The organism is Curvivirga aplysinae, from assembly GCF_009711445.1.
Lineage (GTDB): Bacteria > Pseudomonadota > Alphaproteobacteria > UBA8366 > Aestuariispiraceae > Curvivirga > Curvivirga aplysinae.
Window position 1 is genome coordinate 1 of the sequence record NZ_SMMC01000202.1, and the last position, 46,744, is coordinate 46,744.

The following is a 46,744-nucleotide window of genomic DNA, read 5'->3' on the forward strand; positions in this document are numbered from 1 at the left end:
GCATCATCTCCTAAAGGCGGTGGGAATCCGAAGCTCGGTGCGAAAATCCGAAGGCTTCGCCGAGATCATGGGAGGACACAGGCACAGCTGGCAGAACAGCTTGGCGTGTCAGCTAGCTATTTGAACCTGATTGAACATAACCATCGTAAGGTGACGGTGGATATGTTGTTGCGTCTTTCTGAAATCTTTGATTTGGAGATGAAGGATCTAGCTGAGGGAGATGAAAGCCAGCTGCTGGCAGATGTTATGGCTGTGCTAGGGGATGACTTGTTTGAAGAGCTAGATCTAACAAATACCGATGTAAGAGACTTTGTGTCTACTTCCCCACAAGTGGCTAGGGCAATGTTGCTTATACATGACGCCCTACGATCCACTGTAGATGATGCACGAGACTTGGCGTTTCGATTGGCAGAAGATGACGACGAAGATGGTGTGATTGGTATTTCTAGCGGGCAGGCTGCTCCTGCAGATTTGGTTTCTGACTTTATGCAGGAAAGTAACAACTTCTATCCAGATTTGGAGGATGAGGCTGACCGCTTACGACGTGAAATAGGAATTTTGGGGGCTATTACTTTTGATACTTTAATTAACTATATGAAAACTGCTTTGGATGTCAGTGTTGTACTTTCGGATCAGCATGTGGAATTTCAGCGTAGATATGATCCTGCCACGAAACAATTGATTTTATCCCCACGTGTTGACGTGCATAGCCGCAAGTTTCAAATTGCTCATCAAATAGCGCTGCTGTCTGCGGGGCCCGTTATTGATATGTTGTTGATGGAGGGTCGCGTTAAAGAAGGTGAAGCGCGAAATCTAGGTCGGGTGGCCTTGGCGAATTATTTAGCGGCCGCCCTGTTAATGCCATATGATGAGTTTTTGAATGCGGCGCGGCAATTTCGATATGATATAGAATTGCTACAACATCGATATAACGTAAGTTTTGAACAAGTTTGGCAACGTTTAACCAGTCTTAATAATCCCGATAACAAAGGAATTCCTTTGCATTTTTTACGGGTAGATATTGCAGGGAATATTTCGAAACGCTTCACTTTATCTGGTTTGCCAATCCCAAGGCATGGAGGTGCGTGCTCTCGTTGGAACGTTTATTCTGCTTTCATGAGTCCTGATATGGTTCAGGCACAAGTGAGCTATTTACCGGACGGTGCAGGTTTCTTTTGCATAGCACGCAGTATTCGCAAAGGTGCGATTGGATATGGTGCTCAGCAAAGTGTGTTTTCTATCGGTTTGGGCTGCAGTTTGATCCATGCTCATGAAATGATTTATGCGGATGGCCTCGATCTTGTGAATAGGGACGCCGGTGGGCAGATAGGTGTGCAATGTAAAATTTGTGATCGTATGGATTGCGGTCAGCGTGCATTTCCACCAATTCATCAACGCTTCCGTGTGGATGAAAATGCGAGAGGAATGTCACCTTATGCATATGCTGGGTGGCCTCATACGCATAACGATCCTGGTGGCACGCGTTAAGCTTTCTATTAGTTTTTTATAAAATACGTAAAAATATCGTGGATTCCTCTGGAACCTTCAGGTAGCATTAACTTGTAACTCATTGTTTCTTCTAGTGCTTATTTATCATGCGATCAATTCTAAAAATATTGGCTTTTTTATATGGCTTTTTATTTCCATTTTTGGGATATGCCAGCGATCTACCCACTCCTGAAGGGGAAGTTATACTCACCATAGATGGAAATGTTGGTGTGCGTAATTTGGGTAATACAGCAATCTTTGACCTTGAGATGCTGCAAGCACTGGAAGTTAAAACCTATGAAACTCATACGCCATGGAGCGATCATATGTATCGTTTCAAAGGTCCAACTTTGGAATCTATTTTAAAAACAGTGCGATTTGAGGAAGGTCAGACATTAACCCTTTATGCATTAGATGGATACCAAACGGATTTAAATTGGAAAGATGCGACTGAGTTCAAGCCGATTTTGGCTTATAGCCGTAATAATGTACCTATGAGTCGCCGTGATAGAGGGCCGTTATGGCTTATATTTCCTTATGATGCTCATGAAGAACTGAAAGATGCCAGATATGATAATTTCTGGGTCTGGCAGGTGTATCGGATTGAGGTGAAGTAATGGGGGGAATGGCACGGGCCGGAACTTATCTGATTGCTTTAGCATTACTCGTGGCGACAGGTTTGTTTTTTGTGACAAGCGTAAAGCTTGTGAAAACCTTAGTGATCATTAATGAGTCAAAACCCGAAAACGCCTTATGGATGGGAGGGCGCTTAGCTATAGCTCTGCGTGATTTTGAAAAAGCTGCATTGCAATATGAGCTAAACCCAACTGAAGAGAATCTTCAGAAGCTATCTGTGAAGCTAGATTTATACTGGAGTGCAACTTCTGTTTTTCACAGTACTGCGGGTCGTATCTTTAGGAAAACATATGAATCCCAACAAAATGTCTTTATCGAAATAAACCAAGGTCTAGATTATCTGGATTTCTTATTGGGACGAATGAAGGACATGCCGGATGAGAGTCTTGCAGAGATAAAGCAGGTTATAGAGAGGTCTTTACCTCAGGTAGATCAAATCCGTAGATATATTTTACAAGTCGAAGCATCAGAAGTGAATAGGTTGCGCCAACTGCAAGAGGAACGCGTATATATCCTATTTTGGCAATTTGTTTGTTGGGTATGTCTATTGCTTGTGCTTGCTGCGATTTTATATCGAAAGTATCAGTTGCATGCTATTCAAGCAAAGATTTTAGGGGAAACAAGAGATCGTTTTATTGCCTTGTCAACAGATATGCCTTTTGGACTTTCTATGACAACACCGGACGGTCAGGATGTTATAAGAACAAAAGGCTACCGTGATCTGGGTGGGGTAGGTGAGGTGCGTAAAGAGGATTCTCTTTTATCTGATGCCCAGTTCAATCTATATGATTATCCCAATGGTCATGTTGCAATTGGGCATGATGTCCGGCTTGAAGATGGATCTCTGATGCATTTTCGCATCGATATGAGCGATTTGAATAAAAAGGTTGAAGAAATTCAGCTGGCCCTGATGAATCATGAAAGCGCGACAGAAGCAAAATCTGATTTTATGGCAACTATGAGCCATGAAATGCGCACGCCATTGAATGGTGTTTTAGGATTGTTAGGGTTGCTTTTGGATGGAGAGTTAGAAGCAGAACAGCGAGGTTATGTGTTGACCGCGCGAGAATCTGCAGAAGTATTGCTGCATCTTATCGAAGATATTCTCGACTATTCGAAAATTGAAGCTGGGAAATTGGAGATCGAATCTACCGATTTTTCTGTTTCTGAATTGGTTGGGGGTGTTTGCGACATGCTAGCACCAAAAGCTTATGAAAAAGGAATCGAAATAGGTTGGGATATTGATCCTGCAGTTCCAGCCAATTTACGTGGCGACCCTGGACGTTTAAGACAGATTCTTCTGAATCTTGCTGGTAATGCCGTGAAATTCACGGAACGTGGTGGCGTGGCAGTGGAAATGGCTTTGGCTTCAGATCAGGGGGGAGACATTTTTCTTTCTGGGCAAATTAGTGACACCGGTATTGGTATTCCATATGAATCTCAAGATTCAATGTTTGGGGAATTTAATCAGTTAGATGCTTCTTTCTCTCGTCGTTTCGGTGGGAGTGGTCTTGGTCTTGCTATTACACGTCGGTTGGTGGAAGCGATGGGTGGGTCTATCCGTGTCTCCAGTGAACCAGATCATGGTAGTGTTTTCAGTTTTTCTGTGAAGATGAAGAAAACACAAGAAATGAACTTGCCGATACAGCGATCCCAAGTTGCTGATAAGTTAAAGTTGTTATTGTGGTCGGTCGAAGGTTTATATGCTGACTTGTTGTTAAGGTCTTTGCGCAATATGGGGCATGAAGTTGTTATGGCCCAGACCGATAATGAGCTATTAGCACTAGTCTCAAAGTCTCAAGTAGATGTGGTTTTACTAGATTGTAAAATTGGAGATGATACCGGGAAGAATTTTGCACGTAAACTGTATGATGTTAACAAAGATATTGAGTTAATTGTTTTACATGCCACAAAGAATGCTGAGCTTGACCAAGAATTACTTGCAGGTGGATTTGTTAAAAGTTTTATTCAGAAACCGATAAACCCTCTTCAACTTTCTCAGTTGTTAACTGGTGATGGGGCTTTGGCGAGTCAACCAGTTATGACTGAAAAAGACATCGATGAGGGGTTGATTGGCGATGGTTATCGTCTGTTACTTGTTGAAGATAGTCCAACCAACCGTATGGTTGCTTCGGTGCTCCTACGTCGCGCAGGATATAAAGTGGATTGGGTGATTGATGGGGTAGAGGCTGTCGAGGCAGTACAAAAATTATCATATGATCTGGTTTTGATGGATATTTCCATGCCTAATATGGACGGGGAAGAAGCAACGAAGATTATTCGAAATTTAGGTGGGGCACATACTAAATTACCGATTATCGCATTAACGGCGCATGCAATGCCAGGAGACCAGGAACGTTTCCTTGCTGCGGGGATGAATGGATATTTAACCAAACCATTGGAGGCGAAGAAAATGCTGGAAATGATTCAGTTTTATTTGCCACGAAAAATAACCGCGACGCTTGGTGAAAATTTGTATTTGCAGACCAAAGCGATAGCGGAGAAGGATAGGAATAGGATGATGGAAAGCTTGCCATTAATTGATATGACTGTAATTGAGCAGATGACAGAAGATGCCGGCGAAGAGGCTATTCCAATGTTGATTGAAGTATTTAAAAGTGAAGTCCCCATGCGTGTTGAAGGTATTAAATCCAACTTAGCATCCCGTAATTTTATTGAATTGGCAAGGGATGCTCATACTTTGAAAAGTAGTAGTGGTAGCTTTGGTGCGATGCGTCTTAATAGATTAGCTCTGGAAATCGAAACGGCTGCAAAGGCCAGCAATTCAGAAGCTGTCCAAAATCTTGTAATTAATCTTGATAGTATTTCGGAAAAAACTTTGTCTTCATATGATAGCGTTTTAAGATAATATAAAGGGCGGGTATATTCCCGCCCTTTTTAGAAATGAATGTAAGTGTTGCTTATAGACGTGAAAGAACAGATTCAGCAGATGAGACATCAAAGGCACCACCTTCTTCAACGGCTAAATCTTTTAAGACACCATCTTCGATGATCATTGCGAAACGCTGACCACGAACGCCCATACCAGCCGCAACAAGATCTAATTCTAGCCCCACTGCTTTGGACCATTCAGCAGAACCATCGGCAAGCATCATCACTTTATCACCAACTTCTTGAGCTTTACCCCATGCGTCCATAACAAAGGCATCATTTACTGCAACACAACCAATTGTATCAACGCCTTTTGCTTTTAAGGCGTCAAAATTTGCGACGAAACCTGGAAGATGTTTTGCAGAACATGTCGGTGTGAACGCACCAGGAAGGGAGAATAAAACAACCTTCTTACCCGCAAATAAATCTTGTGCGCTTAGCGCTTCTGGACCATTGGAGCCCATTACCTTAAAACCAACTTCAGGAAGTTTATCACCAACATTGATCATGATCTTGCCTTTCATAGACGTTAAAAATTGAAGTTATCATATAGGAAAGATTGAGTTAATTGGAAGAGCTTGTTTCACTTTCTTCAATTTTTTCAAGCATACTCTCCACAGTCAAAAGTTCGGGCAAAATGACACCTTTAGGCTTATCCGGGCTGTAAATAATGTTAAAGGGGATGCCATAGCGGCCATATGTTTGCAGATAGCTTAGAATATCATCGTTTGGTAAAGTCCAGTCTGCTTGCATTGGAACTACATTTTCATTGGATAGCCATTTAGTGATTTCTGCATCTGTCAAAGTTGAGCGCTTGTTATACTGGCAGGTAATACACCAATCAGCAGTTACATCGACAAAAACGGTTTTGCCTTGATTGACAAGGTTATCAATATCCGATCGATTAAATGCAATCCAATCAATATCACTTTCTACGTGGGTGACTGCGGTTGCTGGTTTTGTTGGTAAGATATATGGGCTCGAAAGACCTATTAAAACAGGCACTATTGCGGCAAATGTATACTGTCTATATCGGTGTTGTTGCTCTTTTTTACGAAGATATAACGCCGCAAGCATAAGACAGGATAAAACAAATCCAAGCCAAGCGGATATTGTGCCGACGCTTGTTTCTAATACGGTGACGAGCCATATGGCAGTTATGACTAAGGCGGCAGCCAAAACCAGTTTCACCCATCCCATCCATTTTCCGGGTTTAGGTAGCTTTTTCGCTAAATTAGGTGCAAGCATGAATAGCAGATAAGGTGCGGCAAGGCCGACACCTAAGGTGGCAAAAATTACAAATATCTCTGTACTACCTTGTGACAGAGCAAAGCCTACAGCAGTTCCTAAAAAAGGCGCAGAACATGGGGTTGCTAACAATGTTGCAAAAACACCAGTTAGGAAATGTCCTTTTATGCTACTGCCTTGAGATGCATTTGAGGCAGAAGTTGCGAGCTGGCTCGGCAGTTGAATTTCAAAAAAGCCTAATAAATTTGCAGTGAATGCCATAACCACAAAAAGCATAAAGATAAGGAAAATAGGGTGTTGGAATTGAATGCCCCACCCGATTGCGACACCACCTGCTTTTAACCCAGCTAAAACCGCGGCAAGTACTAAAAAGGCAACTAAAATACCCATTGTTGTCGCCAAGAAACTTATACGGATTTTTGTTGGACTACTATCGCCATGATTGATGATCGAAAGCACCTTTAAAGAAAGAACAGGTAGAACACATGGCATTAGGTTTAAAATAAGCCCGCCTAATAACGCGATTAAGACAATTTCTAAAGATAAGCCTGATTGCGTATCTGGTTTATAGTTTTCGACCCAACTTGCGTCATTTGAGACTAAAATACTTGTTTCAATAGATTGGCCGATTGCAGAAATTGTTAGAATAACGGGCTCTGTTTGGCGGGCTTCTTCTTCAAAGCCACCTCCAAGTGAGGTAACTAAGGCAGATTTCTTATCCTCGGAAAAAGAAAAAATTGGTGGGTCAAAAAAGCTTCCTATGGGACCTTCAATAAACAAGTCTAGATTTTCAAGTTCTTCATTACCTTCAACCAGAATGGATAGTTTATTTTCGCCGTTAATTTCTTCCAAAGCAGTTTGTGTGACTTTCAATCCAACAGGATTATTTTGTCCATATTCTACTAATACCGGAACTTCTGAGAGGTATTGATTAATTGTGAAAGCATGGTCTGTTGGATCAGCTTTGCCCATTGGTATGGTTAAGTCCAATGAGGCTGAATAAGGGATACAGATTTCTTCACATGTTAGATAGTTAATGTCACCTTTTAAACGTAATTCTTGTCCTATTGTCTGAGGTGTAACATTAAAAGGTAAAATTACGTGGTCTTTGTAGCCAAGACTTTCTAAGCCTAGAATGGAAAAGCGTGTAGGCAACGGCCAAAGAATCTCCGTGTCTTTCAAATTTTCAGCTGCCATCCAGTCAGGTTGCGGCGGGTAACCAGCATCTCCCGGGTTGCGCCAGTAAATTTTCCAATTTTTCTTGATTTCAAACTCAAGCCCAAGTGGAATTGTTTCAAGGTCACCGACGGCTTCAACGGCACTGATCAAGCGCACAGATACATGATCGTTGCGATCCCATTTGCTTTCTAGTGCATATACTGGGTTTGAATTGAAAAATGCAATTAGACCAAGAAGTATTACAAAAAACAAATAAGACAAGTTTCTAAATTTGTGCATGAAGTGACCTAAGCGAAATTGAGGCATAAGCAAGTAACAGATAACGGTTGATGTAGCGATATTACTGATTTTTTCAATGAAAGCATGGTTTATTTCTTCTCCATTGATCAAAAAAAAGTGTGTGAAAGCTAGCGAAGCTTGTTTGGCTAAGCTACAATCCTATGCAATACTAGATTAAGGCTATACAATTTATAGTTTTTACATGAATGGATTGATTTATGGTTCAAGTTCTAAGCGCGCATTCAGGTTATTTGGCCGGGCATCTTTTGGTTGCGATGCCAGGAATGACTGATCCACGTTTTGAGCGCAGTGTCATTTATATGTGCGTGCATAATGAAGATGGTGCCATGGGGCTTATTTTAAATCAGTTAATCGACACGATTACCTTTAATGAACTGCTGGAACAGCTAGATATTCCTGCAAGTGACCCCTCAAATGAAATAAAGGTGCATTTTGGTGGTCCGGTTGAAGCAGGGCGTGGTTTTGTACTACATTCTTGTGATTACAAAAAAGATGGTACTGTCGTCATGGAAGATGGCGTTGGGCTAACTGCAACTGTCGATGTGCTAAGGGATATTTCCCGTGGAGAAGGACCGTTGAATAAGGTGCTTGCACTTGGTTATGCTGGATGGGGACCCGGGCAGTTGGACGCGGAAATTCAGGAGAATGCATGGCTTCATTGTTCGGCGAGTGGTGATATTTTGTTTGATCCGGACCTTTATACGAAATGGGATCGGGCAATGACCATGATTGGTATCGATCCAAGTTTATTATCTGGTGAAGCTGGTCACGCCTAGGAGTAACCAGATTTATTCTTTCCCCGACATAGTCTTTTCTTAGATATGCCAGCTTAATTCTTTGTAAATTAATGCGAGGCGGATCAATATTGTTGTTAAGCAAAAGTAATAGAAGAACGGGTTGATCATTTGAGGGGGCTGGAATGCTAAAAGACTATTTCACTTATAAAGAGGGAGGGGATCAGGCCTTCACTGTTGAGGCGCCAAAAATCAAGTTTGGTGCAGGTTCCTTGGCGGAAGCCGGGGGGGATGCTGTTTCTTTAGGATTGAAACGCGTTGTTGTTTTTTCCGATCCACGCGTTGCGGTGATGGATTGTACTTCACGCTTATTAGCGTCCCTGCATGATGCAGGTGTTGAAGCTGTATTATATGATGCCTGTGAAGTAGAGCCCACAGATGCCTCTTTCATAGCAGCGGGTGAATTTATGAAAACAGGTGATTTTGACGGGGTGTTTTCTATTGGGGGCGGTTCAGTGATGGATACGGCAAAGGCTGCGAATCTACTCTCGACTTATCCGAATGATTTAATGGCATATGTGAATGCACCAATCGGTGAGGCAAAGCCAGTACCTGGACCTTTGAAACCGCATGTTGCATGCCCAACCACATTTGGAACGGCGAGTGAATGTACAGGGATTGCAATTTGTGACTTTCCATCACTTGGAGCAAAAAGTGGAATATCCCATCCTCGTTTACGCCCTGTTTTAGGGATTATTGATCCCTTGAATTTGAGCAGCTTGCCGAAGAATGTCCTTGCGGCAAATGGATTTGACGTGTTTTCACATGCAGTGGAATCAGTGACTGCACGTCCATATACGCATCGTCCGGCACCTGACGCCCCGGATAAACGACCATTAAGCCAAGGTGCAAATCCCTATAGTGACTTGTCATGTTTAGAGGCTATTCGCTTAATTGGGCAAAATTTAGTGGACGCAGTGAACAGTCCAACTGATGAGGGGTATGAAGCCATGGCGATGGCAGGTATGTTGGCGGGAATTGGTTTTGGGAATGCTGGGTGCCATTTACCGCATGGCATGTCTTATGCTGTTGCTGGCTTGTCACATGATTATGTTGCGGATGGTTGGCCGGGAAATCATCCAATGGTGCCGCATGGTATTTCTGTGATTGTAAATGCTCCTGCTGTTTTTCGTTTTACAGGAAAAGCTTGTCCAGAACGCCATTTAAAAGCTGCTAAAGCAATGGGGGCAGATATTGAAGATGTTGCATTGGAAGATGCGGGTAATGTATTAGCGGACCGCGTTATTGAAATGATGCAACAGACAGGTATGCCAAATGGTGTTTCTGCAGTGGGGTATAGTGACAATGATATTGATGCTTTAACCGAACGTGCTTTTATGCAAAAACGTTTATCTGATAATGCGCCGTTACCTGTTTCTAAAGAGGATATGCGTGCACTTTTTGTTGATGCAATCAAATATTGGTAAAATTGAGTTTATCTGAATATGCCGGAAGACAGAATACCCACACATCTTTGGGCGGGGGGCGTGATGCGTCAACTTGCTATGGAAGGCCGGCCTGCTTATGTATTGCAAAAAGGCGATGCATCCGGCGGTATGTTACTTGTAAAAATTGCTTTGCTGGATGGGAATTGTCATCTCAAAACTCAGCAGCGGGATCTAGAAGGGCGACTTGGGTGGGTTTCGGCTTTAAAGGACGATTTACTCACTGAAACGCGTGCAGATGAATATATTCGTCGTGCGATAGATCGGGATCCTGATTTATGGGTTGTCGAGGTTGAAGATCGAGATGGTAGAAATCCTTTCGACGATATGTCATAAGAGATAAGGGGAGCAATAAGCCCCCCCCTTCATTTATTTATGTGGATATAGGCGGCCAAAACCTTGGGTCACCTTTTCAATCATTTCTGGATCACGTTCACGCCAATATCGTGGGTCACGCATCATCTTGCGTAATGCTTCTTCAGAACCGGAAGAGGCTTGTGAACCTATATGTTTTTCTTTGTAAAAATCCATATCACGATTAGCTTCTTCGAATGGTTCCAGATCTTCGTCATCCTCGGTTAAGGGAGCTAGTAATTCATAAATGCCATATCCAAATGCCTTTGATAAAAGCTCTGCAGCGCGCGGGGTAATGATTTCATCTAACTCTTGCAGTTCCATAGGATTAAGAGATTTAAGATTGTTTTTCATTTGTTGAATTGTTTGAGTTTGGTAATTCATTTTATTCACTTTATGTTCCATTTATTAATTGCCGTAAAGGCGTTGATAACCTTCACTAACTTTGCGAATTGTAGCAGGGTCACGATCTTGCCAGTATTTTGGTGATTTCATTATTTTCCGGAGGTCACCTTCTTCTAGTTTGTTTGAAGCAATATCACCATTTAACAGAGTTGGTTCTTCGGCTTGATCAAGCATGGCATACATAGCCAAAATGCCTTCATAGGAAGAAGACAATGCATCATAAGCATGATGTGGGAGGTTCTTATTGGCCCAGTTGCGAATTTGACGGCTTATTTCTCGCCAGCGTGCTTTTCCACCAAAATGGTGTTCCAGACGGCTAAGGTCATTTTCCATGCGATATCTGTTACCAATCTCTTCAGCAAGGGGCATTAGTTCGGCTTCTGCAAGATCATAAACCAATTGGGCTTGTTCGTTACTGAAGCCAGCTTGATGTAAAACCTTGTTGATCCATGGGTCGTTGTCAAAGAGTTGATTGCTTACATGAATGTCGTATTCTTCTGGTGATTGTGGTGGAATACTGTGCATTGCGTTATTCGGATTTAAAAAGGTAACCTGTGCTTCTTCTTCGTTGATTTCTAACATATCTAGAAGCGCATCATTTTCTTCTTTTAACTCGGTTAGGCGACGCTCTAATTCTTTGTAAGATTTTACAAGAGCTTCGATCCGAATTTTTTGCTTCTTCTCATCCCAAAACTTAACAGGGATTCCTTTGGGTTTATCTCCGCAGTTGCAAGTCGACTTTTGATCTACAACTTGATCTTTAATAAAGCTATTTTCCAATGCACCATGTGTATGATCTTGAAGTGGTTTGATTAGAACTTCTGTATTTTCCATATAAATCTCCTTTGGTAAGAATTTATGCTGGGTGTGTTGTTGCTTGTTTGATGATTCGTTCAATGCGAAGGACGAGTTGCCTTTGTCCTTCAAGTTGTCGAAGCGCATCTTGTGTACTATCAGGACCAAGGGCGCGTTCTAGGGTCGTTTGTCGCATGTGCGAGAGTACGATTTTACCTTCTGGTGAATTGAAACAACGCAGATACGCTTGATTTATGCGAAAGGCATGATCTTCCTCTATATTATCAGTAAGAGGAGAATCTATGGTATTTTCTGATAACGTTGTAGGATGCACGGCATCCCATAACCAATCTATATTTTGTTGATCAGGCGTCATATTCTAACCTTCGATTTGTGGTGAGTTGGCCATTTCAGAAAAACGCGATTGAACTTGAGACAGGTTTAATTTGCCATCAGCGACATCTTGAGCCATCTGCTGTGCCATGTTTTGCATGTCAGGTGGCAATTGTTGCATAAGCTGTTTTGGATCAATACTTGTTAAATCTTGCTCGTTAATTGCGTTTTCAGAGTTCATTCTGTCCGTGGCTTGATTGACATTTTGATGCGCTGCAGAAGGTTGGTTCTCTTCTGGGTGAAGGAATGTTTCAGGCACACCTAACAAATCGGCCAGATAGCGACCTATGTCATTACTTTTGAGTAAGCCAACAGCGTCAGGGCTTGCTTGTTTAATCATGTCGAGCCATCGGATGATCGGTTTCGCTTTTTGCATCCGTTGTCTCATGGCAAGCGGTGCGTTAATTTGTAAGTTGATTTCCCGACCATCAATCATGATATCGCCTATGTCGCCACGCCGACGCAATATGGCTAAGGCGCGGTCTGCCAAAGGTATTATTAGTTCCCCATGAAGGCGGCCAAAAATTGCACTTAGATTTCGTGTGGCGCTTTCTGTGCGTTCTACAAATTCGGTTGCGCTCATGCCTTGTGCCATAGGTTGTCCTAGCTGGTCGCGGTAAAGTGCTAATGAAATTTGGGCGCGAATTTTCTCAAGTAAGGCTTCAGACAGATTGATGTCGCTGGCAGTTGTTAAGGGTTGAAGTCCTTTACTACCAACCGCTTTAGGAATGACTGTACCTGGGGTAAGTTTGATCGTCGCGGGATTTAAAACGCCGTCATCATCCGCTTGCCATATGCCTGTCACAGCAATACTGGCATTTTTCAACATTAATTCAACTATCTTATTTGCGGTTTTAATATCAGGTAAAGCTTTCATGACGGGTGAGCGTCCGTAAATCTCACCAGGCGCTTTAATCCATCTGAATGTTATAAATGGACTGCTTTCAAATGACCCTTTGGTTAATACCATCGGTTGCTCATCACCTTCAGTTTCACCCGTCAAAATTGCCATATAGTCATAACGGCCATGTTTATTTGGATGAACTGCTTCTAGAACTTGAAATTTCTTTTGATCAAAATCTTGGTCATCCATTGCCAGACTTTCAGGCAAACTCGCCTTTGGAAAACGACTCACCAACTGAGCTTCATTAAGAACTGATTTTCGATAGATAATATCGAGTCGACCTCTCGCTCCTTCTTCCATCACCACTTCACCAAGTGGGATGGCAGTGAATTTAAAAGCACTGGTTTCACCTAACGGCGCCTCTTCGAAAAGAAGACAAGCTGTTCCTGCTGTAACTAGGTCTAGATAGCATTGGTGAAGTTCAACAATGAAGTTCGATCGATCAAACTGGCCCTGAATTGTTTGTGATAATTGTTGAAGTGCTTTTTCAACAGATGATTGCGATTCGTCTGTAACCTCTGATCCGGGAATTAGTTGGAACCAACTAGACCAAGCTGGTGTTAGTTCCGCCATAATGGAAGAGGCAAGCTGTTCAACAGCATCTGGAGCAGTTCCATCAAATAGATGCTGTCGTTTCATTTCCCCCGCGGTTTGATTTTGAATCGCGCCATCGCGGCGAGGAAGGGCATAATCATAACAATCTTGCCAATGGCTTTCCCAATGTCCACGTTGGCTCTTCGCCTTTTCAAATTTTCGTTGTAGGATTTCCGGAGTAAGCTCCATATGTTACCCTCCTAAGGTAGATTTTAAAGCGCTTGCTGATGGTGAGGAAGAGGAGGGCTTATTCCCATTATCATTGCCTGAAAAATTTAATTCTTCGGGGATTTCAACTTTATCACCGGTCCAGCTAGTGTGAACGGTGCCTGCGCGCCCTCGTCGGCGTCGTCGAATCATTTCTAGCCGATCTTCCCGTGCCTTCTCTTCAGATAGATCTTCTTCAACTGGTTCTTCAACAGGTGGAACATAACTACTTCCACCTCCAAATACGCCACCCATAAAATTCTCCTTTTGTTCTGATATGAGAAAATAAAAAAGAACAACTTTTGTTCTTTGTCGAATGTTCTCTATATAGTCCAATTTTGCTAAAGTCAATAATTATATTCTTATTTTGTTCTTTTTAGGTGTTGATAGAGCTGCCATGGCGTTAGAATAAAGCATGCATGTAATCCGAGTAATCTTTTAATGGTCTCAACGCAACTGAAGGGAAGTGGGGGGGCTATTTTTTGTGGTGGAAACGAACATGGTGTGATTAGGTGGCATATATGCCCTTGTTTTCTGTGTGTTTTAATGAGATCAAACGGAGTTATGCCCTGTATTTGTTGAACCGTGGTGATATTCGAAAGGGAATCAATTTTTAAAATATTGCTCCCTTCCACTTGATAGGCAAAGCAATGTCTAAAACCCTTTTTAAGAAGTTTCAAAATAGAAATATTTGTTTCGTTTTGAAAAATGATAATGAAATATTTTGCTGGTTCTGTTTTGAAATGTTCTAGCTTCATCATATATTCGCCTGAGTGTAGTGCAATATTCCTGTATTGTTCTTATTTTTAGAGTTTTGTCAAATGATGTTCATGAAAAGCTTGCATGGTATAGGAAAATTTGTAAATAATAGGAACAATATATGAGATTTAAAAGGGAACAGTTTTGAATTGGAGCTGTATCCTATCAATGTGAGGATATCATGTTAAAGCATGACCAATTATGGCGGGCGCTTGATCGCTACGCAGATCATTATGGGATGACAAGTTCTGGTCTTGCAAGGCATGCAGGACTTGATCCAACTAGTTTTAATCCTAGTAAGCGTCAAACTAAGGAAGGGAAACCTCGTTGGCCGAGTACGGAAAGTATTGGCAAGGTTTTGGAAGCGACAGGGGGTACTATGGTTGAATTTGTGTCTTATCTGCAAGATGTTCCAGGGGCTGTTCTTTCGCAGGATATTCCGTTTCTTAGTATTGAAGAAGCGCATGACCTTCTGCAAAAGGAAGGAGATGAAGGCCTATTTGATGATCATGGTTTTCCTATCCGGGAAAATTGGGATTTTATGGTGTATCCAGATGTAAATGACGCCGAAGCCTTTGGGGTAGAGATCACAAATGACGATTTAGCGCCTGTTTATCGCACAGGCACTGTCTTGGTCATGTCACCAAATGCCAGTATTCGACGATTGGATCGTGTCTTATTATGCATGGCGAATGGCGATATTCTGGTGCGTGAATTAATTCGCCAGACCGCCCATCGTATGGATTTGGCAATGCTAACTAATCCGGCCGAAGTTGAAACAATCATGGCAAATGAGGTGATTTGGATGACTCGCATTGTTTGGGCAAGTCAATAAAATAATCACAAAATCTATATGTATGCTTCTTAAATTTCAGTATTTTTAAAATACCTGTAACAATCATCTAATCTTGATAAAAGCCACGATTTATGAGGTATTTTTCCTTTTCCTACATACTGTCTAGTGTAAGATAAGTAATAAAATTACTTTCTTATAATAATGTTTTGACGGGGTAAAGTTTATGGATTCTACAAATGCAATTATGTGGACCGAAGGGCAATGGCAGGACGCAAATACACCTATTATTAATGTAACGTCTAACAGCTTTTGGCTTGCGTCGACTGTTTTCGATGGGGCGCGCTCATTTGATGGTGTCGCACCGGATTTGGATTTACATTGTCAACGTGCTGTTCGTTCAGCTGAGGCATTGGGGTTGAGGGCGACTAAAAGCTGGGAAGAGATTTATGCGCTGGCTTGGGAAGGAATTAAAAAATTTCCAAAGGAGGCTGTTTTATACATCAAGCCTGTTTTTTGGGCAGATGAAGGCTTTATTGCGCCTGATCCAGATAGCACAAGATTCGCGCTGACATTGTATGAAGCCCCTTTTCCGCCAAATACCGGCTTTAGTGCAAAATTATCATCTTATCGTCGTCCTTCTGAGGAAGTCGCACCAACAAATGCCAAGGCGGCTTGCCTTTATCCAAATGCAGGTCGTGCTTTACAAGAGGCAATCAAAGATGGCTATAACAATGCTGTTATGTGCGATAGCATGGGCAATGTGGCTGAATTTGCAACAGCTAATCTATTCTGTGTGAAAGATGGGCATGTTATGACACCTGCGCCTAACGGAAGCTTCTTAAATGGCATCACGCGTCAACGTGTTATTGCACTGTTGAAAGGTCAAGGTATTGACGTGGATGAATGTCGTGTCACACCTGCGATGCTTGAGGAAGCAGATGAAATCTTCAGTACAGGAAATTATGGTAAGGTGGTTGCTGTCATTAATTATGAGGGCAGAGAGATGCAACCTGGACCGATCATGCAAAAAGCACGTGATCTATATTTTGAATATGCTAAGAAAGAGGGCGGCGAATAAGCCGCTCTTTTGCAATGTCTAACGGTTTTATGGATTTATTAACCAACTGCATGGTAAAAGAAATCTGTAATGGGGGCATTGTGAATGAAATCCGAACTGAAATTTCCAAATCGCATTTCATATAAATTAGTACGAACAAGTGTGATCTTAGCTTTTGGGATTGGCTTGTTTATGAGCATGCTGCAATTGATCTGGGATTATCGAATTGAGCAGGAAACGATTGATCATACAATTCAACGTATTCTAGAGGTTGCTGAACCTCCTGCATCTCGTGCAGTTCATATTCTTGATGAAGATCTTGCACAGGAAGTTGTTGTGGGGTTACTCCAATATGACTTTGTCGTAGAGGCCCGCATTATAGATGACTTAAATATTCATCTCGCAACCATGAACAAGGAAGCAATTGTAAGTGCAACCCGATGGATCACTAAAGGTATTGCCGAGGAGTATGTTGAATATTCAATCCCTCTAACGAGCTCTGAACTACAATCCAGTCAGCCGGGGCGTTTAGTCATTCTTGTTGATTTTGATGCGGCTCTTGAAGGGTTTTTTGATCGCACAACTTTTGTCATGATCGCAGGCTTTATTAGAAATATTCTTCTAGTTTTGGCTTTGTTAATTGCTTTTTATTGGATGTTGACCCGCCCTTTGGTTGAGCTTGCTGAAGATATTGGTGAATTGGAACCAAGTGATAGAGATGGGCATTTGGTTAAAGTTCCAGACCATCATGAAAATGACGAATTAGGCATTGTCGCTGAGCGGGTAAATAGCTTCATACTTTCCATTCGCAACTTACTTGAAATTCGCAAGAAAAACGAAGAGGATTTATTGAAATCCAAACAGGATTTGGAAAACCGTGCTATTGCCTTGCAGGAAGAAATTAGTGAGCGTGAAAAAGCGCAAGAAGAAGCACTAGAAGCAAAAGAAGCTGCAGAACTCGCTAATCGAACAAAATCCGAATTTTTAGCAAATATGAGTCACGAATTAAGAACACCTTTAAATGCTGTTATTGGTTTTTCCTCGATCATGAAGGATGAAATGTTTGGCCCGGTTTCAAATGATAAATATTTGGAATATTGTCATGATATCCATGGGGCGAGCAGTCATTTACTAGAAGTTATAAATGACATTCTGGATGTGTCCAAGATTGAGGTCGGGGAATTTAAGTTGTCTGTCGACAATATAAATACATCTGAATTACTGGATGGATGTTTGAGAACAATGAGCACAACATTCGAACGTCGCGGTCAGGTTATCGTTAAAGAGTTACCGGAGCCAGCCGTAATGCTTTTGGCAGATAGCGTTCGGGTGAAGCAAATCTTATTTAATCTATTAACTAATGCATCAAAATTTACATCTGCAGGCGGCACAATTAGTTCAAAAATTGAAATATTGGCAGGAAATAGAGTCGCTATTTCTATTCAAGATACAGGTGTTGGTATTCCGGCTAAAGAATTATCAAATGTATTAGATCCATTTGTTCAGGTAGATAATGCTTTCTCTAAAACACATGATGGCGTTGGACTTGGATTATCTTTATGTCGGTCCTTGATGCAAATGCATGAAGGGGAACTATTACTTGAAAGTGAAGAAGGAATAGGAACCAAAGTTACAATCATTTTCCCGTCTAGTCGTACGCTGGAAGCATAAAAAAAGCCCTGTGAAATGAAACACAGGGCTTTCTAAATAAGGTCTTATTGTTTAACCAGCTAGGCCCTCAGCAGAAAGCGCTTGGTCAATCAAGGCAACAGTTTCTTTGATGCCGTAAAGCGCAATAAATGACCCCATACGCGGACCTTGTTCTTGGCCGAGAAGAACTTCGTAGTTAGCTTTGAACCATTCGCGCAAGTTTTCATATTCGAACTCTTTACCAATGGCAAAAACGCTGGATTGCACTTCATCAGACGGTGTGTCCACATCCATCTTATCCAATTTGTTACGAAGTGCCGTGAAGGCTTCGCGCTCTTTATCATTTGGGGTGCGATAGTTTTTATGCGGTTTTACAAAGTCAGTGTAATAACGAATTGCGTATCCAACCAGATCATCCAATTGTTTATGTGATTCGGGAGATGCTTCCGGCGCGTAGCGGCTGATGAAGCCCCATAACACGGATTTGTCGTCGGTGTTACAAACGCTCGCCAAGTTTAGCAGAATGTTAAAGCTTAATGGCATATTTGCTTTTGGTGGGTTGCCATTATGGATATGCCATACCGGGTTTTCTAGTTTCTTCGCATCTTCCATACCTTCGAAAGAAGAAAGATGACTGTAATATTCATCTACATTCTTTGGAATTACATCAAAATACAGCCGTTTTGCTGTTTTTGGCTTTTGATACATAAACAAAGACAAGCTTTCCGGTGTTGCATATGTTAGCCATTCTTCCATGGAAAGGCCGTTGCCTTTGGATTTGGAAATCTTTGTGCCTTCACCATCCAAGAATAATTCATAAGTCAATGTTTGTGGCGGATTACCACCCATTGCACGTACGATAGACGAAGAAGCCTTAACAGAATCGATCAAGTCTTTACCGGACATTTCATAATCAACGCCCAAAGCCCATTGACGCATTGCCCAGTCAGGTTTCCATTGAAGTTTAGTACGACCGCCTGTGACCAAGGTTTCTACTTCTTGGCCATCTTCGCGTTTGTAAACAATTGTACCTGCTTTGGCATCGGTATGAAGCACTGGCACCTGTAATACATTACCTGTTTCTTCGCAGATCGGCAGAAACGGGCTATATGTTTGACGGCGTTCTTCGCCTAATGTCGGTAGCATGATGCCCATAATGCGATCATAAACCTCAAGAACGCGGATCAATGCGTCATCAAATTTGCCAGAGGTATAGTAATCTGAGGCAGAGGCAAATTCATATTCGAAACCATAAGAATCCAAGAAATCACAGAGGCGCGCATTGTTGTGATGCGCAAAGCTCTCATGCGTGCCAAATGGGTCAGGCACTTTAGTCAATGGCTTATGTAGGTATTCCGCTAACATTTCCTGATTAGGAAGGTTTGTTGGCACCTTGCGGAAACCATCCATATCATCAGAAAAGGCAATTAATTTGGTTGGAATGTCGGATAGCAATTCAAATGCGCGACGTACCATAGTGGTACGCTGTACCTCGCCAAATGTACCAATATGTGGCAAACCGGATGGACCATAGCCTGTTTGGAAAAGTACATATCCCTTTTCAGGTGTCTTATTGTTGATACGTTTGAGCACCTTTCGAGCTTCCTCAAAAGGCCATGCTTTTGCGGTTTGGGCTAATTCTCGAAGGGCGGTATCGCTCATTTTTTTCACCTTGAAAGTAACAATTAAATAGACCGGAGAGTGAGGGTAAGGCCCTGATCAATGACATCTCCGGCGAAACCCGCGGAAACTAAGAGAAATTCCTGCTTTCGTCAACTAAATAGACTGAATGTCACGTGCTTTTCCTGCCGATTCGGATTTAAAGAGCATCAACCACAGGCAAACACTGAATGAATCAATAGATAAGGTATTGGGGGTATTAAGAAATTATAGTTGTTGTGACTTTCTTCGTGACCAATAAAGAACAGTGGGTATGATGCGCCTATGAATGACTTGCCAGATAATGTAACGCCCTTTCCGCATGCAGCCTCACAGAATGCAGAAATACCTGCAGGTGAGGTGCGTGTTATGGTGCCTGATACCTCTATTCTGGTAACATCTGCGACGCATGCTGTCGCGTTGACAGGCGATGGTGAGATTTTAGAAGATACGCCAGTTGAACTGGCTGATATTTACAAGGCCGAGATACCGCCAATCCTTGTGCATTCACCTTCTGTGGCGAAACGCATGGGATTGCAATCACCGCGGCGTTGTTATGATTTGTTAGAACTTTTTGCATTTGTAAAGCCTGCTGCTTTTTGTTTGCCTACGCCCGGCGGGATTATGCAAGCCTGCGGTTTAGAAGATAGTTGGGAATTATCTTCTTATCCGGTCGGATTACATCGTGTTGTTTCAACACTCTTGGAACAATTTTCCCTAACAGGTAGCCGTCCTGATACAAGGCGCATTCTTTGGAGTATGACCCGCGATGGGTGGTTGTGGGGACCATATCTATTGGCTGCTATCGGTGAAGATGTTGGGCAAGATAACAATGTTAAATCGCCAATGTCCGGTTTAGATGTCTGGAAAGCTTTGCCTGAATGGGAAGAGCAACCACCACCGCCACCACCGGGCACCTATCCGGTTGAACCAACTGAAGCACGTCAGCGGTTGGCAGATTTGCTAGGTCAACGTGCGGAAGACCGACCCAGTCAGTCAGATTTTTCCAGTGCCGTTTCCGAAGCTTTCACCAATCCTGAAAGTGAAGATATGCCGCGTTTTGTGATGGCAGAAGCAGGCACAGGCGTTGGTAAAACTATGGGTTATATTGCACCGGCAAGTCTGTGGGCTGAAAAGAATCAGACACCTGTATGGTTGAGTACCTATACACGAAATCTTCAGCACCAAATTGATGATGAATTAAATCGTCTTTATCCGGACGAAACAATTAAACAGGATCGTGTTGTATTGCGTAAAGGGCGTGAAAACTATCTTTGTTTATTGAATTATGAAGATAGTGTGCGTGGATCAAGTTTGCCGGGGCGTACGGTTGGGTTAGGGTTAATGGCGCGCTGGATTGCAGCAACACGCGACGGAGACCTTAGTGGTGGGGATTTTCCATCTTGGTTGCCGGATTTGATCGGTCAGGCACAGTCCGTGGGGTTAAGCGATAAGCGCGGTGAATGTATTCATTCAGCCTGTAATCACTATAGTCGCTGCTTTATTCTGAATTCTATCCGTCGTGCGCGTTATGCTGATCTTGTGGTGGCTAATCATGCCTTGGTCATGATCCAAACAGTACAAGGCGGTTTAGATCGAGATGGTCGTGCTAATCGCGTGGTTTTTGATGAGGGGCATCATGTTTTCGATGCGGCCGACAGTGCGTTTGCTGCCTATCTCACTGGGCGTGAGATGTGGGAATTACGTCGATGGCTTCGTGGGAATGAAAGCCGTGCCCGAAAAAGCCGTATTAGAGGCCTTAAAACCCGTTGTGAAGACTTACTTGGCGAAGAAGTGCAAGCGATTGAAGCTTTAGAACATGTTCTTCATGCGTCTCGTATTTTACCGAATGAGAATTGGACGCAGAATATCGGTAATGGACAACCACAAGGTCCGGCTGAGAACTTCCTTTATATGATTCATGAGTTGGTTTTAGCGCGTGCGAATAATACGGATGGCCCGTTTAGCTTGGAAATCCCTGCTGTGGATATGCCGGAAAAATTGCTGGATGTCGCGACAGAGCTTGAAGAAGCGCTTATGGCGATCTTTAAACCAGTGATCAAATTGCGTGAAGGTTTAATGCGTCGTTTGGATGAGAAGTCGGATACGCTGGACAGTTCTACGCGCGGGCGGATCGAACAAGTTGCGCAATCCCTTGAATTCAGATGTTCGCATCTTTTGGGGGCTTGGATTGAAATGTTAAAGGCATTGAAGATGGAAGCAACGCAACCAACTGAATTATTTGTGGACTGGCTTGGAATTGAAAAAATATCAGGTCGTCCTGTTGATGTGGGATATTACCGGCATTGGCTGGATCCAACCAAACCTTTTGCTGGGGTTGTTGCGAAAAATTTAAGTGGGGTTTTATTGACTTCGGCCACATTAACCGATGGATCTGGTGATGTGGATACCGATTGGGCACGGGCCGAAGAACGCACAGGCGCTAATCACCTGCCGGATTTCGCGACACGTGCTAAGGTTCCATCGCCGTTTGATTATCCCAACCAAACGAAGGTGTTGGTTGTTACGGATGTGCGTAAAGATGACCTTGATCTGGTTGGTGCTGCATATCGTGAATTAATGTTGGCATCTGGTGGCGGGGCGTTGGGTTTATTTACAGCAATTAGCCGATTGCGCGCTGTACATGAACGAATAGTAAAGCCTATCGAACAGCAGGGTTATCCTCTCTACTCCCAGCATATTGATGCGCTGAATTTACCGACCTTGATCGACATATTCCGGGCAGAAACGGATAGTTGTTTATTAGGTACCGATGCGGTGCGTGATGGTGTGGATGTACCGGGGGATAGTTTGCGTCTTATTATCTTTGATCGTGTGCCATGGTCGCGCCCAACCATCTTACATAAAGCACGAAAAAATGAGTTTGGCGGGGCGAAATATGAAGACATGCTCACACGACTTAAATTAAAGCAGGCTTTTGGTCGATTGGTGCGCCGTGGAAATGACAAAGGTGTATTTGTCTTGCTTGATCCAATGATGCCAAGTCGTTTGGCAGGTGCTTTTCCTGAAGGCGTAGAGGTTGAGCGTGTTGGACTTGCCGACGCCATTCAGCAAATCAAAGGTTTCTTCCCAGATCATTAGGTGGGTTAACCCGGTACAAGATAACTCAACAGCGCTGATAACGTAATGATTGAAGCTAACGTGGAAATCAGGATGATCGAGGCAGATCGATCCACATAGGTATTAAATTGTTGCGAGACAATGAAGACCAAACCACCTGTTGGTAACGCTGCCATAATAATGGCAGAGGCCGCAAAAAGAGGCGGAAGGTCGAGCATGATCACGAGTATCCAAGTGATTGTCGGATGAATGATCAATTTTATAAAACTTGCCCAGCCGCTTTCAATTAGCCCTGATTTAATTTCACTGTTAACGAGAAAAAGTCCCATAGCAAAGAGAGCCGCAGGACTGGCAGCAGCGCCTAATAATTCGGTGAAAGTTTCAACAGGTAACGGTAATGCAATGCCGGTGAAGGCGAAGAATAAACCAATAGCAGCACCGATGAGAAGTGGATTGCGTACCACCGCGCCAAAGACGCGACGCATCATTTGACCTTTAGTTTCACCATCTGCTTTGTCTAATTCCAGAATCACTATGGCAAGTGGGGTTATGATGCCACCATTGATGATGGTTGCTACAATCGCAGGCACCGCACCTTCTTCCCCAAAGGCGGTAATCATCAAAGGAATACCCATATAGCCAGTATTGGCAAAGGCTGCGGACCAACCATGTTGGCTCATTGCGCCCAGACGGTCGGCAAAGAAAAAGCTGGCGACAAATAATGCGATACCATATGTGGCAAAAGTACCGCCTACATAAGCCGCCAAATAAGGGATATTCAAAATATCATCAACAGGCGCACGACTCATGGAGACGATAAAAAGCGCAGGCAACGCGGCGTAATAGACGAATCCATTCAGGGCAGCGGTGCTATCCTGACCCAGAAAGCGAAAACGCCCACAGAGGAAACCAGCCCCCATGATGGCGAAAACAGGTAAAGCGACATTAAGAATTGCATACATAAGAATAACTTATGCCGCGTTGCAGTATTTGTCGATATGGGGATTGAGGAAAAAATCGCATATAGTTTGTGATCTTCTTCTTTATCCCTAAGTTGATTATAAGGATTTATCCTGGGTAATAAATCGTAAGGATTGTTATGTAATAAGCTACAGCGCCGATCCAACAACCTACAATCGCGCCCAGTGATTGATATTCTTTTGCGATTAAGGTTCCGATAAAGCCAACGGCTATCCCACCTATGCCTCCACCAAATTTAACTAATAACGCTCCTAAAAAGTCTAAGTTTATCGCTTCAAACATCATTGAAATGATACCAAGTAAAAAGGAAAGGAGCATGGAAATTACATATACTACGATAAATGCGACTAAAAATAATCCTAGTTCTTTGAGCAAAGGGTGCCGTTGCCAGAAGTTTTGTGGTGCAAATAAATCTATTCCCTCTTCATGTGCTTGAATAACTTGTTCAATGAATTGAAGGGTATTCGGTATGTTGGGGAATGATTTACTTATTTTATTTTGAATGGATTTTGGTTTTGCGCCTTTTTTATGTAAACTGATGATAGCATTTACAAAGATTTCAGGTTCAGAATTCACGTGCTGATTCATTATAAGTGTCCCCCATTTATGCTTACTGAATTTCAATATTAGTATATTCTAATTTTTTGATTGATGCATTAGTTAAATGAAAACTTGCTTGAAATTAGTTTTGAGATGATCATATGTAGAAAAGTTCAATTTAAAGGTTTTCCCATGCTCACAAAACACCAATCCCTGATTTATACAATGGTTCTTATGTCTGCAGCTGATAGCGAGATGTCAGAAACAGAGATGTTAAAAATTAAAGAAGTGATTTCTTATTTGCCGATATTTGAAGGCTATGAGCAAAGTAATATTGCAAAAGACGCTGGTGCGGTTGCCGAACTTCTTTTAGATGAAGATGGTTTTGAAAAAGCGTTGGAACTGGTTCGCGAAAGTTTACCTGTACATCTTCGCGAAACTGCCTATGCCTTGGCTGTGGAAGTTGCTGCGGCAGATTTGGAAGCTGCTGAGGAAGAGTTAAACCTATTGCAGATGATTCGTCATATACTGGAAATAGATCGCCTGATTGCCGCTGGAATTGAACGTGGGGCACGTGCGAGATATGCGCAAGCCTAGAAAAATTCGATGAAATGGTTGGAAGATATCGAAATTGAGTCTTCAAAATAAATTTTTTTGAAGTAAATATATTGAAAGTCAGAGTTGAAAACGGCTCTGGCTTTTTTTATTTTTCAAGAAAAATAAGGGGTTGTTGACCAAATGGTTAACTTGTTCGTGAGCTATGCGATTATTGCATGGCAGCATTGTTGTTTTGGCTCTGGTCTTTGGAGCTGTTCGGACATACATAGAGGGCGCTTCAGTTGTTGCAATGCGCAACAACGATTTGAGATGGCGCCCCGGCAAGTCCGGCAGAGCGCGTCTCTATACGTCTCCCAGACGTGAAGCCTCCCTGTTCAACTTTGCCGGTGGCCTGCGCTACCGGCAATTTTTTTTGTCTTTTTTTAGGGATGCTGTAGGTTTGCACTGTTAAACCACTTGAATTTAAAAGCCAAACGTCCTACTTTCTTGCCCAAGTGTTGTTTTATTTGTTTTTGAAGCCATTCGATTTTAGTCGAATAACAGGCATTCTCTACGAACATGGTGAACTTTTTTCTATGTGAATTAAGTTTTTCCGCTGATTGTAATATTTCTGACCTTCAAATAGTGAATGATGCGTGCTTACAAGGCTCTCCCGATTTTGGGCAGAGAAAAATATTATGAAGTTTTAAGGAATAGTCTCATGGCGACTGGTACAGTTAAATGGTTTAACACAACAAAAGGATATGGCTTTATTGCACCGGATGATGGTGGCAAAGATGTTTTTGTTCACATTTCTTCTCTGCAAAAAGCAGGTCTTCAACAATTGGATGATGGTCAAAAAGTCAGCTATGAGCTAACAGTACACCGTGATCGTGAATCTGCATCTGACATCCAACTTGTATAGTTGTTGATGTAAAGATCAAAGATTTGAAAAAGCCGGGTTCTTCGATAAGACCCCGGCTTTTTTGTTTGTTTAACTTTTCGGTTTATCCAAAGAAAGTGGGACAGACAGATAAACACCAAATTCCTCGCCAATGTCACAGCTCACTCGGGCATGTACTTTACCTTGCCGATCCAAGAAACGTTGGTTGTCTGTAACTGGAAAAATACCTTCATGCCAAATATCTGCATGAATATAGAGACCTTTTGAGCCATCACACCAAAATGCTACAACCTTTTCCGGTTTCAAGTCATCGCCGGGTAGGGCAGCAGGAATGACAAATGGTTTGTTATCCAATGGATAAAACAATTGCCCTCCATCCGGATGATAATTCATGTGCCAAAGAAGAACCTGATCCCGTGGGCATGTTTGCTTTGTAAATGACGAATCTTTTGGGTTACGACTGAAGCCCAAGATGTAATCTCCTGCAACGGCTTCGTTTTTCCCTTTTAGGATATCGCCTTCCCAATTACCGTGAAAGATGCCTTCAACATGTCCGGCTTCATTACCGGTGCCTGCATCTATTTTGCGCCATCCTTGCGCTGGCCAGGTCGTAATCTCAATTTCAAAGTTGTTGGGGTCATCGACAAGGCAACCATATCCTTTCACAGATTCCTCAGTTGCCTCTATTAATGGGACCTGAACTAAAGGAAGGGTTGGTTTGCTTTTGGGGTCGAAGATATATTCTGGCGCATCTGCTAGCATGGAATTCCTGATCCTTTATTAAAAGTAACTTGGCAAAAGATAGCCAATATCACTAAACTTTGTCATCAAGAGAATGTTTCACATAATATTTAAGCATATGAATAGATACTCATGAGGTACCGATGCCTGTCGAAATTGCCGATAAATGGTTTGATACGAAAAGAATTGATGAAGATATCACTTTACTGTGGGAGCCATATGTAGATCCTTTATTGCAATGTAACATCTGGCATATTCGTGGACGAGATCAAGACATGCTGGTTGATACAGGTCTTGGTATTGCCAGTCTTTATGATGCAACACGCCATTTGATTGATAAGCCTGTCGAGGCTGTTGCCACCCATACACATCTGGATCATGTAGGTAGTCATTATGAATTTGAAAAACGCACAGTCCATAAGGCTGAAGCAGATTTACTGACATATCCTGAAGAAACGACCCTAGACACTGATTACTGGCGAGATGCTTTGGCGGGCACGGGATGCGAGCCGCAATGGCCAGAGATGTTATGTAAATTACCGCATGATGGATATTGCATGGAACATTATCATGTGAAGCCTGCAGAACCTACAAGAATTGTGGTTGAGGGAGATGTCGTTGATTTGGGTGATCGACAATTTGAAGTCCTTCACCTTCCTGGGCATTCCGTTGGCAGCATTGGCCTTTGGGAAGCATCTACCGGAATATTGTTTTCCGGGGACGCAATTTATGATGGTCCGTTGATAGAAGAAGACGTGCCTACCTATATTGAAACCATGAAAAGATTAAGAGAATTACCTGTATCCGTTGTGCATGGTGGTCATGAGCCAAGCTTTGGTAGGGAAAGACTGGTTGAACTTTGTAATGCATTCTTAGCAAAAAGAGATTGTTAGATATAGTGCAGCTCATATTGTTGTTTTGGGATATTTCGAGCTGCCATAGTGACCGCTTTGATCAAGCATTTATTAATCTTATACTGTAAACTAAATATCTGAAGAAAAGGCCTGAGATAAACTCAGGCCTTTTTTGAAACTAACATTCAATCTCTACTTGTCCAATTGGGTGTGAACAGCAGGCTAGAATAAATCCGTCTTCGACATCTTCTTCGGAAATACCACCATTATGAACCATATGAACTTCGCCTTTGGTTTTCTTAACCTTACAGGTTCCGCAAACGCCAAAGGTACATCCTGAAGGGATATTCAGACCGGATGATCTTGCTGCTGCAAGAACGGTTTCTGTTTCCGGTACTTTGATCGTGACATCTGATGAGGTGAAGTGGATCTCTGCCTTGCTTTCATCATCTGGGATAACGTCATCTAAGTCAGGTTGTTCTGCTTCAGTTTTAACAGGTGCGCCAAAGCTCTCTTGGAAGTAATTATCCATGTTAAATCCAAGTCCAGTTAAAGCTTCACGAACCGCCTGCATGAATGGTTCTGGACCGCAACAATAAACTTCGCGATCAAGATAATCCTGCGCCATAAGGCCAAGCATAAGCTGGTTGAATTGGCCTTCATAGCCAGTCCAAGGGCTATAAAGGTCTGGTTCTTCAACAACGAATTTTAGGTCAAGGCCCGGTGTGCGGCTTGCCATTCTTTCTAAACCTTGTTTGAAGATAATTTCAGAAGGTCTTTTGGCGCAGTTGATAAAGACGATATCTAGGTCATGACCTTCATCCCACATATAGGTGGTCATCGACATCATTGGTGTGATGCCAGAACCTGCCGAGATAAAAAGATACTTTGATGCCTTGCTATCCGCGTTTGTGAAAACACCGGCAGGCCCCATAGCTTTCATACGCATGCCCGGTTTCAGGTTATCAAGCATCCAGCGAGTCCCAATACTACCTTCCTGAGCCTTCACTGTGACTGCAAGCAGTCCCGGACGGGAAGGTGAGGAGGAGATGGTATAAGTTCGATGAACGACCCCGCCCGGTTGATCCGGTGCGGGGATTTCCAATGTTACAAATTGGCCTGGTTTATAGTCAAAATACGCGCCACTTGGTGAGCGAAAACTAAAAGTAGCAGTATTTGGAACTTCTGGTACGACAGAAACGCATTCAAGTATTTCGCTATCTTTCCAGAACGATTTGTTCGCCATGTTCATTTGAATTACTCCGCAGCCAATGTGATTGGCGACAATCCTTTTTTAAGTTTTTTGCAATACCAGTCTACGAATTGGATAACACCGCTTTCTTGGGTCGGTGAATATGGTCCTGGTTCGTAAATTGGGCTATTAATACCTTGTTGGTTATCTTCAACAACGCGACGGTCTTCGTCATTTGTTGCTTCCCAAACCTCAGTCAAGCGTTTGATATCGTAATCCACACCTTCAACGGCATCTTTGTTAACAAGCCATTTTGTTGTGACTTCTGTTTCTGTCGGACTTACCGGGGTTACACGGAAGACGATAGAGTGATCAGGAAGGAAATGGTTCCAAGTTGTTGGATAATGGAATTTAACCAATGCGCCCGCATCTGGAAGAGGAATGCGTCCCAAAGGTTTTGTCACGGCTGGTTTTGTGTCCATAGTATAGCTTTGTGCGCCATCTTTTAATGGCATACGTGCTAGGCGATATTGTCCATCTTGGTTGATGTGGAATTTAGACGTTAATCCAACAGCTTCACATCGGTCAAAATGGGCCTGTAAATGTTCAGGTGCTTCATCACCTTCGACGCCAGTAATTGAAGGGTCATCGGAATAGGTGCGACACAATGCCGGATGGTTACCGCCACAATGATAGCATTCGCGATTATTTTCCCAAACAAGTTTCCAGTTACCGTTTTCGATAATTGTGCTTTCAAAAGCGACTTTGGCATTTTCCAGATCATGTGATTGCAGATAAGGTTCTGCGGCGGTTTTAAACTCTTCAAAATCTGGAGCATTATCGGCAAGGCAGATATAAACTAAGCCTGCAACTGTACGACAATGGACGGTTTTCAAGCCGTGCTGAGATGGATCAAATTCAGGTCCCATGTCACGTGCCCAAAGCAAAGATCCGTCCAGTTCATATGTCCATTGGTGATACGGGCATACAAGTTTAGGGGCAGTGCCTTTTGCAACTTTGCAAATTACGGAGCCTCTATGACGACATGTATTATGGAATGCGCGGATCTGTTGATCTGCACCTCTGACAATTACCACACTATATTCACCAACTTTATAGGTGACAAAGTTGCCGGTTTTTGGGATTTCACAACTTGGAATGGCGAATAACCATTCGCGATAATGAATGTTTTCTAAATCCGCCGCAAAAATTTCCGGGTCGGTGTAGAACGGTCGCTCCAAAGAATGATTCGGCTTCCGTGTATTTAACAAAGACAACATATTAGGTGTCGTATTCATAATAACCCTGCTCCTCAAAAAAGGTCGTTATGAATTACGGATTGGCTTTATTCATGGTGGGAACAGGGACCGAAAATGCTGCTGCCTAGCATTTTCATCGGTACCTATATCTCAGCCAAATCGCCCGCCGCAATTCTGTGGACTGTTACATCTAGGCTGGTTTCCGGGCTTAAAGAGTGAAGTGTTACGCCTCATATTTGAACAACCTTCCCGGGCGGCTAGACCCAGTGGTATATTGTTCAAACTACACCTTATTACCGTTGCGGGGGCAGCACTGGATTCAATTACTTTCACCAGTTTCCCAATTATCTCCACCCAGTTTTTGATCAGAAAACCGAATGGGGCACCAAAATGTAAATCTTGATCTCTCAAGATGGGCACACATTACCAATTTTTGTCTGAAGCATATTTCAATTTGCGCCAAGTTAAATTAATCTCGCGACGAAGTAATATTATTTTGAGAAAAAGTAATAGGCAGAATTTTAAAATTTGGGTCTTGTCGTAGTATAGGGTTAATAAAATTTGAACCAAACAAACTAGGGGTGGATAAATGAAGATTACAGTTGTTTCTGGAAGTATTCGCGAAACGTCGCAATCTGATCGTATAGCAAAGATTGTTCAAAACATCATTAATGAACTGGATATGGATGTGGAGGCGGATGTCGTATTTTTGAAGGATGAAAAGATACCGCTTTGGGATGAGGGGAAGTGGAAATCTGATAGTGAAATCACAAAACATTGGAAGCCAATTTCGGATAAATTAAAAGCATCAGATGGTTTTGTGATCGTGACACCTGAATGGGCTGGCATGGCACCACCACATCTTAAAAATTTTTTATTGATGTGTGAGGTCGGTGAGTTGGCCCATAAGCCAGCACAGATCGTTTCGGTAAGTTCAGGTATGGGGGGCGCTTATCCTGTCTCGGATTTACGCGTTTCAGGATCAAAGAATAATATGATCACATGGTTACCAGATCATATCATTTTGCGGAATGTTACAAATTTATTCATTGAAGACGAACCAACTGATCTGGATGCTGAGTTATTGGCACGTATTAAATATAGTATGACTTATCTCGCAGCCACAGCAGAAGCATGGAACCCGGTTCGCGATAAATATCAAAATCGTAAAGAGTATAAATTTGGAATGTAACTATCATTGATTTTAGTTGGAGGGAGATTGATTTAGGTAACTATTGATAATGTCATCAATTTTCCCTTCCAATTTTAATTCAATGAATGTCTTGTTGAACTGATCAAGAAATCCACGCATTTTTGATGACTTGGAAAAAGCAAGAAAGGCAGGGTTAACGGTCACAGGGGTTGGTAGAGATATGATCTGATCATTGAAAATGGATGTTGATAGAATCATAGTCGCTGATAGTCGATCTATAAAAACAGCCTCTACTCTTCCGCGGGACAACATCAACAGTCCATGTTTATTATCACGAACTTCGAATATCCTAAATAATCTGGTTTTGCGCGCGAACTCAATTTTATCTCCGTAACTCCAGCCCAGATTGAGACCAACATTTTTACCCCTTAAGTCTTCCATAGTATTAAAGGTGAAAGTGTTTTTTATTGTTGTATAAATAAAGAGCTTTTCCGAATGTATAGGAATGGAAAAGTCATGTTTTTTTAATCTACTTTTTGTTTTGTATAATCCAGCAATCCCTGCTCTCCCTTTTTGAACCTCCTTAATTGCACGTTTCCAAGGGACCGCCTTAATCTTTATATTACTCTCCATTCTATTAAAGCTGGCCTGAATCAAATCTTTATAAAGACCCAAAGGATAATCAACTTCTCCATACATATATGGGGCATATGAATTATCTATATACACAATTTCTGGATCACTTTTAGCGCATGCCAAACTCATAAAAGTATAAGAAAAGTACAAGAAAGATAATATACTGACCAGATTGTGGATTCTTATGGCAAAAAGTCTCACTTCAGTTGTCTCAACTCTAAAAACTGTTATTACCCTTATTAATTGTAGGGATGATACTGACTTTTTGATTATTTTGAAAGAAGTGATCCAAAAAAAATGGGTATCAATCATAATGATCGATACCCAACAACTTGTTCAATAGTGAACAGAGTTAGAGCCTTATCTAAGACTCGCAGGAAAAGGTAAGTTTCATGCCATTTGACGGGCAATAATAATTTTTTGAATATCGGATGTACCCTCATAAATTTGGCAAATTCGGACATCGCGATAGATTTTTTCAACCGGATATTCACGTAAATATCCATATCCACCTAATGTTTGAATGGCTGCTGAGCATACTTCTTCGGCAATTTCAGAAGCGAAAAGTTTTGCCATAGCGGCCTCTCGTAAACAGGGAATACCAGCATCTTTCATCCGTGCGGCATGTAAAATTAACTGACGCGCAGCTTCAAGCTTTGTATCAGCATCAGCAAGACGAAATTGGACGGCTTGATGTTCAAAGATAGGTTTTCCAAAACTTGTACGTTCTTTAGAATAGGCAAGCGCATAATCAAAGGCTGCTTGAGCCATGCCAACAGATTGAGAGGCAATGCCAATGCGTCCTGTTTCTAGGCTGCTTAAAGCGATACCATATCCTTGGCCTTCTTTACCTATAAGATTTTCATCAGGCAAAAACATATCATCAAACTGCAGGGCGCATGTGTCAGACGCCATCTGGCCCATTTTTTCTTCAACACCTGCAATATTGAACCCTTTTATATCATTGCGGGCATAAAAGGCACTTAATCCTTTTTTGCCTGCTTCTGGATCAGTCACGGCAAATAGGATCGTTGCTCCACCAATACGGGCCGAAGAAATGAATTGCTTTGATCCATTAATAATGTAGCCACCATCCGTTTTAACTGCACGCGTGCGAAGTGCGGAGGCATCTGATCCGGCATGTGCCTCTGTTAAGGCAAAACAACCAATGAACTCTCCACGCGCGGCAGGTTTCATCCATTTTTCTTTTTGCGCATCACTTGCAAATTTATCAAGGATCGCAAGGAAAGGTGCATTATGAACGGATAGCATTGTGGAAACCGCACCATCCCCAGCAGCGACTTCCATTAAGGCAAGTGCATATGAAACATAATCAGCACCTGCGCCATCCCATTCTGGATCAATTGTCATACCAAGGAAGCCAAGTTCTGCCAGTTGTCTGCGGACAGATTCTTCAATTTCATGATTTTCTTCGCGTTCAACGGCTTTTGGTTTTAAGATATCATTTGCAAAGTTACGTGCCATGTCCTGAATGAGTTGTTGTTCTTCTGTCAGCATTATGTGCCTCCTTTGGCTTCAATCAGTGACTATACGCGTTCAATCGCAACAGCTGTACCTTCACCACCGCCAATACAAACGGCAGCAACACCACGCTTTTTATCTTCTACCTCTAAAGCGTTAAGTAATGTAACGAGAATACGTGCGCCGGATGCCCCGATTGGATGACCTAATGCACAGGCACCACCATGGATATTTAATTGATCTCGGGAAACGCCTAATTCATTCATAAAGGCCATCGGCACAACTGCAAAGGCCTCATTCACTTCCCATAGGTCCACATCTTCAACGGACCAATCTAACTTTTCCAGAAGTTTTTTTGTCGCAGGAACTGGCGCAGTAGAAAACCAGCCTGGCTCTTGTGCATGTGATCCATGTCCCATGATTTTTGCGCGAATTTTATAACCATGTTTTTTAGCGACAGATTCCCGCATGAGAACTAGCGCGGCCGCACCATCAGAAATGGAAGATGCATTTGCAGGTGTCACCGTGCCATCTTTGCGGAAGGCAGGTTTGAGATGTGGAATTTTTTCCGGACGTGCATTACCCGGTTGTTCATCTTTATCCACGATTGTTTCGCCTTTGCGGGTTTTAACCGTGACAGATGTAATTTCATTTTTAAATTTGTCACCGTCCTGCGCGGCTAACGCATTACTTAAGGACTTTAAGGCATATTCGTCTTGTTGTTCACGGGTGAATTGATATTTATCTGCGCAATCTTCGGCAAATGTGCCCATCAGGCGGCCTTTTTCATAAGCGTCTTCCAGGCCATCAAGGAACATATGATCAATCACTTCACCATGTCCAAGGCGCGCACCACTGCGCATCTTAGGTAGTAAATAAGGAGCATTTGTCATGCTTTCCATGCCGCCAGCAACAACGATTTCACCATTATCTGCTTTAAGCTGGTCAAAGGCCATCATCACAGTGCGCATGCCAGACCCGCACATCTTATTTAGAGTATTCGCAGGTGTCATATCTGTAAGGCCTGCAGCAAAACCTGCTTGACGCGCAGGTGCTTGTCCTTGGCCAGCGGGTAATACACAACCCATATGTAATTCGTCTACAAGCTTTGGATCAACATCGCTTTCTTCCAACGCGGCTTTGATCGCTGCTCCACCAAGTTGAGATGCAGTAACATCCGAGAAGTCGCCTTGCATACCGCCCATTGGGGTACGCTTCGCGCCTACAATTACGATTGGATCATTTGCTTCAGCCATGGTTCTTCCTCATCTGAGTAGCTTTTGTTATGGCGAGAGTATACGCCAATATTTACATTGATGTGATTGCTAATTTAATAAATAGAGTGCTTTACGTTAACGTAAACGTCAAGTAAAAAGAGTTGTGAATTATTGCAATGCAATAAAGCTAAAAATAGCTAAGTCCGTGTCGTGTTGGTATTTTGACATTGATTGAGATACTCCTTGTATAAATTTTCATAAGCCAAACTGACCAAACAGTTTTATAAAGACGCTAATGAATCTTATAAAAATAAACCTTTTACAGGGAGATAAAGATGAAACTATTACGTTATGGTGATGCAGGGCAGGAAAAGCCTGGCCTTCTTGATGTTGATGGCAATATTCGTGATTTGTCCAGAGTGGTAGATGACATCGATACCAAACTGTTATCAGATTTTTCTGTGTTGAATAATGTAAATATTGCCAATTTACCTGTGGTCTCAGGCGAGCCACGGATTGGAGCGCCTGTATCGGGTGTTGGGAAAGTTATAGGTATAGGGTTGAATTATTCCGATCACGCGGAAGAGGCGGGGATGGATGTGCCGTCTGAACCTATCATGTTTATGAAGGCTACGTCGTCTATTTGTGGGCCCAATGATCCGGTTATTATTCCACGAGGATCTGAAAAAACTGATTGGGAAGTTGAGCTTGGTGTCATTATTGGCAAAGGCGGCAAATATATTGAAGAGAAAGATGCGCTGGATGCTGTTGCTGGCTATTGCGTGATTAACGATGTGTCTGAACGCGCCTTTCAAATAGAAAGACAGGGCACTTGGGATAAAGGTAAGTCAGCTGATCATTTCTGTCCTATGGGGCCATGGCTGGTGACTGTTGATGAAATTGGTGATCCACAAAACAAAGATTTGTGGTTGGATTTAAATGGCATTGCGACCCAGCGAGGCAACACTAATAAAATGGTATATGGCGTCACGTATGTGGTTTCATATTTAAGTCAGTTTATGACATTGCATCCGGGTGATGTGATTGCGACAGGCACGCCACCCGGGGTTGGGATGGGGATGAAACCTCCTATGTTTTTGAAGGTGGGGGATGTGCTTGAGTTAGGTGTCGAAGGTTTAGGTCGACAGCGACAAGATGTGATCGCGGATTGAACGATACTTAATTATGAAAGAGAGAAACGCCGATGTTAACACTCAATGAAAAACGGGCGCTGGCGTTGAATGCTTTTCTCGCAGCAATTAAAGCAGCAGATCCAAAAACGGCTATAGAGACGCATCTGTCAAAATGGCTGGAAGAAGAGGGCGCAAATGTATCTTCAATTATTCCTATAGCTGTTGGTAAGGCTGCTATTCCATTGATGCAGGGGCTTTTATCTGTCATCCCATCTGAGAGGTTGAGGCAAAAAGGTTTGGTGATTACCAACCGCGAAAATCAAATGAATATTGATGGCGCAGAAGTTCTGGTTGCTAGTCATCCTTTGCCAGATGAGCAAGGACTAATGGCAACACAGAAGCTGATCGAAATTATTTCTAATGCGTCTGATGAAGATCATATCTTATTTTGCGTCAGTGGTGGTGCTTCCGCTATGTTGCCAGCACCTTTAGGCGGTATTTCGTTAGCAGATAAAATTGCTACGACCGATCTTTTACTGGCGAGCGGCGCTGACATCGTTTCTGTGAATACTGTCCGCAAACATCTCTCAAATATAAAAGGCGGTGGTGTTGTAAAGTTGGCTGCACCTGCAAGGATAACATCGTTTGTTTTATCGGATGTAATTGGTGATGATTTAAGTGCAATTGCTAGCGGACCCACAGTGGCAGATGAAACCACATTTCAGGATGCAGAAAGTATTTTAAGACAGTTTAAAATTTGGGACAAAGTGCCTCAATCAGTCCGTGATGTTTTAGGGGCCGCGGCTGAAGAAACATTGAAACCCGATGATCCGCGTCTATCCCTAACTCAAAATCATTTGATTGGTTCAAATGCGGTTAGCGTTGAAGCTGCAAAGAACTATCTCTCAGAGGCTGGGGTAGAACTGCTTGAAACGCTCTATCCTTTGGAAGGAAATGCAAGGGAAGAAGCTGTTGCACTGGTCTCAGCTGTCGCAGATATCCCGAGTACGGATCAGGTTAGTGCTTTTGTGACAGGTGGGGAAACAACCGTGAGCCTTGTCGGGGATGGCAAAGGGGGGCGCAACCAGGAATTTACATTGGCCTTTATGTTATACGCCATGGAAAAAAGACTTCCACATGAATGGGTTTGCTTAAGTGGTGGTACAGATGGGCGGGATGGCCCAACCGATGCGGCTGGTGGCCTCATAGACAAAGACAGTTTTATGCGTATGATGAAGAAAACCAGAAATCCAGTAGCTGAGCTTGAAAATAATAATGCTTATGAAGCGCTTAAGGCTTCAGAAGATTTAATTATGACAGGCGGCACAGGTACGAATGTAGCAGATATTCAGATTGTTTTGATTTAAGCGTCACTTTTGTTTTTGATATAATCTCGTGTAGCTTGCATGAAGGCTTTGATCGCACCCAGATGTGCACGGTCTTTCATGCAAACAACTGATTCTGTAAGGAGCCGTGTGCAATCTTCAATAGGGATTGCTTTAAGGCGACGGTCATAGCCAAATTCCGGTTGGGTCACAAAACCGACACCGATACCTGCGGCAACTGCATCTTTTAAGGCCTCTAATCCATCCACATCCATCACAACTTTTGGTGTGATTCCTTTATCTGCAAATTCCTGTTTGATGGTTTGAATGGTACGTGAACCGCCTTCACGGAATACAAGTGCTTCTTCACGTAGATGTTCCAAGGTAATGCTATCATATTGGGCAAGTGGATGGCTGTTTTCAACAAAGGCAACCAATGGGTCACTGCGTAAGGGAATGAATTCAAGGCGATCATCACCCGGAGGTTCCGCCAAGACGGCTACGTCGGCCGTAAAATCAAAAATCTGATAAAGTGCGTTTTGTGAGTTAGCAACTTTAAGAGAGACAGAAACGCCGGGATGTTTTCTGCGAAAATCCCCAACAGTCTGTATGATATGTAGAGGTGAGTCCGCGGTAATGTTCAAATGACCCACACGCAGCTTTTGGCTTTCAGACAGTAACTCAATTGCCTGTTTTTCATATTCAAACTGGCGTTTTGTGATTTCAAACAAGGCTTGGCCTAATTCGGTTGGTGTTACCAGGCGTTTATGACGATTAAAAAGTAAGATACCAAATCGTTCTTCTAATTTACGAACCTGATCAGAAATCGCAGGTTGTGTAAGGCCTAACTCATTGGCAGCTTTGGAAAAGCCCCCATAAGTGGCAACTGCATGAAAGGCACGAAACTGGGCATAATACATGGCGTTATCTCTTACATATTTGTGTCACATAATTCTGCTATAAACATACCTACTTTTGCATAAGTAAAACTTATTAATTTGATATGAATTAACGATTTGAATTATTATTAGCGATATGCGAAATAATGTCCAGAAGATAATTTTCAGAAGTTACATGCCTGATTTGGGAAAAACAGATGACGAAACAAACACCACGTGAGAACGGTCCATTTGCTGATTTAGCATCTGCAGGTACAGAACCTGCATTGTTAACACCCGGCCCTTTGACAACTTCCATGCGTACAAAAGAATCCATGCTTCGGGATTGGGGGTCTTGGGATGATGACTTCAAAGCTATCTCCAAGGAAATCCGTATCCGTTTGGTTGATATGTGTGACGGTGGTGAAGATTACGATTGTGCTTTGATGCAAGGCAGTGGGTCTTTCTCAGTTGAGGCAATGTTATCTTCCTTTATCCCAAAAAATGGAAGTAAAACACTATTGTTGATGAATGGCGCATATGGTCAACGTTCCAAGAAAACAATGGATTATCTTGATCGTGATTATGTGGAATTGGACAAAGGTGATTACTTGCCGCCAATGCCAAATGAAGTCGCGGATATTCTGGATAGTGATCCGGCAATTAGCCATGTGGTTCTGGTTCATTGTGAAACCAGTTCCGGCATTTTGAATCCATTAAAAGAAATTTCTGATGTTGTTGTGGCTAAAGGTCGCAAGCTTCTGGTCGATTCAATGTCTGCATTTGGTGCTGTGCCATTATCCGTTAAGGATATCCCTTTTGAGGCTATGGTATCTTCTGCCAATAAATGTATCGAAGGTGTGCCGGGTTTTGGATTTATTGTGGCAAAGAAATCAGCGCTGGAAGCGGCAAAAGGAAATAGTCATTCTTTGGCCTTGGATGTCCATGATCAATGGGCGCATATGAATAAGACAGGTCAATGGCGTTTCACCCCACCGACCCATACGGTTGTGGCATTTCTAGAAGCGCTTTACCAACATGAAGAAGAAGGCAATGTGGAAGGTCGTCATGGCCGTTACCTAAATAACCGTCAGGTTTTGGTTAAAGGTATGCGCGAATTGGGCTTTGAAACATTATTGGAAGACCGTTGGTTATCGCCAATCATTACAACTTTCTTTTGTCCAGCTCACAAAAATTTCGATTTCGCAACTTTCTATGCAGAAATCAAAAAGGAAGGTTACATCATCTATCCGGGTAAATTAACCGTGGTTGATAGCTTCCGCGTTGGCAATATTGGCCAACTTTTCGAAGAAGATATGAATGGTGTTCTGGCTGCCATGAAAAAAGCCTGCGTTTCTATGGGGGTGGACGATTGTTCCCCACCTGCGGAAGCTCTTGAACAACGCAAGCTGCAAGCTTGATTAAATAAACTAATGGATTTGAATTAAAGGATAAAACTATGTCTGAGAAACCAGCTTCTGTATCTGTAAATGGTCGTGATTATAAATGGCCGTCCCGTCCGGTTTGCGTTGTATGTATCGATGGTTCTGAGCCAGCTTACATTGAAAAAGCAATTGAAATGGGGGTGATGCCTTATATGAAAGAAGCTTTGGCAAAAGGCGCAGACCTTCGTGCGGATTGCGTAATCCCAAGTTTCACAAACCCAAATAATATGTCTATCGTGACAGGCCAGCCACCAAAAGTTCATGGCATTTGCGGTAACTATTTCTATGATATGGAAAACGATACTGAAGTTATGATGAATGAGCCACGTTTCTTGCGTGTGCCAACAATCTTTAAAGCCTTCCAGGATGAAGGTGCAAAGATTGCTGTTGTGACAGCGAAAGATAAATTGCGTCGTATGTTGGGTCATGAGTTAGATTTCTCCAAAGGGACAGCGATTTCCTTCTCATCTGAGAAATCAAATGAAACAAATATGGCGGAGCATGGTATTGAAAACGCTTCTGAGTGGTTAGGGCGTGAAGTGCCTTCTGTATATTCTGCGGAATTGTCTGAATTCATTTTTGCTGCAGGTGTCAAGCTTGCTGACGAATTCAAGCCGGATTTAATGTATCTTTCCACAACGGATTACATCCAGCATAAACATGCGCCAGGTACACCTGTTGCCAATGAATTTTACGCAATGTTGGACAAATACATGGCTCAGTTGGATGAGCGTGGCTTTGTTATCGGCATGACCGCCGACCATGGTATGAAGCCGAAACATACAGGCGAAGGTGAGCCTGATGTTATCTTCTTGCAAGATGTTTTGGATGAGTGGTTGGGCAAAGGTCAAAGCCGTGTGATCCTTCCAATTACCGATCCATATGTAGTTCATCATGGTGCACTTGGTTCTTTCGCCACAGCATATCTTCCAGAAGAAGGTCGTGAAGAAATTATCGCGAAACTAGCTGCGATGGACGGCATGATGGTTGCGCTAAATCGTGAAGAAGGCTGTGCAAAGTTTGAATTACCAGAAGACCGCACAGGTGACGTTATTCTCGTTTCCGATACAAATAAAGTATTAGGTACATCGGCTGATCGTCATGATTTGAGTGCGTTGAAGGAACCTCTTCGTTCTCATGGTGGTATTTCTGAGCAGCAAGTACCTTTGCTTTGTAACAAAGCAGTTGAAGGCATCACAGCAGATCGTCGTCTTCGTAACTTTGATGTATTTGATGTGGCGTTGAACCACGCTTCCTAAATCTCGGGAAGGAGAGAAATTATGCCTGCAAATTTTGAGGTAAGACATGAAGCCATGCGCATCGCTGGCAAGAAGATACTAACGGATGAACGTATTGATGTTTTACATCCATATGACAATCAGTTGGTCGGAACTGTCCCAAAAGGGAAAGTGGAACATGTTCGTGACGCTTTTGAAAAGGCTGCGAATTTTGAATCTAAACTAACCCGGCACGATCGTTATGAGATTTTGCAAAAGACAGCAGATATTCTTGTGGAACGTAAAGAATTGATTTCAGACGTGATTACTGCGGAATCAGGTCTTTGTAAAAAAGATAGTCTTTATGAAGTTGGTCGTGCCTATGATGTATTTAGCTTATCTGCGCGCTTATGCATTATGGACGATAGTGAAGTTTATTCCTGTGACATCACACCGCATGGCAAACAACGTAAGATTTTCACAACGCGTGAACCTCTTTCTGCAATCAGTGCGATTACCCCGTTTAACCACCCGTTAAATCAGGTTGCACATAAGGTTGCACCATCTATCGCAACAAATAACTGCATGGTGTTAAAGCCAACAGAAAAGACACCATTAACTGCGATGTTATTGGCTGATGTTCTTTATGATGCTGGTTTGCCGCCTGAAATGTTCTCTGTGGTGACAGGAGATCCTGCAGATATCGCGGATGAAATGTTGACCAATGAACATGCCGAATTGGTGACATTCACCGGTGGTGTGCCAATTGGTAAATATATCGCCGAACATGCAGGTTATAAGCGTAAGGTCCTTGAACTTGGTGGTAATGACCCGTTGATCGTTTGTGCGGATGCGGACTTGGATAAAGCGGCTGAGCTGGCTGTTGCAGGTAGTTTCAAAAACTCTGGTCAACGCTGTACAGCGGTGAAACGTATCTTGGTTGTAGAAGAAGTTGCAGATGAATTTGCGGCATTGGTGGCTGAAAAAACCAAAGCGATAAAATATGGCGATCCATTTGATGCGTCCGTTGATATGGGAACTGTGATCACCGAAGATTCTGCAATTCTGTTTGAAAATCGTGTGAATGATGCTGTTTCAAAAGGGGCCAAGTTGCTTCTTGGAAATGAACGTCATGGGGCTTTGTATTCCCCAACTGTGGTGGATCATGTTCCTTATGACTGTGATTTGGTACGTGAGGAAACATTCGGTCCGGTTGCGCCAATCATTCGTTGTAAAGATATCGACGATGTAATCCGTGTTTCCAATTCTACTGCCTTTGGCTTGTCATCGGGTGTCTGCACTGATGATTGGCCAACAATCCAACGTTTTATTAAAGAGCTGAAAGTTGGCACTGTGAACGTTTGGGAAGTTCCTGGTTACCGTATTGAGATGTCTCCATTTGGCGGCATTAAAGATTCTGGTCTTGGGTATAAAGAAGGTGTTTTGGAGGCAATGAAAAGTTTCACCAATGTGAAATCCTACTCTCTGCCTTGGGTGTAATTCAATAACGACCCATTAGGTTATCCTGAGACTTGGCTTTGTAGGAAAGCCAAGGTTTCAAATAACTGGGCTGTTCTCTTTGGAGAGGCAGCCCATTTTTTTTTACTCTTGTATATATGTGAATGCTAATAAATAATAAGGAGCTAGTTACGAGGGTAAAGATGGCGGTATGCGATGTTGCCATAGAGAGAGTCTTAAATCATCAGTTGATGCAATTGTATAATTATTGGCTTTCTATTTCTGATGGGGGAAGTTCTCTTCCTCCTAAATCTTTCTTTGATCCAGTTGATCTACCAAAATTACTTTCCTCCCTTATCATGGTAGAAATGCGCCAAGAGGGCGATGGTGAACCACGTGTGTTTTATCGTCTGGTGGGGTCTGACATGGTGCGCAACTGGGGGGCGGATAGTTCCGGAAAATACTTAGATGAATTAACGGACGGCAAATTTACCGGTTATTTAAACTCTCAATACCAACAAGTTGCGCAATTGAAGCGGCCGTTATATTGGCATTATCTTCTTCGTTGGGAAGATGGACATTTATCAAATAATAGCCGACTTTATATTCCATTCTCGTCCGAAAAAGATCCCAATAGGGTCTCTACAATCATCGTTGGTCAAATCATTCGACATGATACTAAAATTTTGATGGAACCTATGTCGCCTCATGTGAAAGATCTGGAAGTGATTGAGTTAGATTTTCAAGAATTTTAGAGAATAAAAAAGCCCCTGATTACGGATAATCAGGGGCAAACTTACAAGGAGTAAGACTTAAAATTATCTTACCTCCTGCGCCACGCTTGGAAATGGCGTTGCATTAGATAAGAAGAAATTGCATGAATGATTCTTGCACAGATACAGGTGTAGGCAATCATCATTGCCATAGCCGCAGCCGGAGCAATATCGCCCGCATCATCCATGTTTAAAACGGCAACAGATGCGAGTGTCGTGTCTGAGGAATACAAGAATACAACCGCGGATACGGTGGTCATCGCATTCAGGAACAGATACATGGACACATCCAAAATTGCTGGTGAACATACAGGTACAGTCACACGTCCGAAGGTTTTATAGAATGGCGCCTTCAAACTTGCTGAAACGGATTCAAATTCGTTATCCATTTGTTGTAAGGCAGTCACTGAGGTCAAATGACATACAGTGTAAAAGTGAGTAATCGTCACTAATACAAGGATCGCCATTGTGCCGTAAATCATCTCTCCAAGCCCATTCCATGGGGCATTGAAGAAGAAGATATAGGCAAGACCCAATACCATACCTGGTACCGCAAGTGGGACAATGGCAATCATCTGAAAGATGCCACGTCCAATTTCAAAACCACGTCCTTTTTGTACAAGATATGCACCAAAGAAAATGATGATTGTACCAAAGAATGCGGAATAGAGAGACATCTCAATAGAATTGTAGAAAGCTTCCCAGCCGCCACCGTCCATGAGATCGAAATCATAGTTGGCTAAGCTTAATTCTAGATTATAAGGCCAGAATGTTACAAGAGCAGCATATTGCGCCATACCGATCATACCAATGATGATCGCTGCGATCGCTAGGCAAAAACCAAAGAAGAACCAGTCACGTTTTGCATCTGGTTTCGGGATCAAAACCACAGCTTTCGCAGATAGTAATGCGACTTGTTTCTTTTGTACAATACGATCGACAACGAATGCTAGGACTGCGGGTGCTAGAAGAACGACGGATACAACAGCACCCATCTGGAAGTTCTGCTGACCAATTACCTGTTTATAGATATCTGTAGCCAAGACGTTAAAGTTACCGCCAATTACTTTGGGGACACCGAAATCTGTGAAGACAAGTGTGAAGACAACAAATGCCGCACTTATCAAACCATACTTCGCGCCCGGTAGAGTTACAGTAAAGAATGTCTTGATCTTGCTTGTACGTAACGCATCTGCTGCCTCATAGAGGCGGGCATCAGCAATGGATAGGGCGGTAATGATAATCATCAACGCATGCGGGAAAACCCAATAGCTTGAGCCAATCACGACGCCAATCGGGCCGTAAATAGATTCGCCCATAAGCATGTCTTTTGCGACACCTTGATTACCAAACCAATATACCAATGAAATACCGGAAAGCAGAGATGGTGTCAGAAGGGGAATTAAAGCAATGAGTTTAAAGAACCACTTAAACGGCATACATGTGCGCGTTAATGCGTATGCGTACATGAAAGAGACGGATAAGACAACGACTGACGCAATGATTGCGATATATAAACTGTTGAAGATAGAATTAAACAATGCAGGCGTTGCGAAGAATTCGATATAGTTGGCTAGACCAACAAAAGCGCCATCGTCATTCTCGAAGGATTTCGAAAGCATTGTGAAGAGTGGCAAAATGATACCAACAACCAGCAAGATACCGATTGCGATCATTGCTATACGCATGATCCAATCATCACGACTGACTTTTGGTTTTACAATTTGAGCTTTATTTTCTGTCATATCTGTCATGGCTCAGCCCTCGACCGGAAACAGACGAATATGTTTCTTAGGTAAGCGAACTTCAATCTCATTCCCAACAGCTAACTCAATACGTCGGGACAAGTTGATGGAGAAATCAGCTTCGATTGCGTTGCCACCTAATGGGCCGCCAGTCAGTTCCGCACGGAAGAAAGAGCCTAAGAATTCAAGATGTTTAATAGTAACGTGCATGCCATTATCATCGCGTTTTCCATCTTCAATCGCCACAATATCTTCTGGGCGAATCGCGACATGAATTCTATCACCAGTTTTAAAATCTATATCTTCCTTTACAGAAAGTTCACAACCACCAACATTAACTTTGTGATCGCCAATTACTTCTCCTTCCATGAAATTCATGGTTCCAATGAAGTCTGCAACAAAAGCTGTTGTTGGGTGGCGATAAATTTCCATCGGGGTACCGATTTGTTCAATAACCCCATGGTTCATCACGACGATCCGGTCCGCCATTGTCAAAGCCTCTTCTTGGTCATGGGTTACCATAATGGTTGTTACGCCCAATTTTTGTTGAAGTGACTTAATCTCGTGGCGCAGGTGAGTACGTACGCGTGCATCCAGAGCGGAAAGTGGTTCATCAAGTAAAAGTAAGCCAGGGTTTGTTGCGATCGCACGGGCAAGTGCTACGCGTTGTTGCTGGCCACCGGAAAGTTGTGCCGGATATTTATTACCTTGATCAGGAAGGCCTATCGTATCTAGAAGTTCATCTACACGCTTTTCGATTTCAGGTTTCGGCATTTTGCGATTTTCAAGGCCATATGCAATATTTTTGCGAATAGTCATATTCGGAAAAAGTGCATAGGATTGGAATACGATACCAAAATCACGCTCGGAAGGTGGTAAAGCAGAAATATCCAGACCAGCTTGATTAATGCTGCCTGTTGTTTGAATGTCCAATCCGGCAACTGCACGTAATAAAGTTGTTTTACCGCAACCAGATGGGCCGAGGAAACAGACAAATTCACCTTCATTCACGCTCATGGATACGTCGTTCAGAGCGGTAAAATCACCAAAATTCTTCACAACGTTATCAATTTTTAAGTAAGTCTTTTCCGACATTTGTTTTTCTCCCCAGCTTCCAGTCGTCCGCTGATCCATACGCCAAGATTATAAATGACGCGATGATATTATTATAACTAATGGTTTCTATGATTATAACTAATAGAACCCTTGTAACGAATGACCCGAGGTATCCATACAGATACCTCGGGCCTTTTTCCAACTTACGTTAGATTATTCGCATTCGCTGAATTTGCAAAAAGATTATTTTGCTTCAGACTTGGAATCGTAACGTTTTTGCCACTCTGCCAAGATGTCTTTGCGATTAACCGCAGCCCATTCGAAATCGTTGTCGATCATAGCATCGCTTAGATTTGCTGGGAAGTGTTCAACAGGTTTCGCAACGCCAGGATAAGCAACTACCGCATAACCTTTGTTATACATTTCGTTTGCTTGTTTGGTCACTGTGAAGTCTACAAGCTTTTGAGCTGCTTCTAACTTCTTTGTGCCTTTCACGATTGCTGTCGCTTCCATGTCCCAGCCAACGCCTTCGGATGGAACAACGATATCAATCGGTGCGCCTTTAGCTTTGGACTTAGCACCACGGAAAGCAAAGCTGACGCCAATTGGTGTCTCACCAGAAGCGGCTTGTTTACAAGGTTTGGAGCCTGAATGAGTGTACCATGCGATGTTTTCATGTAGACCATCCATGAATTCCCAACCACCTTCTTCACCGAAAATTTGCAACCAAGAAGATACGTCAAGGAAGCCTGTACCAGAAGAGTTCGGGTTAGGCATTACAACATGACCTTTATATTCAGGCTTTGTTAAGTCTTTCCAGCTTGTTGGTGTTGCAAAGCCGTGTTTAGCTTGTTCTACTGTGTTCACACAAACAGCCGCAACCCATGCATCCATACCTGTCCAAGAAGGAGGATTGTCACCGTCGACAAATGCTTTGTCTAGCTTGTCAACACCAGCAGGTGCATAAGCTTCTAGCATGCCTTCAGATTTCAAAAGCATCAAAGATGTTGCTGCAAGACCCCAAACCACGTCAGCTTTTGGGTTTTCTTTTTCAGCAAGCAATTTTGCAGTTACGATACCTGTGGAATCGCGAACCCATTTGATTTTGATATCTGGGTTTTCTGCTTCAAAAGCTTTTTTGTACTTTTTCAAGTCTTCAGCTTCTACAGCTGTGTATACTGTCAATGTTTCCGCAGCCATTGCAGAAGTAGCCATTGTTGTCGCCACGGCACCGAATACAGCAGCTTTCAAGATAGAAGAAAATTTCATTTTATATTCCCTGTCTGTTAAGGATAACCGAGGTTATCCGGACTGATAAAAAAAGACCGACCTTTTTCGGTCTCTGGTCTAGTCAGAAAGCGTTACTTTGGAGTGACAGAAATGTGACAATTTTTTTACATACTCTTTCCGCATAAAACAGCGAAATGTAGGTTAAATATGAAGGATTTATGACTTTTATATGTCAAAAAAATTAAATTGTCCCATCTTCATCTGTTCTGTAACTTATTGTATTTATTTAATTTTTTGGCAATATTGTCCGGAAGTCAATATCAATTGCAAATGAAGTCTAACCTGAAAAAAC

41 protein-coding genes and 1 riboswitch are annotated in these 46,744 nt (G+C 42.6%); of the genes, 20 read left to right on the plus strand and 21 right to left on the minus strand.

The annotated features are described in order from the left end of the window. The 3 genes from E1160_RS13120 to E1160_RS13130 all read left to right on the plus strand — a co-directional run. The coding region (locus E1160_RS13120) for a helix-turn-helix domain-containing protein (protein WP_155155899.1) at positions 1–1,488 on the plus strand (1,488 nt) is incomplete at its 5' end. Positions 1,489–1,595: 107 nt separating this feature from the next. Continuing rightward, on the plus strand, positions 1,596–2,105 hold the full coding sequence (locus tag E1160_RS13125) for a molybdopterin-dependent oxidoreductase (protein ID WP_155155901.1): 510 nt from the start codon (positions 1,596–1,598) through the stop codon (positions 2,103–2,105). Continuing rightward, entirely contained in the window at positions 2,105–4,993 is a 2,889-nt protein-coding gene (locus tag E1160_RS13130) for a response regulator (protein ID WP_155155904.1), read from the plus strand. Before E1160_RS13125 ends, E1160_RS13130 begins: the two co-directional genes overlap by 1 nt. 52 nt (positions 4,994–5,045) lie before the next feature. Here E1160_RS13130 and E1160_RS13135 read toward each other — a convergent pair whose 3' ends face one another. Together E1160_RS13135 and E1160_RS13140 are read right to left on the minus strand one after the other, a co-directional pair. Then, entirely contained in the window at positions 5,046–5,525 is a 480-nt protein-coding gene (locus E1160_RS13135; protein WP_155155906.1) for a peroxiredoxin, read from the minus strand. Between the two features lie 55 nt (positions 5,526–5,580). Next, positions 5,581–7,722 (minus strand): protein-disulfide reductase DsbD family protein, encoded by a 2,142-nt coding sequence (locus tag E1160_RS13140; protein WP_218048890.1) that lies wholly within the window; start codon positions 7,720–7,722, stop codon positions 5,581–5,583. A 218-nt stretch (positions 7,723–7,940) separates the two neighbouring features. Here E1160_RS13140 and E1160_RS13145 point away from each other — a divergent pair, with 218 nt between their 5' ends. The 3 genes from E1160_RS13145 to E1160_RS13155 all read left to right on the plus strand — a co-directional run bounded on the left by E1160_RS13145 (position 7,941) and on the right by E1160_RS13155 (position 10,318). Then, positions 7,941–8,519, plus strand: coding sequence for a YqgE/AlgH family protein (locus E1160_RS13145; protein WP_155155910.1), 579 nt, complete (start codon positions 7,941–7,943; stop codon positions 8,517–8,519). A gap of 143 nt (positions 8,520–8,662) precedes the next feature. After that, positions 8,663–9,964: a hydroxyacid-oxoacid transhydrogenase gene (locus E1160_RS13150; RefSeq protein ID WP_155155912.1), complete on the plus strand. Its 1,302-nt coding sequence runs from the start codon at positions 8,663–8,665 to the stop codon at positions 9,962–9,964. Positions 9,965–9,982: 18 nt separating this feature from the next. Continuing rightward, a complete protein-coding gene (locus tag E1160_RS13155; protein ID WP_155155914.1) occupies positions 9,983–10,318 on the plus strand; it encodes a DUF1491 family protein in 336 nt (111 codons plus the stop codon). A 33-nt stretch (positions 10,319–10,351) separates the two neighbouring features. Here E1160_RS13155 and E1160_RS13160 read toward each other — a convergent pair whose 3' ends face one another. The 6 genes from E1160_RS13160 to E1160_RS13185 form a co-directional block, all read right to left on the minus strand. Next, a complete protein-coding gene (locus E1160_RS13160) occupies positions 10,352–10,720 on the minus strand; it encodes a hypothetical protein (RefSeq protein WP_155155916.1) in 369 nt (122 codons plus the stop codon). 24 nt (positions 10,721–10,744) lie between these two features. Then, positions 10,745–11,575 (minus strand): capsid assembly protein, encoded by an 831-nt coding sequence (locus E1160_RS13165; RefSeq protein WP_155155918.1) that lies wholly within the window; start codon positions 11,573–11,575, stop codon positions 10,745–10,747. A gap of 22 nt (positions 11,576–11,597) precedes the next feature. Beyond that, positions 11,598–11,912 (minus strand): Bbp19 family protein, encoded by a 315-nt coding sequence (locus E1160_RS13170; RefSeq protein ID WP_155155920.1) that lies wholly within the window; start codon positions 11,910–11,912, stop codon positions 11,598–11,600. Positions 11,913–11,915: 3 nt separating this feature from the next. Beyond that, on the minus strand, positions 11,916–13,616 hold the full coding sequence (locus tag E1160_RS13175) for a portal protein (protein ID WP_155155922.1): 1,701 nt from the start codon (positions 13,614–13,616) through the stop codon (positions 11,916–11,918). A gap of 3 nt (positions 13,617–13,619) precedes the next feature. After that, the gene (locus E1160_RS13180) at positions 13,620–13,889 is read right to left on the minus strand and encodes a hypothetical protein (RefSeq protein WP_155155924.1); all 270 of its coding nucleotides are present in this window, start codon (positions 13,887–13,889) and stop codon (positions 13,620–13,622) included. A gap of 107 nt (positions 13,890–13,996) precedes the next feature. Beyond that, positions 13,997–14,395 carry a hypothetical protein gene (locus E1160_RS13185; protein WP_155155925.1) on the minus strand — a complete coding sequence of 133 codons (399 nt, stop codon included), beginning with the start codon at positions 14,393–14,395 and terminating at the stop codon, positions 13,997–13,999. Between the two features lie 179 nt (positions 14,396–14,574). On the opposite strand from E1160_RS13185, the gene E1160_RS13190 reads away from it, so the two are divergent. From E1160_RS13190 to E1160_RS13200, 3 genes are all read left to right on the plus strand, one after another. Then, positions 14,575–15,228, plus strand: coding sequence for a S24 family peptidase (locus tag E1160_RS13190; protein ID WP_155155927.1), 654 nt, complete (start codon positions 14,575–14,577; stop codon positions 15,226–15,228). Between the two features lie 184 nt (positions 15,229–15,412). Further along, positions 15,413–16,267 (plus strand): branched-chain amino acid aminotransferase, encoded by an 855-nt coding sequence (locus E1160_RS13195; RefSeq protein ID WP_155155929.1) that lies wholly within the window; start codon positions 15,413–15,415, stop codon positions 16,265–16,267. 84 nt (positions 16,268–16,351) lie between these two features. After that, positions 16,352–17,917 (plus strand): sensor histidine kinase, encoded by a 1,566-nt coding sequence (locus E1160_RS13200; protein ID WP_155155931.1) that lies wholly within the window; start codon positions 16,352–16,354, stop codon positions 17,915–17,917. 51 nt (positions 17,918–17,968) lie between these two features. Here the strand turns inward: E1160_RS13200 and E1160_RS13205 are convergent, their stop codons facing one another. Further along, on the minus strand, positions 17,969–19,558 hold the full coding sequence (locus E1160_RS13205; RefSeq protein ID WP_155155933.1) for a lysine--tRNA ligase: 1,590 nt from the start codon (positions 19,556–19,558) through the stop codon (positions 17,969–17,971). Positions 19,559–19,840: 282 nt separating this feature from the next. On the opposite strand from E1160_RS13205, the gene E1160_RS13210 reads away from it, so the two are divergent. Continuing rightward, positions 19,841–22,657, plus strand: coding sequence for an ATP-dependent DNA helicase (locus E1160_RS13210; protein ID WP_155155935.1), 2,817 nt, complete (start codon positions 19,841–19,843; stop codon positions 22,655–22,657). A gap of 5 nt (positions 22,658–22,662) precedes the next feature. Here E1160_RS13210 and E1160_RS13215 read toward each other — a convergent pair whose 3' ends face one another. Continuing rightward, positions 22,663–23,598: an AEC family transporter gene (locus E1160_RS13215; protein WP_155155937.1), complete on the minus strand. Its 936-nt coding sequence runs from the start codon at positions 23,596–23,598 to the stop codon at positions 22,663–22,665. A 106-nt stretch (positions 23,599–23,704) separates the two neighbouring features. Then, positions 23,705–24,205, minus strand: a complete 501-nt coding sequence (locus E1160_RS13220) for a hypothetical protein (protein WP_155155939.1) — start codon at positions 24,203–24,205, stop codon at positions 23,705–23,707. Positions 24,206–24,349: 144 nt separating this feature from the next. Between E1160_RS13220 and E1160_RS13225 the strand changes: the two genes are divergently transcribed. Further along, positions 24,350–24,754 (plus strand): tellurite resistance TerB family protein, encoded by a 405-nt coding sequence (locus E1160_RS13225; RefSeq protein ID WP_155155941.1) that lies wholly within the window; start codon positions 24,350–24,352, stop codon positions 24,752–24,754. A gap of 661 nt (positions 24,755–25,415) precedes the next feature. Next, positions 25,416–25,619, plus strand: a complete 204-nt coding sequence (locus tag E1160_RS13230) for a cold-shock protein (RefSeq protein ID WP_155155943.1) — start codon at positions 25,416–25,418, stop codon at positions 25,617–25,619. Between the two features lie 69 nt (positions 25,620–25,688). Here E1160_RS13230 and E1160_RS13235 read toward each other — a convergent pair whose 3' ends face one another. Further along, complete coding sequence (locus E1160_RS13235; protein ID WP_155155945.1) at positions 25,689–26,360, minus strand: ureidoglycolate lyase; 672 nt, start codon at positions 26,358–26,360, stop codon at positions 25,689–25,691. Between the two features lie 122 nt (positions 26,361–26,482). On the opposite strand from E1160_RS13235, the gene E1160_RS13240 reads away from it, so the two are divergent. After that, entirely contained in the window at positions 26,483–27,232 is a 750-nt protein-coding gene (locus E1160_RS13240; protein WP_155155947.1) for an MBL fold metallo-hydrolase, read from the plus strand. A 139-nt stretch (positions 27,233–27,371) separates the two neighbouring features. On the opposite strand, the gene E1160_RS13245 is transcribed toward E1160_RS13240, so the two are convergent. Beyond that, positions 27,372–28,445, minus strand: a complete 1,074-nt coding sequence (locus E1160_RS13245; RefSeq protein ID WP_155155949.1) for a hybrid-cluster NAD(P)-dependent oxidoreductase — start codon at positions 28,443–28,445, stop codon at positions 27,372–27,374. Between the two features lie 5 nt (positions 28,446–28,450). Beyond that, positions 28,451–29,683 (minus strand): aromatic ring-hydroxylating oxygenase subunit alpha, encoded by a 1,233-nt coding sequence (locus E1160_RS13250; RefSeq protein ID WP_155155951.1) that lies wholly within the window; start codon positions 29,681–29,683, stop codon positions 28,451–28,453. A 137-nt stretch (positions 29,684–29,820) separates the two neighbouring features. Continuing rightward, a riboswitch (cobalamin riboswitch) is annotated at positions 29,821–30,049 on the minus strand. A gap of 184 nt (positions 30,050–30,233) precedes the next feature. On the opposite strand from E1160_RS13250, the gene E1160_RS13255 reads away from it, so the two are divergent. Further along, complete coding sequence (locus tag E1160_RS13255; RefSeq protein WP_155155953.1) at positions 30,234–30,836, plus strand: NADPH-dependent FMN reductase; 603 nt, start codon at positions 30,234–30,236, stop codon at positions 30,834–30,836. Positions 30,837–30,848: 12 nt separating this feature from the next. Here E1160_RS13255 and E1160_RS13260 read toward each other — a convergent pair whose 3' ends face one another. The 3 genes from E1160_RS13260 to E1160_RS13270 form a co-directional block, all read right to left on the minus strand. Further along, positions 30,849–31,745, minus strand: a complete 897-nt coding sequence (locus E1160_RS13260; RefSeq protein WP_155155955.1) for a substrate-binding periplasmic protein — start codon at positions 31,743–31,745, stop codon at positions 30,849–30,851. A gap of 78 nt (positions 31,746–31,823) precedes the next feature. Then, positions 31,824–32,951, minus strand: coding sequence for an acyl-CoA dehydrogenase family protein (locus tag E1160_RS13265; RefSeq protein WP_155155957.1), 1,128 nt, complete (start codon positions 32,949–32,951; stop codon positions 31,824–31,826). A gap of 29 nt (positions 32,952–32,980) precedes the next feature. Next, the gene (locus tag E1160_RS13270; protein WP_155155959.1) at positions 32,981–34,171 is read right to left on the minus strand and encodes an acetyl-CoA C-acyltransferase; all 1,191 of its coding nucleotides are present in this window, start codon (positions 34,169–34,171) and stop codon (positions 32,981–32,983) included. 296 nt (positions 34,172–34,467) lie between these two features. Here E1160_RS13270 and E1160_RS13275 point away from each other — a divergent pair, with 296 nt between their 5' ends. Both E1160_RS13275 and E1160_RS13280 read left to right on the plus strand, forming a co-directional pair. Continuing rightward, on the plus strand, positions 34,468–35,304 hold the full coding sequence (locus tag E1160_RS13275; RefSeq protein ID WP_155155961.1) for a fumarylacetoacetate hydrolase family protein: 837 nt from the start codon (positions 34,468–34,470) through the stop codon (positions 35,302–35,304). A gap of 32 nt (positions 35,305–35,336) precedes the next feature. Further along, positions 35,337–36,632 carry a glycerate kinase type-2 family protein gene (locus E1160_RS13280; RefSeq protein ID WP_155155963.1) on the plus strand — a complete coding sequence of 432 codons (1,296 nt, stop codon included), beginning with the start codon at positions 35,337–35,339 and terminating at the stop codon, positions 36,630–36,632. On the opposite strand, the gene E1160_RS13285 is transcribed toward E1160_RS13280, so the two are convergent. Then, complete coding sequence (locus E1160_RS13285; protein WP_155155965.1) at positions 36,629–37,510, minus strand: LysR substrate-binding domain-containing protein; 882 nt, start codon at positions 37,508–37,510, stop codon at positions 36,629–36,631. The two genes, E1160_RS13280 and E1160_RS13285, sit on opposite strands and share 4 nt — an antisense overlap. Before the next feature lie 176 nt (positions 37,511–37,686). Here E1160_RS13285 and E1160_RS13290 point away from each other — a divergent pair, with 176 nt between their 5' ends. The 4 genes from E1160_RS13290 to E1160_RS13305 all read left to right on the plus strand — a co-directional run bounded on the left by E1160_RS13290 (position 37,687) and on the right by E1160_RS13305 (position 42,343). Continuing rightward, on the plus strand, positions 37,687–38,889 hold the full coding sequence (locus E1160_RS13290) for a 2-aminoethylphosphonate--pyruvate transaminase (RefSeq protein WP_155155967.1): 1,203 nt from the start codon (positions 37,687–37,689) through the stop codon (positions 38,887–38,889). 38 nt (positions 38,890–38,927) lie between these two features. Beyond that, positions 38,928–40,172: a phosphonoacetate hydrolase gene (gene phnA / locus E1160_RS13295; RefSeq protein ID WP_155155969.1), complete on the plus strand. Its 1,245-nt coding sequence runs from the start codon at positions 38,928–38,930 to the stop codon at positions 40,170–40,172. A 21-nt stretch (positions 40,173–40,193) separates the two neighbouring features. Then, on the plus strand, positions 40,194–41,630 hold the full coding sequence (phnY, locus tag E1160_RS13300) for a phosphonoacetaldehyde dehydrogenase (RefSeq protein WP_155155971.1): 1,437 nt from the start codon (positions 40,194–40,196) through the stop codon (positions 41,628–41,630). A gap of 161 nt (positions 41,631–41,791) precedes the next feature. Beyond that, positions 41,792–42,343 (plus strand): PAS domain-containing protein, encoded by a 552-nt coding sequence (locus E1160_RS13305; RefSeq protein ID WP_218048892.1) that lies wholly within the window; start codon positions 41,792–41,794, stop codon positions 42,341–42,343. 68 nt (positions 42,344–42,411) lie between these two features. Here E1160_RS13305 and E1160_RS13310 read toward each other — a convergent pair whose 3' ends face one another. From E1160_RS13310 to E1160_RS13320, 3 genes are all read right to left on the minus strand, one after another. Then, positions 42,412–44,115, minus strand: a complete 1,704-nt coding sequence (locus E1160_RS13310; RefSeq protein WP_155155975.1) for a putative 2-aminoethylphosphonate ABC transporter permease subunit — start codon at positions 44,113–44,115, stop codon at positions 42,412–42,414. Between the two features lie 3 nt (positions 44,116–44,118). Next, positions 44,119–45,201, minus strand: a complete 1,083-nt coding sequence (locus E1160_RS13315; protein ID WP_218048893.1) for a putative 2-aminoethylphosphonate ABC transporter ATP-binding protein — start codon at positions 45,199–45,201, stop codon at positions 44,119–44,121. Positions 45,202–45,405: 204 nt separating this feature from the next. Continuing rightward, positions 45,406–46,431, minus strand: coding sequence for a putative 2-aminoethylphosphonate ABC transporter substrate-binding protein (locus E1160_RS13320; RefSeq protein ID WP_155155979.1), 1,026 nt, complete (start codon positions 46,429–46,431; stop codon positions 45,406–45,408). Positions 46,432–46,744 lie beyond the last annotated feature (313 nt).

Coding starts and splice junctions, on each gene's coding strand:
- E1160_RS13245 (WP_155155949.1), bottom strand. CDS start 28,445: ATGAACATGGCGAACAAATCGTTCTGGAAAGATAGCGAAATACTTGAA.
- phnY (WP_155155971.1), top strand. CDS start 40,194: ATGCCTGCAAATTTTGAGGTAAGACATGAAGCCATGCGCATCGCTGGC.
- E1160_RS13135 (WP_155155906.1), bottom strand. CDS start 5,525: ATGATCAATGTTGGTGATAAACTTCCTGAAGTTGGTTTTAAGGTAATG.
- E1160_RS13280 (WP_155155963.1), top strand. CDS start 35,337: ATGTTAACACTCAATGAAAAACGGGCGCTGGCGTTGAATGCTTTTCTC.
- phnA (WP_155155969.1), top strand. CDS start 38,928: ATGTCTGAGAAACCAGCTTCTGTATCTGTAAATGGTCGTGATTATAAA.
- E1160_RS13180 (WP_155155924.1), bottom strand. CDS start 13,889: ATGGGTGGCGTATTTGGAGGTGGAAGTAGTTATGTTCCACCTGTTGAA.
- E1160_RS13275 (WP_155155961.1), top strand. CDS start 34,468: ATGAAACTATTACGTTATGGTGATGCAGGGCAGGAAAAGCCTGGCCTT.
- E1160_RS13160 (WP_155155916.1), bottom strand. CDS start 10,720: ATGAATTACCAAACTCAAACAATTCAACAAATGAAAAACAATCTTAAA.
- E1160_RS13315 (WP_218048893.1), bottom strand. CDS start 45,201: ATGTCGGAAAAGACTTACTTAAAAATTGATAACGTTGTGAAGAATTTT.
- E1160_RS13265 (WP_155155957.1), bottom strand. CDS start 32,951: ATGCTGACAGAAGAACAACAACTCATTCAGGACATGGCACGTAACTTT.
- E1160_RS13195 (WP_155155929.1), top strand. CDS start 15,413: ATGGATTCTACAAATGCAATTATGTGGACCGAAGGGCAATGGCAGGAC.
- E1160_RS13250 (WP_155155951.1), bottom strand. CDS start 29,683: ATGAATACGACACCTAATATGTTGTCTTTGTTAAATACACGGAAGCCG.
- E1160_RS13150 (WP_155155912.1), top strand. CDS start 8,663: ATGCTAAAAGACTATTTCACTTATAAAGAGGGAGGGGATCAGGCCTTC.
- E1160_RS13190 (WP_155155927.1), top strand. CDS start 14,575: ATGTTAAAGCATGACCAATTATGGCGGGCGCTTGATCGCTACGCAGAT.
- E1160_RS13210 (WP_155155935.1), top strand. CDS start 19,841: ATGAATGACTTGCCAGATAATGTAACGCCCTTTCCGCATGCAGCCTCA.
- E1160_RS13290 (WP_155155967.1), top strand. CDS start 37,687: ATGACGAAACAAACACCACGTGAGAACGGTCCATTTGCTGATTTAGCA.
- E1160_RS13305 (WP_218048892.1), top strand. CDS start 41,792: ATGGCGGTATGCGATGTTGCCATAGAGAGAGTCTTAAATCATCAGTTG.
- E1160_RS13145 (WP_155155910.1), top strand. CDS start 7,941: ATGGTTCAAGTTCTAAGCGCGCATTCAGGTTATTTGGCCGGGCATCTT.
- E1160_RS13170 (WP_155155920.1), bottom strand. CDS start 11,912: ATGACGCCTGATCAACAAAATATAGATTGGTTATGGGATGCCGTGCAT.
- E1160_RS13175 (WP_155155922.1), bottom strand. CDS start 13,616: ATGGAGCTTACTCCGGAAATCCTACAACGAAAATTTGAAAAGGCGAAG.
- E1160_RS13130 (WP_155155904.1), top strand. CDS start 2,105: ATGGGGGGAATGGCACGGGCCGGAACTTATCTGATTGCTTTAGCATTA.
- E1160_RS13140 (WP_218048890.1), bottom strand. CDS start 7,722: ATGCACAAATTTAGAAACTTGTCTTATTTGTTTTTTGTAATACTTCTT.
- E1160_RS13235 (WP_155155945.1), bottom strand. CDS start 26,360: ATGCTAGCAGATGCGCCAGAATATATCTTCGACCCCAAAAGCAAACCA.
- E1160_RS13230 (WP_155155943.1), top strand. CDS start 25,416: ATGGCGACTGGTACAGTTAAATGGTTTAACACAACAAAAGGATATGGC.
- E1160_RS13215 (WP_155155937.1), bottom strand. CDS start 23,598: ATGTATGCAATTCTTAATGTCGCTTTACCTGTTTTCGCCATCATGGGG.
- E1160_RS13165 (WP_155155918.1), bottom strand. CDS start 11,575: ATGGAAAATACAGAAGTTCTAATCAAACCACTTCAAGATCATACACAT.
- E1160_RS13225 (WP_155155941.1), top strand. CDS start 24,350: ATGCTCACAAAACACCAATCCCTGATTTATACAATGGTTCTTATGTCT.
- E1160_RS13185 (WP_155155925.1), bottom strand. CDS start 14,395: ATGATGAAGCTAGAACATTTCAAAACAGAACCAGCAAAATATTTCATT.
- E1160_RS13270 (WP_155155959.1), bottom strand. CDS start 34,171: ATGGCTGAAGCAAATGATCCAATCGTAATTGTAGGCGCGAAGCGTACC.
- E1160_RS13125 (WP_155155901.1), top strand. CDS start 1,596: ATGCGATCAATTCTAAAAATATTGGCTTTTTTATATGGCTTTTTATTT.
- E1160_RS13255 (WP_155155953.1), top strand. CDS start 30,234: ATGAAGATTACAGTTGTTTCTGGAAGTATTCGCGAAACGTCGCAATCT.
- E1160_RS13285 (WP_155155965.1), bottom strand. CDS start 37,510: ATGTATTATGCCCAGTTTCGTGCCTTTCATGCAGTTGCCACTTATGGG.
- E1160_RS13220 (WP_155155939.1), bottom strand. CDS start 24,205: ATGAATCAGCACGTGAATTCTGAACCTGAAATCTTTGTAAATGCTATC.
- E1160_RS13200 (WP_155155931.1), top strand. CDS start 16,352: ATGAAATCCGAACTGAAATTTCCAAATCGCATTTCATATAAATTAGTA.
- E1160_RS13205 (WP_155155933.1), bottom strand. CDS start 19,558: ATGAGCGATACCGCCCTTCGAGAATTAGCCCAAACCGCAAAAGCATGG.
- E1160_RS13320 (WP_155155979.1), bottom strand. CDS start 46,431: ATGAAATTTTCTTCTATCTTGAAAGCTGCTGTATTCGGTGCCGTGGCG.
- E1160_RS13260 (WP_155155955.1), bottom strand. CDS start 31,745: ATGATTGATACCCATTTTTTTTGGATCACTTCTTTCAAAATAATCAAA.
- E1160_RS13240 (WP_155155947.1), top strand. CDS start 26,483: ATGCCTGTCGAAATTGCCGATAAATGGTTTGATACGAAAAGAATTGAT.
- E1160_RS13310 (WP_155155975.1), bottom strand. CDS start 44,115: ATGACAGATATGACAGAAAATAAAGCTCAAATTGTAAAACCAAAAGTC.
- E1160_RS13155 (WP_155155914.1), top strand. CDS start 9,983: ATGCCGGAAGACAGAATACCCACACATCTTTGGGCGGGGGGCGTGATG.